This window comes from Acinetobacter sp. YH12097, assembly GCF_013419225.1.
In the GTDB taxonomy this organism is placed as follows: Bacteria; Pseudomonadota; Gammaproteobacteria; order Pseudomonadales; family Moraxellaceae; genus Acinetobacter; species Acinetobacter amyesii.
Window position 1 is genome coordinate 57,672 of record NZ_VPAN01000005.1, and the last position, 57,671, is coordinate 115,342.

Sequence of the window (57,671 nt, forward strand, 5' to 3'; positions counted from 1 at the left end):
TAACCCATACAGGGGGAGCTTCGTGCTGCTGATCTAAGTTTGTTTTTTCTATAGATGCTAAGCTAACATATTGCTTATATGTTTCAATTGGTTTTTGCTCTGGAACCAGCGATTTTAATACAATGCAATGCTCAAGATAAGAAAATGCTTTACGATGTTTCCTGCACATATTTTTGAGCCAGCAGTTCTCAGAAAGAAGATCATCTAAATGATAGTATTTAAGAAAGCTTTCGCCCCAGTAATCTAAGACAAGGTGACGAATTTTTTCGTAGTTGATATTTTTTTGACCTGACAGTAAGCCTCTGTCTTTCAATAGATTGAAGTAGGCATTTGATAAAATCGAAACATCTTGTACTGCAATATGGCTAGATTGAATAAGTAGATCCTCGATTATTTTTGCTAACTCTAGATGACGCTTTAAGTCTTGTGAATTAATAAAAAGTTGTGAGGAGTCAATAAGGACATTTAAATGAGCATTATAAAATCTTCGGTCTAGCCCATTGCAAGGAACAGAGCTGACAAAAAGGGCAGATTCATGCTTTATGCAATATTCATATCCTGTAATCTGCCAGCTGCGTTTCCAGTAAACTTCACCATATTGCTCCATCTGTTCTTGCCAGCAATGAGGGCAGAACCGAAAAAAATTTACAGATTTGATTCGTGACGCATTTTTTCCCAACTTGGTATGTAATGATTGATACTGTTCACCCTGTAATACATGTACAGCATAACGCATCACTGTATCAGGTTGAAATGGTTGATAAATTGGTAATAAGGTGTGGTGGTTGATTAAATAGAGTGCATCATAGCAATCGGGTAAATAACTAGCCAATTTTCCTATATGAGATGGTAAATCGTAAGTTGGCGTCAAATTTCTATTATTGAATAATTCTTCAGTAAGGTATTTGGGACTTAAAATTCCATTGTGAATAGCATAACGTGCAATCACGCTGTAAATTAACTCATCTGGATATGGTATTGGAAAATTTGAAATCATAATACACTTACTCTCTATTTTTTGTTTAATGCAACACAGGAGAGGTGGGATCAAACAAATAGTGAGATGATTTTAATAGCTCATAAACATCTACTTCCTTTTCTTGTGCTTGACTGAAAAAATTCCGTAAGTCATTGGCTTCAGTGCTCTTCCATTCTTCTGCTTTCATGACTTTGCGTGATGTTCTTGGTTTTCTTACCGAAGTTGTGGTCTGAGGCTGGTCCAATTTATCTTTTGCTACAGAGCCGTCTAATACTTCCAGAATATGCTGGAGTAGTACCTGTAAGTTCTCGTTTGGATATTTTTTTAATGCAGAAGTGACATGCAGATCTATTGTAGCAGCGGGGTGACCTAAGGCCGTTAGCATACCTATAAGTGTGGAATAATGTGGTCCTAGATCTTTACGCTGTATTTCCGTTTTTAATGCAGCTTTTAAACGGTGTTGTTCAACATATTCCTCAATTTGAACTTGAGGGATAGTTAAGTCAGAATACCGTGCAATACGTGTGGGGTTGCCTGAGCGGAGTGCATCCAAAATATCGTGGACTGGCTGTAATTGTTCTTCGTAGACTTTTTTAAAAAGTTCAGATGTAATTTTTTCCAGACCAATGGTGATTGCATGAATCTGCACCAAGCAGAACAGTTTAACCACTAAATCTGGAATGCCCTGCGTATAATAATACCAAGTGTTTCTTAATTCATCGGTCAGTTCAGCTGGTTGTTGAACCCATTGATATTGCCACAGCTTGTTGGTGAAAGCATACCATTCAGAAATGATCATTTGATCAGGGGTGCTAGGATCGGGAGTGGGTACTTCATTGCGCATAGGTTCCCAGATTAAAGAGCCTAATCCCGCACTGCGTCTAGCTGATCTTAAGTCTTCTTGCAGAATTTCATTGGCTTTGGGTGTCCCAATCATCACAATTGGAATGGATGCCACATTCACAAGGGTGACAAAGAAATTAAGAATGATTTCAGCCCCGCCAGATTTTTTTGTATTCAAATGCTGGATTTCATCAATGATTAAAAGTCCAATTGAATAATTATTTGCGATAATTTTCATCTGCTGCAGCATGGCATTCACATTTAAGCGACTTCTGGTGAAACGATGCTCGAAGTTCGTATCTCCTAATGCTAAATCTACTGCTCTAAAAAAGTTTGAGCATAAGTTTTTTAAAGAGCTGTCATGCGGACAATCAATTTTAAGGTAAACAATTTGTTTTAATCCCAGCTCTCTATGTTCAATCACTTGCGGGTAATAACGCAAAATTTTGTTCATTGTCGTTGTTTTACCGCTTCCCGAACATCCTATAATTGACATGCTAGTTGCAGTCGACTCTGGAGGTGCATAGCGGTAACAGCTTTCATTTGATGGTTCTAGTTGCTGAAAAGCAGCGTGTAAATGTCGATGTCTATCACCATTAGTGATGTTTCTACTCACATAACCTTGCCGAATCATAATAGAAATTTTTTGCTCAAGGGATAGATGTTTGGTCAGTGGTTGAAAAAAATCATGAGGCAACTGAGCAATCAGATGGATTCTTTCTGGTTGGGGTAAGAAACGCTGTTCTGGAATAAATTTCAGTTTCCCTCGTAGGTGTTTAATGACCGATTTTGTGTCAAGGATAGGCGGTAATTGAGTAATGAGAGGATTATCCCCATAGATATCTTCTATCGATGTGTTGACCGCGAGTTCATTATTATTCATTCTTCATCGTCCTCTTCAAATAATTGTCTCATTAAGTCTGGTTGACTGGTCAAATCCAGATTGCTGCTGTGAGATGGGGGTGTTGGAGTATTGTCTTGGTTGGAATGGATAGTCCGGATAGAATTGACGGACCTATTTTGGAGATGTTCCTCACGTTCCACCTGAATTGCTTCTTGTTTGTTCTGACGAATATCCCGAGTACGTTGTGCTTTAGAAAGTTGGTGAACTCCTGCTTGAGCCTGCCGGCTCTGTGCTGTGTGGATGATTTTGTCAGTAAAATCCTGTAATTCACTAATGGCTACAGACTTTAGTTGTGAATGTTGTTTTTCAACAGTTTTGATTGCTTTTTGAATTTGTTCAGCTTCCCACCAGGTCAGATGCTGATATTGACGTGAGGCATCACTTAAGTGCGCTTCCCAGTATTCCAACTTATTTTCATCAAAGAAAACATAAATGGTATTTACTGAGTATGGGTCAAAACCAATCCGCAACTTTTTCGGGCGGGATTTGGTCGTGTTACGAATAAACCAGCCTTGTTGATGCATTTCCAGACATTGATAGAGTAAGCCTTTGACTTTAAGTCCCTTGTCACTTAAGGAGGCGTCGGTCCTAGGTAACAAGCCAACATATAGTGATTTGTTATCCACTTGTCTTAACATCCCAGTACGGTGCTGTAGACCCCACTGCCAGAGCTTAAGGGGGGTAGAAGGCAGGTCAGTCGGCATATCGGCACTACGATCGTATTTCGTCAAAATATCAAAATTATTGCGTAACAAGATGCAGCTTAAGATGATTTTTCTGAACTCTTCCAGAGTTAGACAAGCTTCTAGTCGATAATCATGTCCGCCTTTCTTTTTTTCCTTGAATCCAGAAACAACACCAATATTCTCGTAGGATTTAAAGCGTGACTGAATGATTCCAAAAGCCCTCTCCACAATACCTTTGGCATCGCTTCGATACGGTGGCGCATTTTCAATACGAACAGAAAAGTTTTTTTCAAGAAGTTCAATTTGATAGCCAATTAGTTCACCGCGGTCTGCAAGTATGGCACCAGGTAAACCATAAATAGGCCAGTCTTCTGGTTGTATTTGCAAGTCATAACTCTGACAGAATGTCACTTTATCTTGGATTGCAACGCTGAGGCATTGTATAGCTGTGTTAAATGAACTGTTTTCCATACCGACATAAAGTCCAGTAATCATCCTGCTGAATACATCGATAACAATATATACGGTAGGTCGGCCAATAATCTGTGATGGATCTCGTGATGATACTAGATAGATGTCAGCGACTGTTGAATCTATCTCATAACGTGCACCAGGACCATTTGCTTGCTTGGTCGCTGTTGAAGTCAGAGGTTTGTGATCTTTCAGGGTTTTCTGATTCTTCAGAATTTCCTTGGAATTGTTCTTATTTCTATATCGCGTATTATAAAAGTAGTAGAATTGAGCATACGTTGGAATATCTCCAGCTTGCACTTGATGAAAGTGCTTGGAAAATAAATTTTTAAACCGAAGATAAGTTTCGTTAATGGATTGTTTTTTGACAGGAACTAAATACTCTTCGATGGCTTTCTTAAAATATAATTCAACCTGTTCAGTAACATTCTTACCTTCATTTGATTCATAGATGCGTGGTCTGCCAATTTTTTTATCACCTATCGTTCTTTTTTGGCCTTTTCCACCTGAGTTTTCATAGTCCGGTACCAAAGCATTTATCGTTTGACCACGCTGCCAGTAGCGTCTTAGGAGTCGTAGAATTTTATTAATTGATACTTCTTTCTCTAGATGTAGAGTTTTAATTTTTGCAGTCCTGATTTTTGCATTGATAAGAACTTGTTCATCATTAATTAAATCTTGAATAATTAAAAAGTTTTCATCTCTTTTTTTGAGTTGAATAGAATCTTCACTCAAGTTTAATCGTTTTAAGTATTCATAAGGATCTTGCGCTGGTATCAGGCTTTGATCATCTGAGAGAGTTTGAAGTTCCTTAGACAAAATGAGTTCAGGAAAAGCATTTTTATTATCAATCGCAATCCATACCGTATACTGCGGTAAGAATTTGAGTATTCGGTATTGTGTTGAATTCAAGATGTAAACTGAATTAATTAGTTGCATGGACTGTATTCTCATTCTGGAGCAAATTACTTGCATGAATATCAGAGAGTTTAAGCTCCAAGTACGAAATTTCTAGATTAAATTGAAGTATTCGCAGTGCAAATAATTTTCTAAACAATGCGAGCGTCGCTCCGATACCCATTTTTTGAGTTTGGTCAAAATGCTTACAAAATTGGATTAATGAGCTTTGAGGGTACTGGCTAATTTCTTCCATAAAATAAACTGCTAGATCGATCATGTGATTTGTTATTTCAAGGTCATTTTTTTCTACATACAACCATTTAATGTTCTCTAGTACCGTAGCAGGAATGTCTTTTTCAGTAATCAACTTGAACGGCGTATTGTGCTCTTCTTCCCAGTAGCGACGTTTAATTTCTAATGACTCAATAACATGAGCTTTATTCAGATCTTTGCTGTAAAGAGTGTCAAGGGCTATAGAAAACTTACCAAAATCAACTAAAAAATCTGAAGATAGGGTAAAAGGTATATAGTCAATCGACACTTTTTTCATTCGGAAACGAGAACAGATGGAGTTAAGATCATAGATATCCAAAGGATAATGCTCGCGAATATCTGTAACGTTCTGATTCCAGTCAAGCAGTAAAAAGGTAGATAGCTCTAGATCAGAAAATAAGTGATGAAGACGTTTACTGACACGGCCTTGTACTCTGTGAGAGCGACCAATTGAACTGAAGTTTTGAACAGTTTTACAAGGTTTATAATCGCGTCCATGGCCCTGGCCATACCCTTCTGTTACTAGTTCTTCATAGTTTTTTATAATTTTTGCCATACAGAAGACCTGTGGGTTTTGGTGGATAATTAATCATATCTGAAGCGGGTTGATTTTGTATTTGGCAAAAATATACAAACTTAAATATATTTATATACAAACAAAATTTTATAATTTTTATTTAATTATTTATTTAATTCAGCAACTTAATAATTAATATGGTATTTTAATACTCAATTAATGAGTTTAAAAAAACGTTGATGATAGGCAAAAGTATTCAAATTACATCTTAGTAAACATCGTTGCATATTCTTATGTAAACCAATTGCATATTCAGACTCAAACCCGACCATTCATTTTGGTTCATAGTAAAATGCTTATTTTCTATTCCAAATATTTTAGAACAAAATATGTAAATTTGGATCTTAAAGTACTACCTTAATCTGCTATAATTTGTACATCATTATGATGTACAAATTGGTGGAAAATATGGCTAACTTAGCAACAGAACGAATCAATGTTCGTTCAACCGTAGATGCAAAGAATGTAATTGAGCAAGCTGCGAATTTATTGGGTCTTAGTGTGAGTTCCTTTATGATCCAATCCTCATTTGAACGAGCAAAAGAATTACTTAAATCTAATCACGAGTTAAAAGTAAATAATGCTGATCGTGATATGTTAATGAATTTGCTTGAAAATCCACGCCCTGCAAATGATGAGATGAAAAATTTAATGAGTTTATTGGATGAAAATTGAGGTTTTGCAAGCCCATCATCAGAAAAAATCATTTAATTGTGGGCAAGATGATTTAAATAAGTTCATAAAACAATACGCATCCCAACATCAGAAATCAGGAACAAGTAAAACCTATGTTGCTATTGATGATGCACAGGTGAGGGGATTTTATTGTCTATCAAGTACCTCTATAGGATTTGATGGGGTTGATGCTGTTCTCACTAAACGATTACCTCGTTATCCCTTACCTTGTGTGGTTGTGGGTCGCTTTGCCGTTGATCAAGCAGCACAGGGGCAAGGAGTTGGAAAAGTACTTTTAGCACATGCTCTTAAACAAGTTTCAAAAGTTGCTCAAATTATTGGTGTTAATTTTGTTGTAATACATGCTAAGGATCAAAAAGCTATGGAGTTTTATCAGCGGTTTGGCTTTATCTCATTAACATCAAATCCATTAACATTAATATATCCAGTGAATGAAATACCTCATTTTAAATAAGGTGGGCTGCTAGTAACAGGAATAGCTAATAGACTTATTCAGAGTTTGCACATAGTTCCTTAACCCTTATTTTGCTTTATGACCAAATACTGCGTCTAATTATGGTAATTTAATTAAGTTTGTTTTATTTTTTATCTTAAGTTGTTGATATATATTATTCATTGTTTTTTGGTTTTAAAATTAAGTTTGTATTAATATTTACTATCTTTAATTTTAGATGAAATTAAGTTTGTATAAGATTCTTCCGCTTTAAAATGCGAATTCTTGCCCAGAAAGGCGAAGCATACTTTAAATAAAATGAAATGTTTTCAAGGTGAGGTCAAAAAGGAATGCTTTTTGAATCTAGGGTGGGATTTTTACATATTTATATTATTGAATATATTGGTAATAATTTTATATTTCTGGTGTGATGCTAATTTGAGTTTAATTATATTAAAAACCCTGTAGACTTGGTGTAGAACCACTAGGTCTACAGGGTAGGGTTTTGTTTGTTCATTTCATTAATGTACAAACTAAAATAATTAAATCTAAACTTAATTATTTGATACAAACTTAATTATACGAACACAATTCCAGCCCTTGATCAAAAATTATTATTCCACCGTCACTGACTTCGCCAAGTTACGTGGCTGATCGACATCTGTTCCACGCAGCACGGCAACATGGTAAGAGAGCAGTTGTACTGGAATGCTATACACAATCGGTGCCAAGATTTCATTCACACTTGGCACATAAACCACGTGTTGACGATCTTTGGCTTTAATACCGCTATTCTCATCTGCAAAAACAAACAACTCACCACCACGCGCTTGCACTTCTTCCATATTCGATTTGAGTTTATCCAACATGTCATCTTGTGGAGCAAGAATCACCACAGGCATATCATTATCAACCAGTGCCAATGGACCATGTTTTAATTCACCAGCCGCATAACCTTCTGCGTGGATATATGAAATCTCTTTAAGTTTCAAAGCACCTTCAAGGGCGATAGGGAACTCAGTTCCACGACCCAAGAATAGACAGTGATTTTTTTCAACAAATAATTCTGATAGACGTAGAATCTCAGCATTATTTTGTAAAGTATCTAAAATCACTTTTGGTGTATGCCAAAGCGCTGCAATAATTTCAGAAACACGGTCAGTTGAAATGCTTTGCTTAATTTGACCAATTTTCAATACCAATAGCATTAATGCCGCAAGCTGTGTGGTAAATGCTTTGGTCGAAGCAACACCAATTTCAGGGCCTGCGAGCGTCAACAAACTGTAGTTGGTTTCACGGACCATCGACGAGGTTGCCACGTTGCAAATGGTCATGGTGGTGATATTCAAGCTTTTCGCTGCTGCACGCTTTTGCGTATCACGCAGTGCAGCTAAAGTATCGGCTGTTTCACCTGATTGAGAAATACAAACATACAGTGTGTTATTCACAATCACAGGCGAGCGATAACGGAATTCACTGGCAATTTCGACTTGGCAAGGCACATCGATCAGTTGTTCAAACCAATATTTGGCAATCATACCGGCATGGTAGCTAGTACCACAAGCGATGATTTGCACTTGTTGAATTTGGCTGAAATCTTGAGCTGCATTGGCAAGGAAATCATCACGAAGCGCATTACCATTTAATGCTTGTGAAATCGTTTGCTTAATCGCTTCAGGCTGCTCATAAATTTCTTTGAGCATATAGTGTTTATATTCACCTTTTGAAGCATTGCTGACAGTCGCATCAAGCTCTTTGACTGGTCGATTCACCAATTTACCATCGACGAATACTTCAATGGTATTACGTGTCAAACGTGCAATATCACCTTCTTCAAGGTAGATAAAACGGTTGGTAATCGGTAAAAGTGCCAATTGATCCGAGCTAATAAAGTTCTCGCCAATACCGACACCAATCACAAGAGGTGAACCTTCACGGACCGTGATTAATTCATCAGGATAGTCGGTATGTACGATACCCAGTGCATAAGCACCTTTGAGCTGAGGCACGACACTTTTAACTGCTTCTAAAAGACTCGGGGTGGTTTTTAAAGCGTCATTGACTAAATGCGCAACAACTTCTGTATCGGTTTGTGAGGTAAAAACATAACCAAGCGCTTCAAGATCATCTTTAAGCTCTTGATAGTTTTCAATAATACCGTTATGAACAACAGCCACATTGCCTGAGATATGCGGATGGGCATTATTTTCAGTCGGTTTACCATGGGTTGCCCAGCGTGTATGTGCAATACCGACCGAACCTGCGATATCTGCTTCTTCAACGGCTTGTTCAAGATTTGCAACTTTACCTACGCGACGTTCACGTAGAACATGGCCTTTATTAATCAGCGCTAAACCCGCAGAGTCATAGCCACGATATTCAAGACGCTTTAAGCCTTCAATTAAAATATTGGTAATACTACGTTCTGCAACGCCGCCGACGATACCACACATAATGAATTCCTCTTATTTCTTAATCTTTTGCGGACGCGGATAGTTTTCTTTGGCAAATTGCTTCGAACGTTCTACCGCAAGGCTATTGTCTGCCACGTCACGTGTAATGGTTGAGCCAGCACCCACTGTTGCACCATGACCAATGGTGACAGGAGCGACTAATGAGCTATTTGAGCCGATGAAAGCTGAGTCACCGATAATGGTTTTAAATTTGTTTGCGCCATCATAGTTGCAGGTAATGGTGCCTGCGCCAATGTTTGAACCTGCACCGACTTCCGCATCACCTAAATAGGTAAAGTGGTTGGCTTTTGAGCCTAAGCCGACAGTGGTATTTTTAACTTCAACAAAGTTACCAATATGTACTTCTGCAGCTAATTTTGCGCCAGGGCGTAAACGTGCAAATGGACCGATTTGAGCGTCTTCACCAACAATGGCACTGTCAAAAACGCTATATGGTTGAACTTTAGTACCTGCCGCAATCTTGGTGTTTTTAATGATACAACCTGCACCAATTTCTACGTTATCACCGAGTTCAACATCACCTTCAATAATCACGTTGATATCGATACGGACATCTTGACCAACAGTCAATGTACCACGTAAGTCGAAACGTGCAGGATCAATCAGGTGAACGCCTTGTTGCATCAGTTGTTTAGCTTGGAATGCTTGAAATTCACGTTCAAGGGCAGCCAATTGTACGCGGTCATTGACACCTTCCACTTCGAAAGCACGTTCTGGCTCAACAGATGCCACTTCGAGACCGTCAGCAATTGCCATGGCAACGATATCGGTCAGGTAATATTCACCTTGCGCGTTATTATTGCTTAATTTTGGTAACCATTCGTGCAATTTAGCATTGCTTACTGCATAAATACCGGTATTAAATTCTTTGATTTTACGTTGTTCTTCAGAGGCATCTTTGTGTTCAACAATGGCTTGAATTTTGCCATTTTCACGTACAATACGACCATAACCTGTCGCATCATTAACCGTTAGGGTTACTAAGCCAATACCTGTTTGAGCAGATGCATCTAATAGTTTTTGTAATGTTGCTTCAGTGATGCAAGGCACATCACCCGAGAGAATCAAAGAAATCCCAGTTTTTGCTAGGACAGGCAGAGTCACTTTGACTGCATGGCCTGTACCCAATTGTTCTGCTTGTTCAACCCATTTGATATTTTCATGTGCAAACGCGTTTTGAACCAATTCACCGCCATGCCCATAGATGGTAATTATTTCTTCTGCATTTAGTTTTTTCGCCGTGTTGATGACATGACCGAGCAGCGGTTGTCCTGCGAGGGGTTGTAAAACTTTGGGTAAACGTGAACGCATACGTGTTCCTTTACCTGCAGCAAGAATAATAACGCTAGTAGACATGTTTAATCCTAGGTGTTTCTATTACATAGACACAATATAAAAATAAATACAGATGCAAAGCGCGGCCCAAAGACCCGCAATGATGTCGTCAAACATGATGCCAAAGCCACCACCGACTTGACGGTCAATGACACAAATAGGCCACGGTTTCCAGACATCAAATAAACGGAATAAAGCAAAACCAATCAATGCCCAAGTCCAGCTCATTTGCCCAAGATATAAAATCGGGAGGAAGGTAATGGACTGACCGGCAAATTCATCCCATACGATGCGGCCATCGTCATGAACACCCATGACTTTGGCGGTTTGACCACAAATATAGATCCCAATAATCGACATGATGATCATGACTATAATGGAGTTGAAAAAGCCGATTGCAAGCCAACCTGGAATAAACAACAAAGCAAAAGCAGAGCCAAAGGTGCCCGGTGCTTTGGGTGCAAGACCCGAACCAAATCCCACGCCACAAAAGGCGATGACTCGGTTAAACCAAGACATGGATTTAAAGTTAATGGCTGGCTTATGCAAAATGCTGGTATCCCTTAAATTTTAAGACTTGGTCAACACCGTGGTTGTTATAACGGATTCCCAAATTAGGGGTGATTTGACCGATTTTACTAATGTTTACATCTAATTTTAGTTGCAGAAGTTTTTTATAATTCTGCGGACTTATTGTAAAGCATAACTCGTAGTCATCTCCACCCGCGAGGGCGTATTGCCACTGCTTTTCTTGTTGTAATTGTTTTACATCGTGATCGATAGGAAGTTGATCTAATTCAATTTCTGCACCGACGTTTGAAGCGGCGAGGATATGTCCTAAATCTTGTGCGAGCCCATCAGAGACATCAATCATACTGTTGGCTAAGCCTTTGAGCTGTTGGCCCAGTAAGCAACGGGGTGTGGGATAATCTAAACGGTGCTGTAAGCGATGACCTAAATGGTTTAAGCCAAATGCAGCATCACCGACTTGTCCGCTGACGCAGATATAATCACCGATTTGGGCACCTGAACGTGGGACAGCTTGTCCTGATTCTATCCAGCCGAGGGCTGTAACTGAAATCGTCAGATGAGGACTTTGTGTGGTATCACCACCAATTAAACTCACACCAAATTGTTCGCAACAATCATATAAACCCTGACTAAAGTCTTTGAGCCAGTCATGATCAATTTGGGGTAGGCTCAATGCCAATAAAATACTGTGTGGTTTGGCACCCATTGCAGCAATGTCAGAGAGATTGACGGCAACAGATTTCCAGCCGATGGCATGTGGGTTTGTGTCGAAAGGGAAGTGACGCCCAGCAACCAGTGTATCGGCACAGATGACCAATTGTTGCTGTGGAGGAGGGGTGAGCAAGGCTGAGTCATCACCGACCCCTAAATCGACAGAATTGGTATTCTGTCGATTAAAATAGGTATCAATGATCGAGAACTCAGCCATACAACGTACTACTTAAAAAATTAATTAGCTTGTTGTTTTTCTGCTGCACGCAATGTAGTCGCTAAACGATCCAATACACCATTGATGTATTTGTGGCTGTCTGCACCGCCAAAATGTTTAGCTAATTCGATCGCTTCATCTAACACGACGCGATATGGAATCTCAAGATGTTCTTTAAGTTCATATGCACCAAGACGAAGTGTTGCAAGTTCAACACCATCTAAAGCGTCTACTTCACGATCGAGTACAGGGATTAAAAGCGCATCCAATGCTTCATGATTGGCAACAACCTCGGTCAATAACTCGTGGTAATAGCCGAGGTCGACCTTGTGCATGGCATTATCCACACGTGTACGTGCTTCAATCTCATGGACAGGATTACGGCTCATTTGCCATTCATAAATTCCTTGTACAGCAAAGCGACGTGCTTTACGTTTTGCTGCATAAGTTGCTTGAAGTGTTTGCGACATAGCGTTAAATAGCCTTTAACAAGTTAACCATTTCAATAGCAGTCAAGGCAGCTTCACTACCTTTATTGCCTGCTTTTGTGCCTGAGCGTTCAATCGCTTGTTCAATACTATCCGTAGTCAATACACCATTAATTACTGGTAAGCCAGTGTCTAGACCAACAACGCCTAAACCTTTGGCACATTCGCCAGCAACAAAATCGAAGTGAGGCGTGCTACCACGAATCACTGCGCCAAGCGCGATGATGGCATCGAAACGATCTGAAGCTGCAAGTTTTTTTGCAACCACAGGAAGTTCCCAAGCACCCGGTGCATGAACAACAGTGATATTATCCTCTGATACGCCATGACGTTTCAATGTATCAACGGCACCTTCTAGCAAATGTTCAACAACAAAGCTATTAAAACGACCAACTAAAATCGCATAACGGTCTTCGTTCGCGAGATGTAACATACCTTCAATACGGCGAACTGCCATAGCAACCTCGATTATTTCTCTGATGTTTGATTTGCGGTGATGTATTCCACCACTTCTAAGTTAAAACCTGATAGTGCATTAAAGCGTAGTGGAGAGCTGAGTAGCTTCATTTTTTCCACGCCTAAATCACGTAAAATTTGTGCACCCACACCAATGGTTTGATACTGCTGAGACAGTGCCGCATTGGATTTAACATTTTTCGGTGCAGTTAAATTTTCTAAAGCAGGGCCTAAGTCCTGTAAATGACGCTGACCAATCCATACTAAAACACCACGATCGCTGGATGCGATTTCTTTGAGTGCTTTATCGAGATTCCACGCCGGAGCACCATCTTGTTTATTGAGTTTTAATAAGTCACGAACCGGGCTGAAACCATGTACACGGACTGTGGTTATGCCTTGTTTTGGTTCGCCTTTAACCAGTGCCAAATGAATGTCTGGGTTACCAATTTCACGGTAACGGAACAATTCAAAAGTACCGTATTCAGTATCTAAAGTTTGTTGATCAATGCGCTCAACGGTTTGCTCATTGGTCATGCGGTAGTGAATTAAGTCCGCAATCGTGCCCATTTTTAAGCCATGCTTTTCAGCAAAGACTTCAAGATCTGGGCGACGCGCCATAGTGCCGTCTTCATTGATGATTTCACAAATCACAGATGCGGGTTCTAGGCCGGCTAAACGCGATAAATCACAGCCTGCTTCAGTATGACCGGCACGGTGAAGGACACCACCAGGCTGTGCCATCAGCGGGAAAATATGGCCTGGCTGTACGATATCAGCCGGTTTAGCATGTGCAGCCACCGCTGTTTGAATGGTGTGCGCACGTTCAGCAGGAGAAATACCTGTTGAAATGCCATTTGCTGCTTCAATCGACAATGTGAAGTTTGTACCGTGCTGTGCACCGTTTGCATCGACCATTAAAGGTAAATTTAACTGCTGGCAACGCTCTTTACTTAAGGTTAAGCATACAAGACCACGCGCATGCGTAATCATGAAGTTGATATCTTCAGGGCGTACGTGGGTCGCAGCGATGACAAGGTCGCCTTCATTTTCACGATCTTCATCATCCATCAGGATGACCATTTTACCTGCACGAATATCAGCTACGAGCTCTTCAACAGTATTGAGCGGCATCAATCTTCACCTTTTTGTTTGTATCGAATGACATTTACTTGCATTGATTGTTGCATAGTCTAACGTTTTTTTGCGTTCTTTGCCTATGCTTATCATTTTCCTTTAATGGCTCATTGTTATACACAGTCGTCAGAACCTTGAAAAGAGGACTTTATTTGAATTGTGCCATTTATGCCCAATCTTTAAGCGATTGAAAAGCATAAAAATTGGCAACCTTATACGGATATTGAATAATTAAGCCATAGGGAGCTGGCAGTTTATCGGAAGCGTTTAAGCGCATAACTACATGAAGGATCACATAAAATAATCGTCACTTATGCAGCTGAGTGCGCGGCCAAATAATCTTGAATGACCATTTTATTGGCCTGCAAAATGCTTTTTTGTAATTCGGGATCATGCATTGCCCGTGCAATTAAAACCGCACCGACCAATTGGGACATCATGGCCCAAGCTTTTTCTTCACTCGCCAAATGTGCGCTAAATAAAGCATGACCGCGCAGTAATTCCTTTTCATAGGCCTGTTTAATCGTGTCATCTGCACGAGCTACTTCGGTCGCAAGTGTCGGCAAAACACAGCCTTGTTCAGGATGTTCAAGGTGGGAAGGGGTTAAGTAACGGTCTAATTCAAAATTAATCCAGTCGGCTGCATTGTGATGCGGGTTGCTTTGCCACATGTTAAAGCTTTGCTGCAATTCATATTCAACCAATGCTTTGAGTAAATCCTGTTTTGACGAAAAATGTGAATAGAATGCGCCACTAGTGACACCTGCAGCTTTCATTAAGCCGTCAACACCTGTTGCAGCAAAGCCATTTTTTTTCGCAATTTGCCCCGTAATGTTGAGCAATTCTTGTCGTTTTTGTTGTTTGTATTCGGGTTTATAGCGCATGTGCATGACCCTAAAAAATTATGATTGACGATAAATTCATCATAACATAGTATTCGTTATAGTAACGATCGTTATTCAATAAAATTGATCGCACATGGAATATAAAAACTATCCAGCACGAGGAGATCGTCATGGAAAATAATCATATATCTCAGCCTGTCAAAGGTGTGGCATTGATCATTGGTGCAGGAGATGCCACCGGTGGTGAAATTGCCAAACGCTTTGCTTGTGGTGGTTATACCGCATGTATGACGCGGCGTAATGTCGACAAATTACAGCCCTTAATTGCTGAAATTCAAGCACAGGGAGGGACTGCTTTTGGCTTTGGTTCGGATGCTCGAAAAGAAGAGCAAGTGATTGAACTCATCGAGCACATTGAATCAAACATTGGCCCGATTGAGGTCATGGTCTTTAATATTGGTGCCAATGTGCCATGTAGTATTTTGGAAGAAACCGCACGTAAATATTTCAAGATTTGGGAAATGGCATGTTTCTCGGCATTTTTAACGGGTCGGGAAGTGGCGAAGCGCATGGTGAGCCGTGAATCTGGCACAATTATTTTTACGGGTGCGACGGCTGGGGTTCGTGGTGCCGCAGGCTTTGCCGCTTTTGCTGGCGCAAAACATGCGCTTCGTGCCTTGGCACAAAGCATGGCACGGGAACTAGGTCCACGTAATATTCATGTGGCGCATGTGGTGGTTGATGGGGCGATTGATACCGACTTTATTAAAGAGACTTTTCCCGATTTGTACGCAAAAAAAGCGCAAGATGGTATTTTAAATCCAGTACATATTGCAGAAAATTATTGGCATCTCTCACAGCAACCACGAGATGCATGGACGCATGAATTAGATCTGCGACCGTGGATGGAACGCTGGTAAGCATTGATTTAAAAATATTAGGAAAACAAGCAAAAAAAGGACGAAAAAAATGAAAGTCATTGAATTTTATTTTGATGTCGGCAGTCCATATAGCTACATTGGATTTCACCGTATTCAGCACATTGCTGAGCAATATCAGGCAGAAATTATCTGGAAACCGATGTTATTGGGTGGTGTGTTTAAAGCCACAGGCAATAGTAGCCCGATGGCGGTACCTGCGAAGGCACGTTATTCCATGATTGATCTTCAACGTTGGGCAAAGCTATGGCAGATACCTGTACAGATGAATCCGTATTTTCCGATCAATACTTTGCAGCTGATGCGTTTGATAACCGCAGTCCAGTTATTTCAGTCTGAAGAGTTTCTGAAAGTATTGATGGGTATTTTTAACGCGATGTTTGGTCAGCCACGCAATTTAAATGATCTCACCACCTTCATGCAACTCATGCAAGAACTGGGGCTAGGTGCAGAACAAGTGAAACAGTGGTTGGATGATGAAAAAGTCAAATCTGAGCTGAAAGTGGTGACCGAAGAAGCTATTGAACGGGGTGTGTTTGGGGCGCCAAGTTGGTTTGTGAATGATGAGCTGTATTGGGGTGTAGATCATCTACATTTTGTAGAGGATGCTTTACAAGGACAGTAACGCTTGGTGATACATGTATGGAGCATTTAAAAAAATTGAAAAAAGCGAACCTCGGTTCGCTTTTTTATGCTCTGAATCAAATCAAGACTTAGAAGAAGCCCATTGGTTTGGTGTCATAGCTCACCAATAGGTTTTTGGTTTGTTGGTAATGATCCAACATCATTTTGTGGTTTTCACGGCCGATCCCTGATTTTTTGTAGCCACCGAATGCTGCGTGTGCAGGGTAGATATGATAACAGTTGGTCCATACACGACCTGCCTGAATGGCACGACCCGCACGATATGAAGTATGTGCTGAACGCGACCAAACCCCTGCACCTAGACCATAAATCGTGTCATTGGCAATTTTAATGGCATCATCAAAATCTTTAAATGTTGCAACAGACAGAACTGGGCCAAAGATTTCCTCTTGGAAGATCTTCATGTCATTGGTGCCTTTAAAAATCGTTGGCTCAATATAGAAACCTGTACCGACTTCATTTCGTGGGTCACCACCAGTAATGAGCTGAGCACCTTCATTTTTACCTGTCGCAATACAGCCCAAGATTTTATCTTGCTGCTCTTGCGATGCTTGTGCGCCAATCATGGTGTCGGTATCTAAAGGATGACCGGTCTTAATACGTTTGACACGCTCGACAGCCATTTCCAAGAATCGATCAGCAATGCTTTCTTGTACCAAAGCACGGGAAGGACAAGTACAAATTTCACCTTGGTTCAGCGCAAACATGGCAAAACCTTCGAGTGATTTATCTAGGAACTCATCATCTTTGTCCATGATGTCTTCAAAGAAGATATTTGGTGATTTTCCGCCAAGTTCTAAAGTCACAGGAATGATATTTTCAGTCGCATATTGCATGATCATTTGACCGACAGCGGTTGAACCTGTGAAGGCGATTTTTGAGATGCGTGGATTGGTCGCCAATGGACGACCGACTTCAACACCATAACCATTCACAATATTCAGCACGCCCGGTGGGAGTAGGTCTTGAATGAGTTCAGCCAAGACCAAGATGCTGACAGGCGTTTGCTCCGCAGGTTTCAACACGATGCAGTTTCCCGCAGCCAATGCTGGAGCAAGTTTCCAAGCCGCCATCAAGATTGGGAAATTCCACGGAATAATTTGACCGACCACACCAAGTGGCTCATGGAAATGGTAAGCAATTGTATTTTCATCAATTTCAGAAATGCCACCTTCTTGCGCACGGATACAGCCGGCAAAATAACGGAAGTGATCGATACACAGTGGAATATCAGCGGCTAAGGTTTCACGAATCGGTTTACCGTTGTCCCAGGTTTCTGCGACCGCAAGGAGCTCTAGGTTTTCTTCAAGTCGATCGGCAATTTTTAATAAAATATTTGAGCGTGTGGTTGGGGAAGAGGCGTTCCATTGGGCTTTGGCTTTATGCGCTGCATCCAAAGCCAATTCGATATCTTCAGCAGAAGAACGTGGCACTTTGGTAAAAACTTTACCGTCTACAGGGGAGATATTTTCAAAGTATTCACCTTTCACTGGCGCGACCCATTGGCCACCAATCAGGTTTTCATACTGAGCTTTAAACTGAACTTTTGAACCGGGTTGATTAGGATCGACATAACGCATATGAATTTTCCTTTGCTTGTTTATTATGATCTTGTTGGGCTGCCTATCTGTGGCAATCTACAGCTTTGGTATAAGGTACTTTTGTACATTATTTGATTAGCATAGCCTGTATAAGGTTGGAAAAAGGTTGGAGACAAGAAGGTTTACAATATTTTTTTTCAGTCTTAAAAACAAAAGCCGGGAAACGGATTTTTAGTCATGAATTGTTGTGAGAATAATGAATGATGATACCGAAGGATTTATCTGAAAAACGACAGAATGTCGAACGGTTAAGGCAGGGCATGAGTCTGTCAAAGCAGCAAAGCTCGCAATTGAATGAGAGCATTGTGAGTTCTTGGCAGCGATCGGCGCAGGCGGAAATTCCGGAAAACCGGAGTGCTGCGCCTTTGGTGAATTTAAGTCCTCAGAGTCAACAGCAGTCGGCATTGCATCACGCGTTGCAACATTGTGCCGAAGATTTAAAACACATTGCCGAACAGTCATCGATGGTACTTGCCGTGGGTGATGTAGGTAGCACGATTATTTGGAGTGCGTCGAGTCGGCAAATGCAAAGTGCTGCGGAAAGTGTACATTTTATTGCAGGTGGGCAATGGCGCGAAGAATTGGTCGGCACCAATGCTTTAGCGTTGTCTCTAAAAACCCAACAGTCGAGTTGTGTGTTTTCAAATGAACATTACATGCCATCAGTACATGAATGGGTCTGCTATGCAGCACCGATTATCGATCCACATACGCAGCAAATTTTGGGCGTGGTTGATTTATCCACCGTGTGGAAAAACCACAATAGTTTAGGGCTACTTGCGGCTGAACGCTGCGCTTCGATTATTCAATCGGCTTTACTCGATTTTCAAAAACAGCATTTGTATATTCGGGCCTTTGCTGTGCCGCAAGTGTTATTTAATGGCAAAGTGATGGTGCTGACCCCGCGGCAAATAGAAATTTTGACCATCTTGGCGCTATGTCCGCAAGGCATGACCTTAGATACTTTGCATCAAGCCTTATATGGTGAACGTAAGGTGAGTGTTGGGACTTTAAAAGCGGAAATGTCGCAGCTACGCGATATTTTGGGTGGCATGTTAGGCTCAAGACCCTATCGCTTATTGGCGCAAGTCGAAGCCGACTTTTTACAAGCCGAGCAAGCTTTAGATGCAGGTTATCTCGATTCTGCATTAAAACTGTGTTCAGGGGTTTTCTTGGCTAAAACTGAAAGCCCATTTTTAGGGGCATGGCGTGATTGTCTTGAGTCACGATTAAGCCAAGCGATTTTTAATGCCAAAGAAACAGATGTTCTGCTCAAGCATGTCGCGCGTTTTCCTGAAGCTATTGATGCGGTTGAACGTCTGATCGAGCTGATGCCGAGATCGCATCCCGTACATCAGACCTTGTTGAAATTAAAACAGTAAGTTGCAATGTGATTCAGGCTATTAAAGGCCTTTATTGGCCAGCCATTCAAAGAGCTGGGTATAGACTTGTTCGCGCGCGTTTTTTTTCGAAAGCACTAAATCATGCAAGCCATTGTGTATGCTTTGAATGGTGACATCGCCTTGAATTTTCTTGGCATATTTTTGGATGTCTTTTACACCTAAAATCACATCACTGGTCTGTGCTGCTTTACCCCATCGTTTTGGATTTTGTGTTTGATGCGAGTGCATGACCAAGACCGGTACATCTAGGCTGACACCTCGATGAATCTCTTTTTGAGCCTCATAAATTGTCCGCACGAAACTTAAATACACCATTGGATAGCGGGTCTTTTTCCAGTCTAAATTGAAGTCCCATTCACCCTTGAGTTCGCGGTGTAAACTGGCGGTATACCATTTATTCAGTTCACTCGGAAATTTTAAATTGGGAAAGGTTTTTGCCAATTTACTCAGCTGTGGAATACCCAGTGCGCGTTTCACCGGATTCATGTTGAAATCATAAAATGGGCTGTTAACCCAAAGGGCTTGAATTAAAGGATGATTTGGATGATGGGCTGCATACAAAGTGGTGGTTAAGCCACCGGTAGAATGACCACAGAGCAGCAAGGCATCATGACCTTCATCAGCAATGATCGTTAGGGCTTGATCTATTTCGGCATCGTATTCAGACAGTGCATGCACATTATAGTATTTTTGATGCGGGCGGATTGAGCGACCATATTTTCTTAAATCTAAGGCATAAAAGTCGAAACCGTGCTGATTAAAGCGTTCGGCCATTTCGGTTTGGAAAAAATAATCGATAAAACCATGGATATAGAGCACCGCTTTGGAGGTAGGAGCCGTGGCTTTTTTGCGAACCAGTGTGGCAACCACTGGGCCTTCATAATCATCAGGGAAGGTCAGCGTGGCTTGTTCATAGCCTGCGCCCAAAATGTCAGGTTGATACTGAATATGTGAATGGCTCATTATTATACTCATCAATATTATTGGACATTATGCTTTATCCTTGATGAGCCATGAGCTTTTGTCAAATGAATAATCGATGCTGATTTACGAACTAAAAAAAGAGTGACCTCAGTATGAAAGCAACCAATCTATGGTCGCTTTCCTGAAATAAAAGGTGAAATGGATTCAGTTGAGCCTACATCACTAAACTCAAAGGATAATGTAGGCACTTAGGTCACTTAAACATGAAGACCTTTGGGGCTTAACTTAAACTGCCGCTTTGAAGTCGACCACAGAGGCATTGGCTTTCAGCGCTGCCTTGAAAATATCAACCACTTGAGCATGAGTCGCTTTACGTGGGTTGGTGAGCATACAGGCATCTTTTTGCGCATTTTCAGACATGATGCTGAGGTCTTGTTCTTTCACACCAAGTTCAGAAAGGCTCGATGGAATGCCAATCGAAGCAGACAGTTCACGGATTGCTGCAATTGCTGCATAAGCCGCTTCAGTCACCGTTAAACCATCGGTTGGCACACCCATGAGCTGCGCGATACGTGCATATCGGTCAGGGCAGGCGATCAGGTTAAATTCGCAAACGTGTGGTAACAGCACGGCATTACATACGCCATGTGGCAAGTTGTAGAAGCCGCCGAGTTGGTGCGCCATCGCGTGGACATAACCTAAAGATGCATTGTTAAATGCCATCCCTGCTAAGTACTGTGCATAGCTCATCGCATCACGCGCTTCTAAGTTTTCGCCATTGGCTACGGCAGGGCTGAGCCATTCACTGATCATGCTGATGGCCTTTTCAGCACAAGCATCGGTAATGGGATTAGCTGCTGTAGAAACATAAGCTTCGACCGCATGCGTTAATGCATCCATACCGGTTGCTGCAGTGAGCGCCGCAGGTTTTGCAATCATTAGTTTCGGGTCATCAATGGCGATAAGAGGCGTACAACGCCAATCGACAATCGCCATTTTAACGTGGGTGTCGGTATTGGTAATAATACAGAAACGGGTCATTTCTGATGCCGTACCTGCGGTGGTATTAATCGCAATGAGTGGAGTCATTGGGACTGTACTTTTATCGATGCCTTCATAGTCACGAATATGGCCACCACCCGCAGTCACTAAGCCAATGCCTTTGGCACAGTCATGAGAAGAGCCGCCGCCGAGAGAGACAATAAAGTCACAGCCATTGTCATTGTAGGCATCTACACCGCTATGTACGTTGGTGTCAGTTGGGTTGGGTTCTGCGCCCGGGAATATATGACTTTCTACGCCAGCTTCAGTTAAATATGCGGCAATGGTGTCTGCCACACCAAATTTGTATAGACCGGCATCGGTCACGATAAGCGCTTTCTTTGCGCCAAGATTTTGCGCCTTTGCACCAATTTCTTTAGCACAGCCGGGGCCAAAAAGTGAAACACAAGGGATGTAAAAACCGTTTGTTTGATCTGCAATATTTTTAAAAGCCATGGTGCGATTCCTTCTACCATTCATTGTCATTTGTTATGGGTGATACTCACCTAAACTGAGTATTGCGAGGGATGTTTTAAATTCACACCTACCAAAGACCTACCAAATTTAGGGCTTTGTTTTGAATTTATTTAATTGATTGAAATTTAATCATTAATTATTTTTGTTATTTTCTAAGATTCGCTAAAAGTCGTATACATTTAAGCCAAAATAGGCGTTGCGATGATTGGATGCATGATCGAGTTATCAGATTATAAAATCTAACTAAAACTACTATCAATTTACTAAATGCCCCAAAGCGCTCGAATCAGGATAGGCTATAACAAATAACGAGATAGTCACTTTTGTACATTTCGCTTTTTGCAGTGCGAAACAAAAGATTAATTAAACGAGTTAAATAATGCCTAGTGAAAATTTGAAAACGAAACGTCCTTTATATATTCCTTATGCCGGAAATACACTTTTAGAACTCCCACTTTTAAATAAAGGCTCTGCGTTTAATGAAGATGAACGTAAGAGCTTTAATTTGCACGGTTTAATTCCACACGTCACAGAAAGCATTGAAGAGCAAAGTCAGCGTTCTTATCAGCAATATTGTGCATTTAATAGTGATATCAATAAGCATATTTACCTGCGTAATATTCAAGACACCAACGAGACGCTGTTCTATCACTTAATTGAAAACCACCTCAGTGAGATGATGCCGATCATCTACACACCAACAGTGGGTGAAGCTTGTCAGCGCTTTTCAGATATTTACCGTCGTCATCGTGGGATCTTTATTTCATATCCTGACCGTGATCATATTGACCAAATTATTCATAACGTGAATAAAAAGAACGTGAAAGTGATCGTTATTACGGACGGTGAACGTATTCTTGGACTTGGTGACCAAGGCATTGGGGGGATGGGGATTCCAATTGGTAAGTTGTCGCTCTACACCGCATGTGGTGGGATCAGTCCAGCTTATACATTGCCGATTACTTTAGATGTCGGAACCAATAACCAACAGCTGTTGAATGACCCGATTTATATGGGATGGAGTCAGCCTCGTATCAGCGGTGAAGAATATTATCAATTTGTTGATGACGTGATTAAAGCCATTCAACAACGTTGGCCAAAAGCGCTGATTCAATTTGAAGACTTTGCACAAAAAAATGCGATGCCTTTATTGGAAAAATATCGCGATAAAATTTGCTGCTTTAATGATGATATTCAAGGAACAGCAGCGGTGTCTGTCGGAAGTTTAATTGCGGCATCACGTGCAGCAGGCAAGCAGCTCAAAGATCAAATCGTCACATTCTTAGGGGCAGGTTCAGCAGGCTGTGGGATTGCAGAGCAGATTATCAAGCAAATGGTGGCGGAAGGTTTAACCGATGCTCAAGCGCGTGCGCGGGTGTTTATGGTCGATCGCTTTGGTTTAATTACTGAAAATCAGCCGAATCTTTTAGATTTCCAACGCAAACTTGCGCAAGCACCGGATAACGTTGCTCATTGGGCAAATGCAGATTCAGTCATTTCGCTATTGGATGTAGTTACACATGCTAAACCGACTGTATTGATTGGCGTTTCGGGACAACCGGGACTGTTTAGCCAAGAGGTCATTGAAACGATGGCTGCGAATTGTGAACAGCCTATTGTGTTGCCACTGTCTAATCCAACATCGCGTGTCGAAGCGGTGCCTGCAGATATTATCGAGTGGACCAAAGGTAAGGCTCTGATTGCGACTGGTAGTCCATTTGCACCAGTGAATTATCACGGCAAGATTCATCATATTTCACAGTGCAATAACTCCTATATTTTCCCGGGGATTGGTCTCGGTGTGATTGCATCTGGGGCGAAACGTGTGACGGAAAATATGCTGATGGCATCGAGTACGGCGTTGGCAGACTGTTCACCAAAATTGGCAGATCCAAATGCCGATTTATTGCCAAGTTTGGATTATTTACAGGATATTTCGAAGAAAATCGCTTTGAAAGTGGCATTGGCAGCGATTGCTGATGGTGTTGCACCAAATGTCAGCGTTGAAGTGCTCGAACATGCGATTGAAGAGAATTTCTGGAAACCTGAATATCGTGATTATGTCCGTGTGACCTATTAATTCGGTCTAAAGATCCTGTTTGAACAGAATCGAATTTGCACCTAATTGAAAAAATACCCTAATCTGGATTAGGGTATTTTTTATGTGTAGCCGCACGCTTTTTTCTAAGAAATACGAAAAATAATCGTGAGGGTCGTTTTAAATTTTGCGTTTATCGAGCTGGTTGGAAATGTGATCACCACAGGCTTGAACCAGCATCACGATCGCGACCAATACCACAATCACTGCCAACATGATTTGCATATCAAAGCGTTGATAACCGTACCGATAAGCAATATCCCCCAAACCACCTGCACCGATCGCCCCTGCAATGGCAGAAGAATTAATCATGGTCACCAAGGTCACGGTAAAGCCTGCGACGATGCCGGGAAGCGCTTCAGGGAGCAGCATATGCCAAATGATTTGTTTGCGGTTACAGCCGATGGCTTGAGCAGCCTCAATCAGACCTTGATCGACTTCACGTAAGCTTACTTCAGCTATACGTGCAAAAAAAGGCGTGGCCGCAAGGGTTAAAGGCACGACAGCGGCCCAAACGCCATAACTGGTGCCCACGATAAAGCGCGTGAGCGGAATAAGCGCCACCATTAAAATCAGAAAAGGCACCGAACGGGTAATATTGACCAACCAACCTAGCGTGTGGTTTAGGCTTTTTGAAGGATAAATCCCGTGTTCAGCACTACACACCAATACGACCGCTAAAGGCAGGCCGATCAGAAAGGCCACAAAGGCTGAAACGCCGACCATCAGTAAGGTATCAATGGTTCCACTAATCAGTAAATCAATGAGTTGGTCGTGCATAGCCGAGTACCTCAATCTTTGCGATATGGTGTTTAAGTTGTTCAGATAAGGCGTTGATCTCTAAATGGCTGTGGTCTATTGCAACAATCAAAGAACCGATTAAATGCCCTTGAATACTATCGATATGACTTTGATACAGATGTACTGGCGCCTGAAATTGATCAAAAATAAACTTTAAGTCCGGCGACTGTTGTAGTGTCGATTCATAGCGTAATTTTAAAATGATTTGATCATTTGGATCTGACGGTTGTGGCTGAATATCGCTTGGTAAATCAAGCTGTTCAAGGTTGAGCAACTCTTGTGTGATCTGCTGCTGAGGCGTAGAAAACACTTTCCAAACCTGTCCTGCTTCTACAATTTCGCCTTGATCGATCACCACAACTTGATCGCAAATCTCGCGAATGACCTGCATTTCATGGGTAATCAACACAATGGTGATACCGAGCTTTTGATTAATTTCTTTAAGCAAAGACAGCACAACAGAAGTACTTTCAGGATCGAGTGCAGAAGTCGCTTCATCACAGAGTAAAATTTCCGGATGATGAACTAACGCTCGTGCAATCCCGACACGTTGTTTTTGCCCACCGGAAAGTTGAGAAGGGTAGTGCGCTGCTTTATTTTCAAGACCCACTAGCTTCAGCACTTCATTCACTCGCTGAGAGATATCAGCTTGACTGAAATTGGCAATTTTAAGGGGCAGCGCAATATTGTCATACACGGTTTTGGCAGACATCAAATTAAAATGCTGAAAAATCATGCCTATGCGTTGACGCAGTGCAATCAACCCTGCGTGATTTAAGCTTGATAATTCTTGTTGATGGATGTGAATACTGCCATCACTGATTTGTTCTAAGCCATTCAGCGTTCGAATCAGCGAAGATTTACCCGCGCCGCTTTTCCCAATAATGCCGAATATTTTGCCTTGTGGAATATTCAGATTGATATCTTTTAAGGCATGAACCTGCTGTCCTTGCACATCATAAAATTTATTTAAATTTTTGATTTGGATATGGGGGACGGCAAATTCAACCGATGAACCGAAACTCACCATGAGCGACTCCTTATTTCCAACCAGGGAACCACAGTTTTGCACCAAAATCTGCGTCCAATGCCTGTTTAACTTTAGGTGAGTTTTGATAAATATCGACAAATTTACGCAGTTTATCGTCACGATCTACATAGTCATCACGAACGGCAAATAAGATGGCAAAACGCTTGTCGGTATTGGAGTCAAACAGTAAGGCATTTTCAGGATCGGCAGTTTTTGCTAGACGTAAATAATGTGGATAGCCAAAAGCCAGATCGACATCATCAATCGCACGTGCCGTTTGAGGGCCTTCCACCTCAATAAATTGAAGTTGTTTAGGATTCGCAGCAATGTCATTTAAAGTCGATAAAAAGTTATCTGGCTGTTTCAGTTCAATGAGCTTGGCTTGCTGTAACAGTTGTAAGGCACGGCCCTGATTGACCGGATCATTCGGAATCACCACTTTGGCTTTATGGGGTAAATCAGCAAAGTTTTTATACTTTTTGGAATACAGCCCGACATGGGTTGCAGCACCAACATCAAAGGCTTTGATTTTAAAATCCGTTTCTTTTTTTGCATTGTCTAGAAACGGCTGATGTTGGAAAAAGTTTGCATCAATATCGCCGTGGTTTAGAGTGATATTCGGGGTATTCCAGTCTGAAAATTCCACCAATTTCACATTCAGCCCTTGCTGCTTGGCTTCATCTGCGGCGACTTGTAAGGGTTTAGCAAAAGATGGGCTAATCCCAATCACCAATTCACTTTGATGATTTTTCTTTTGTTGATTCCAAATAACTAAGCCAATCACCAAGATGGCCACGATCACACCAATCAGTGTGAATTTAGATTTTGCTGTTTGTGCCATGGCACACCTCTATTTTTTGAAATAATTAAATTTTTTGACTAAAATTTTATTTTTTAAGTGCAGCTTATGCTGTCTCAACGTTTTTAATTGCTGCCTGAGATCCCGCGTCGGAAGTGCGACATCGGTAGCGATGAGCAGGATGTGTCGTGGCTAAATGGTCACCTTGTTGAAACAGTTTTTGCCGCAAACTACCGGTGTCATATGCAGTTTTATAGCGACCACGTTGCTGTAATTCAGGAATGACCAAACGAATAAAATCTTGATGTGACTCAGGTGCAACGGTGCGAGTCAGATTAAATCCATCGATGCCAGTTTCATCCAAATAATCAATTAACTGTTCTGCAACATTGGCACCACTCCCAACAAAGAGCGGATAACGCCCACCTAGAACGTGCTGAGCACGCAAATCTTGGCGCGTAATTTTCTGCTCTTTAAATTTTTGATTGACCGATGCGATGCTATTGGTCTGCTGATACGGAATGGCTTCATCTTCTGCAAAGTTGGCGAGGTTCATCCCAATCGAGCTGGAAAAGTGTGCCAGTCCCGCTTCAGGATTGGCATAGCGAATGTATTCAGCCAATTTCTCTTGGGCGAGTTCATCGGTCTCTGCGGTCACTACCGTAATGCCGACAAAGAGTTTTACGGCTTGTGGGTCACGACCTTGCGCTGCGGTTTGACTGCGAATTTTCTGTACCTGATTTTTGACTTTTTCAGCGCTGTCTGCACCGATAAACATGCCTTCCGCATGTTGCGTCGCAAAAGCTAAGCCACGTGGTGAAGCACCGGCCTGATACAACACAGGGGTGCGCTGTATCGACGGGGAAACTTGAAATACCCCTTGGCTTTGATAGAACTTGCCTTGGTGTTGAATGGCATGTACTTTTTTTGGGTCACTAAAGATTCGATGTACTTTATCTTTTTGAACCGCATCATTTTCCCAAGAGCCTTCCCAAAACTTATAGCAAAGTTGCAAAAATTCTTCGGCTTGTTCATAGCGTAGATCATGATCTTTCAAGCCTTTTTGCCCAATGAGGCGTTCTGCACTGTCTAAATATCCAGTCACGATATTCCAGCCGATTCGACCTTGGGTCAGATGGTCTAGGCTGGCGAATCGACGTGCAAATTGATAAGGCGTTTCATAGCTCAAATTGACTGTTACACCAAAACCTAAGTTTTCAGTGACCGCAGCCATTGCAGAAATCAGGGTGCTGGGGTCATGGCTCGGCAGTTGGATCGATTCTTTAAGTGTGAGATCGATATTGCCTTCATAAACATCATAGACCCCTGTGATATCCGCTATAAATAGCCCATCAAACAGCCCTTTCTCCAAGGTTTTGGCAAGACCCGTCCAATAGCTCAGTTCATTAAAGCGGTGTGACTCATCGCGTGGATGGGTCCATAAGCCATGATTGATATGGCCGACACAGTTCATGTCGAAGGCATTCAGTAAAATTTTCTTGGCTGGATGTGATTGGGTATCTGCTGTGGTGATTTCGCTCATTACAAGGTCCCTCGACGTGGGGGCAATACGCCATTTAGGAGGTAATTGGCAATAAAGAAATATTTCCAACGCCCTGCATCATGCAAGGTGTGGACACGTGCATTACGCCAAAATCGATCTAAGCCATCTTCACGCTGACTGCCACGGCTGCCTGCAAGCTCAATCAATTTTGAAGCCGCTTTCAGTGCAGTTTCAGTACTATGCGCACGCACTTTCGCTACATCTAATGAGGCTTTTGCGATGTTTTCGGCATTGGGCTGTGGGCGAGCAGCATCGATGGAGCGAGCAGCTTGTTTCAGCAAGACCTCACTGGCGCGAACATCTGCGGCAATGCGACCGAGTTCGTATTTGGTTAAAGGATCTTCGCTTGCAAGATCAAGACCTGAATCAATCCATGGTCGAGCTTGGTGTACGCGGCTCAAACTTTCTTCAAAGGCTGCGCGGGCTATACCGACTTCAATCGCAGCATGCATAATTTGCGCAAATGGCCCAACCAATGTTGGTTCCGTAAATGCACGATCAAAGGGAATAACATCTGTGGCAGGAACCGCAACTTGATGAAATTTAACAGAACCGCTGCCCGTGGTGCGTTGTCCAAACCCTGTCCAATCATCGATCAGCTCTAGACCTGCACTTTCACGTGAAATAAAGGCTAAATATTCACGACCATCAGGGTCTTTGACCAATGTAGGAATGCGATGCGCAAATAAACTGCCGGTGCAATAAAACTTTTCACCATTCACTACAAAACCATCGTCATGAGGACGAATCGACGTTTGTTTTTGCGCAGCGGTTTTGGTTTTAAACTCGGCTAAGGCATTGCCAAAACGAGCGCCAGCAAGCACTTCGGCATAAAGCTTTTGCTTTTGTTCAGCAGTGCCGGTGTTTCGTAATACTTCCAATGCATAAAAATGGTTTTGTGGAATTTGTCCAATTGAGCCATCTACACCACTCATAAGCGCAATCACTTGCGCCACGGTATAACTTGAAACGTCAGCACCACCAAATGCTTTGGGAACCGTGATTGCCCAGAGTCCAGATTGGCTATAGGCCTCGATTTCATCAACAGGGAGTATGCGTTCGGCATCACGTTGCACGGCATTTTTTCTAAATTGTTCAGCCAATTGTTTTGCAATTTCAATCGCTTCTGCATCGGACTGAATAATATGTGCAGGTGTTGTTGATGCGGCCTGTAGCGAATTAATATTTGGAAATGAGGTCATCAGAATTCTCCTTAAATCCACGCATGGCGTGCAGGTAATTTATGATTTAAGTAATAGTCGCCTAAGGTATGCAGCTTCCAGCGCACAGGATCATGTAAGGTGTGTACTCTGGCATTGCGCCAGTGTTGATCAAGGTTATGGGCACTTAAACTTGCACGGCTGCCGCCTAATTCAAGGAGTTTTTCAGAGATCTGTAAGGCTGCATCATTGGCATAGATTTTGGCTTCTGTGATACGAATCGAAGCCAGAGCAGCTTGTTGTTCGTTCACCTGAACAAGCTGATCTAATTCATCGAGATAATCTGCGGCTTCATCTAAAAGTAAAATCGCAGCATCCAATAAAACTGCAGATTTCCCCACTTCCTGTAGGGTGTATGGCTCAAAACTGGCTTTCTCGACTTGTGCATCCACAATTGGACGGGCTTTTTGTACCGCAGAAAGGGTGTCTGCAAAGGCAGCTTCCGCAATCCCCACATCGATCGCGACTTGCATCAATTGCGAAAAGGCACCGCGATACGTTGGCCCTGCAGAAAGCTTACGTTCATCAAAAATTAATAGGGGATCTACTGCCACATGATTCAGTTTGACAGTGCCACTAGACGTTGTGCGTTGGCCAAAACCATTCCAGTTATCAATCACTTCTACGCCTGTAGCGTGTCGATCAATGATGGTCAGGACAACATGACCTTCAGGGTGAACGGCTTTAATCGCCAACCAATCTGCAAAACTACTGCCGGTCGAATAGAACTTTTCACCATCGACCACATACGTTCCATTTTCAATGCGCAGCGTTGTATTTAAGGTTTTGGTGTCTTTGGTATTGCGCTCTGGGCCACCATTGGCTAAACGTTTTCCCTGTAAAATTTCATTAAAAATAAAGGCTTTTTGTTCATCCGTTCCCATGAGGTCAATCATATACAGCAAGGCAATTTGGTTTTGTGGAATTTGGCCCACGCTAGAATCTGCTTTATTGATAATGCGAAAAACCTGCGCCAGTGTCTTGTTGGACACGTAGGCACCGCCAAATTTTTTGGGAATACGAATGCCGCCTAAACCTTTCTGACTGAATAAGTCGATTTCTGCAAAAGGCAGTAGGCGGTTCTGATCACGTTCATTTCGACCTTCCAAAGCAAAATCTGCAACATGATACGCTGCATGAATTGCTTCTAAGTCATTTTCAATAACATGAATATTTTCAGAGATTAAATGAGACATAATGACACCTTTAATAGATATCAAAACGCTACTCGTAAATGCGTGATTCTTTAAATGATGGATTATTCTTAACTTAGCAGAATGTCTTTTTAGCATTTAATCTGCATAAAAATTATGCAAATTAGATAAAATAAGTGTTTGATTTAAAACAATAGATGTAGAAATAACAACAAATGAATTTATTAGAAAATAAGGTATTAGCAACTTTGCAGATATTCAACCTTAAAAATAATATATCTAAGACAGTGGGTTAGATACTTCTATTTGAATGAAGTATAGCTTTGTTCAAGGCCTCATTTAACATTGTAGATTCGTCTGAATCGCTCCAAATTATCTCACTTTCTTTGTAGAAGACAAAAGCTTAGTAATATTACGATAGCTATAAAGAAAGTAGTGATAGGCTTCATCTAGCTATTGGCTCTAGAGCTTGATGTTTTAACATACATTAAATGGGATGAGTGGAAACCTCAGTCTGAATATCGTTGCCAATGCAGTTAAGAAATTGCTTCGAACAGGAATAAAGGATGAGATTCTAAATTACCAGTTCAATATTTCTTAAATTAATCAGATTCATGCATGTGTAATGGTTTGAAATCAATTGAACGAACGAGGCTGTTTTCACCCCTCAATGATGACTTAAATCTAAGTTGTTTAGGAGGGCTTAATTTTTTGAATCTTTGAATAAGCATGTCGATCAAAACACAATACTTGAAAAGGAGTATACTTCTACTACTAAAGTACAATCACAGTGTGTGATTGTACTCAATCTTCAAACTTCGTTACATAGGCAACTATTTGGTATCAATAGCCCAAATTATTTCCTTATCTGTAAGTATTTAAAACTGAATGCTAGCCATAACTTCAAGAATTGAATGAGTAGAATGTAATTAGATTTATACGATTTCAAATGCGTTTTGTTGGGCACCATGTATTTATAGCATACGATTTAAAAGACTTTACTTTATTCTAATTTTTTGACTATTCAACCAAGCTTATATTACCCAGAGGCAAGGTATGAACACAGAACAAACCTCTCCGCAAGAGCGTGTAGGGGCTAAAGTCTACCGATATTTTTTTATCGTACTGACTGCTCTGATCGCACTATATTTAATCATCCAAGGTTCTAAATTATTGAGTCTCGGTGGTTCAAGCTATTATCTCATTGCTGGTGTTGCGTATATCGTCATCGCTGTTTTATATGCAATGAAAAAAGCCGCTGGCTTTTGGTTGTCTATCATCACATTTATTGCAACTGTGATCTGGGCAATTGCTGAAGTGCAAGGTTTTGACTTTTGGCAATATATTCCACGTTTAGTGACCCCAACTGTTTTATTTGTTTTAAGCCTATGGGCAAGTCGTAGTCTGCCTGCACTGAGCCTCACAAAAGTTAAAATAGCCAATCAAGTTGGATTCGTTGGTTTAGCTGCCTGTGTGGTTGCGCTGATTGCCGCATTCTTCCCACATGGCAAAATTTTAAATCCAGTTGATCTCGTACAAGATCCAAGTTTAGCAAAACCAAATGCTGAAAACCCAGACAACTGGGAGTATTTTGGTCGTAATGGTAACGGTACACGTTTCGCTCCATATACTGACATTACCCCTGAAAATGTCAAAGATTTGAAAGTTGCTTGGACCTACCATACGGGTCGTGATTTGAAAGCAGGTGTAGACGAAAATACACCCATTCAAATTGGTAGCACACTGTATTCATGTACACCGACCAATATTATCACTGCCATTGATGGTGATAGTGGTAAAGCACTTTGGAAATATGATCCTAAAGCAAAAACTGCGGAACATATTACCTGTCGTGGTGTAGGCTACTACGATGCAACTAAAGATAAATCACTTACACCTGCCGATTTAGCATCTAACGGCATCAAAGCATGTCCACAACGTATTTTAACCTCTACTGTTGATGGTCGTTTAATTGCCTTGAATGCGAAAACAGGTGCTTTATGCCCTGAGTTTGGTATCAATGGTCAAGTCGATGTTTTACATGACATGGGGCCAACTGAACAAAGTAAACGCTACCACCCAACATCAACTCCTCTCATTGCAGGTCATGTTGCAATTTTAGGTGGCTGGGTCCGTGATATTGTGCACGGCGAGCCTTCTGGTGTCGTACGTGCCTATGATGTTCGTACAGGTAAATTGGCTTGGGCGTGGGATATTGGTAATCCTGAACTTGTTGGTGAGCCTAAAGATGGTAAAGGTTATACCCTTGAAACGCCAAACATGTGGACCATTCCAACCTATGACAAAGACTTAAATCTTGTTTATTTACCTACTGGTAATGGTCCTCCAGATTATTGGGGTGGTGACCGTAGTGGTGCTAAAGAGAAATTTGGTTCGGCTGTCGTTGCTGTCAATGCAACGACTGGTAAAACAGTGTGGTCGTATCAAATTGTGCATCATGACGTATGGGATTATGACTTACCGTCACAACCTGTGCTTTACACCATGACCAATGATCAAGGTGAAAAAGTTCCTGCATTGATTCAAACCACTAAAATGGGACAAATCTTTGTCTTAGACCGTCGTACGGGTAAACCAGTGTCTAAAGTGGTTGAAAAAACCGTTCCAACCTCTGGTGCTGCTGAAGGTGAAAAACTTTCTCCAACTCAACCATATTCTGTCGATATGCCACAAATTGGGAATGACACTTTACGTGAAAAAGACATGTGGGGGATCTCTACCTTTGACCAATTAAACTGTCGTATTGATTATAAAGATTCTGTGTATCAAGGTCTTTATACCCCGCCGGGTGAAAAACCATATATAGAATGGCCAAGTCTTTTAGGTGGTATGAACTGGGGTGGTATTTCTATCGATGAATCAACAGGTTTGATGTTCGTCAACGATATGCGTATGCCACTTCGTATGTCTCTTGTACGTAAAGAAGACATGGGCAAGTACAAAATCTCAACGGATGAAGTTCCAGGATTCATGGGGACTGTACGTCCACAATTTGCAGGTCCATATGCAGGTGTAAAAATCGACATCATGCAGTCTGCATTGGGTGTACCATGTAACCGCCCTCCGTTCGGAACCATGACAGCGATTGATTTGAAATCTAAAAAAGTCGTTTGGGAAGTGCCAATGGGGACTGCTGAACAACTTGGACCTTTAGGTATTAAATCTCATATGCCAATGCCTCTTGGTATGCCTACTTTAGGTGGTCCAACGTCAACTGCTTCTGGTCTAGTATTCTTTGCAGGTACTCAAGATTACTACTTACGTGCTTTAGACTCTAAAACCGGTAAAGAAGTGTGGAAAGCTGAACTTCCTGTGGCTGCTGTTGCAGCACCATTGATTTATAAGTCACCAAAAACTGGAAAACAATATGTGGTTATTTCTGCAGGTGGTGCAAGCCACTCTAAAGATGTAGGTGATTACATCATTGCCTATGCTTTGCCTGATCAAAAATAATTGACATACAATTTACTAAAAAACCAAAGCTTAGGCTTTGGTTTTTTTTGAAAAAATAATGATCAATATCTAAAATTTTAATAAGTAATTAACTACACTAATCATAGTTTTTCACAAATTCTAAAACGTAGATCGCATTCAACTTTTAAAGTCCCTTTTTATGCTTAATTCGTCACCTTAATTATAGGGAGTAAGAGAGTCATGTAATTTATTTGATACACGGTGTTTCATCACATATTATCAAATCAAGGGATGTTATTTTGTCTCGTATATTTAAAGAATAATCCTAATTTTCGAGTAGCTAGTAGTAGGAGGTTTTCAAAAAATGAATAAAATTAGTCATAAAAAAAGCCCCCATCTTTCGATGAGGGCTTTTTGAATTTGGAGCGGGAAAGGAGACTCGAACTCCCGACCCCAACCTTGGCAAGGTCACCGAGATTTATGCCATTAAATGATGTTAACTATAAATATATGATTTAATTGATTGTGTGTAGTTTTTAGTGGGGTGAAATTTTTAGCAATTTAGATCATTTAAGGGTATTTTGGTCACTTCATATTGGGAATTTTAGTCTATAAAAGTCACCTGTATTTTGGTGCGAATTTTCATGAGAAACAACAACATTATATAATTTAATATAATGATTCTTGATCCTCATGAAAATTTTTTATATTCAATTCAATAAATGAATATTATGCTCAATCCTATTTTGGATCATCTGGAGAGTCTCTGTTTGAATTTGTCCAGGTAATAGATCATGAGCGATATTGCTGAATCGGATTGCAACCTTACAAATCGAGCCAATAATTTCATCGACTTCTTGGGCAGAAAGTTCCGCTTCCTGAGTACCAAGTTTTACAAGAGCTTGTCGAGGAATATCCAGTGCCTCACCCATGATATCCATTTGATGATATCCACCTGGCCCCTCACAGAAAGTAACATCATAGGCAGGGGAGAGTTTCCATTGCCCATTTTGGGACATCAGAAATGAAAAGTTTTTGCAATGATCATCTCGATTATTGAAGACTACATTGAAAACAGCTCGCTTGAATGCAATTGCTTTTTCGCGAACATCATTGGTGCAAAAGTGTGCAGCGCGAAGAAAGTTACTGTAGTCTAAACTCCCTGGTGATTTAAAATCAGCTCCGGTGAAGGCCGCTAAACTTTGCATAGGGATACGCATGCCATCGTGGCGGTCAAATCTCTTTGATGCAAATGCGGTTAATCCATTCGGAAGAGTAAAATATTGAGTGTCAGGGGTATCAATATGACAATGACGCAAACATTCTGCATAAACAGCTTCAATTGCACAAACTTCAGGATGCTCTTGCTGAGCGGGAAATTTGATCAGCCAAGCTTCATGTTGATGTGAGCTAACTGTTGAGAATTCGTTGGTGACAGGATCACGATAGACGAGTGCTTTTGGCCTTGCACCTTGTGGAGATCCACCCATAATTAATAAATGCTGTAAAAATTCTGCACCTTCTCCTTTGAGAACTTGCTGAACTTCTTGAGCGAGTTTAATCAGTGGAATATTTTCAGTTAATGCTAACTCAGGTGCTGATGGTTCAAAGGATAATGCCCCCATTGCATGTGTATTAATATACGCGAGTCGTTCTAATGGCCCAATCCGTGCTGGATTGAGTCCATTTTTTTTAAATAATCGATCCATAAGAAGCATGCCCCAACCATCGGGTAGGGCATCATATATAGGACCTGGCAATCCCATTTGATGTGTAGGAAAGTTCGTTCTTAATGAGTCACCTTTTAATGGAAGTAGGTAAGAGGAAAATTCTAAACCTTTACTGATCGCTTCTGCACTGTATTCAAAGGCAATTAATGGCCGACCTGTGATTGCGGTTGAGGAGACCAGTGTACCCCAAAGCCAATATTCACCCCATCCATTGTAGTAAACATTAAGTTTTTTGAGCATGGACTTATTTCCTTTTGATACGTTGGCGAGCCGTATTGCTCTCATAGCGGAGAATGTCATTTACACTGTTTAAATGAGGTTTGAAGAGTTCCTCTAATTCTTTTAATCGGCCCAATACCATGGCAACGCGTACTAAATTTTCAAATGAAACATTTCGACCGGCTTCCAGATTAGATACTGTATTCACACTAATACCAGCACGTGTAGCGACGTCTGCCTGAGTCATTTCCAGATAAAGTCGTTCTTTGCGAAGCCTTTCACATAATAACGTGACAATCTCTTCAGGCTTTTTGAATTTTAAATCCATAATATTGGGTCTTATATCTATATATATCTATTAAAACACAAAATAATGGATTTATAAAAATAAACCATTTGATGTAAGGAGGGTGCTTAATTAGCCTGATTAGATCTAATTAGACTAAAGAAGTCTAATTAGACATTTACAATTTAATAGAGTCTAACAACCTGCTTTAAGCTTAATCAGTTTCGCCTGATGTCGCGAGGAACCAGTATTTGCTATCAGGTTAATCTGGAATATTTGGCACAAGTGGTTTGGAGCAATGAGGTTATGGGCAGGGGTTTATCTTTTCTGATAACTTATTGGGTACCGATTCACAGTTTATTCATCATATTCTGAAAATATTTCTTCAATTTCATCCTACTGCGGCAATTTATACTTTTTTATTCACTTCGAATTGTAAACCAATACTGCAAATTCTTGTTTAAATGATCATTAAATTTTGTGCTAACTTGGACAGACATTATTTGGCTAGTGGGACAAACAGTTATTGCTCTTTAAGATGATTAATTTTACCACTCATGGTTGGAAGTCTATATTAAATCATTACAGGAATGACTGGTAAACCACGAATAAGAATGCGTGGTAAACTTATCCAATAATTTGCATTAAAGATGAGAAACGATCATTAGATACATCAGTAGTTTGAATACCCCAAGTGCTTTTGCATCTTTATACTTGAAAGAGAACTTGATTCGCTCTTCCTCCTCATTCAGGCTAAAATTTTCTGCCCGTAATGTTAAATCCTGTAATGTCTTTTTGAGCTCTATCTTGCTCTGCTGAGAGAGTTCTAGATGAAGATATTTCTTGGGAAATAAGCTATGAATAAAAGAAAGAAGTTTCTTCAGTTGCCGTTTTTCATTCAGTTCAAAAATTAACTGGGCTGAATTGGGCTGAACTTTTTCAAGATAAATTGAGTAGATCGTATGAAGCTGTTTTTTGTATTTACTTTGTACATTTGCATAACGCTCCTGAACATGTTGAATGACCTTTTTTTCCTCCTGATTGGTTGGCAACATGGTGACCAATGCATTCGGAGTTTTCCTTAAAAAATCTGTGGTAAATAACCTCGATGATTTTTTTTGGTTTACACAGGAGGTTTTCAAATGCTGGGCTCTAGCACGTAATTTTTGCGCGATTTGCAAAGGAATGGCTTCAGGTAACATAAGGTCTTGTTCTTTTTCTACTGCAAGAATGTGATGCAATAATTCAAAAGTCATCTCTGAGTCATGAGCTCCTAGCATCAGTGAATCAGGCGATTTCTGTTGACCTAGTTGAAATTGATGATCATGTTGCCTGTAACGGTCTTTAGTGAGTTGATCAAATAAAAACTGTTTGATCGCCCGCTGCTGAACAGGATATTTAATGGCATCATCATGTTTCAGAATATTAAAATAGGCTTCTTTAGGAAGCGGGCTGTGCATTTGATTCAGCTGGTAGCTAATTGCTAGATGCATTAAATGCAGATAGCTTGAACAAGTGGTTTCAGGCGTTAGGTGCCCGGCAAAATGAGAGAGTGCATACCAGGTTTGCTGACTATTTCTGTTTCGCAACAATGCATAACGGATACGTAATTGCTCATGTGGGCTATAGTCAGTAAATGCATCTGCAAGTGTTGAGTTTTTTAAAATCAGGTAAAGATGATTAAATGCAGAATGGCGCAGACTATGGTAAGTAAAATTGTGTTCTCCAAAAACTGGCTGGATCAATTGTTTCAATAAGGAATTCACTTCATTTTCATGAGTTTCTTCTAAGGACTGTTTTAAAAACAGCGGTTGTGTAACTGATTTTCCCTGTTCTTTTAGCAGACGTTTTCTATTCTGACTATATGTTTTAAATGTATGTAATTCGTCGGCTTTAAGTAGATGATGCAGGGGAATCTTGCGGTAAGCTGAGTAGCTTTTTTGATTTTTATTGCGATTGTTGCGAATGGTGAGTATCACAGCATCTTCACTAATAAATAGATCACGTACGAAGATATTCAATGTTTCATTGATCCGTAGTCCGACTCTGAACCCCAGAATAAAAATCAGTTTAAATATATTTTTATCCTGAATCGAAATATCTTGAGTATTTTCGAGCTGCTCTAGCATGTGGTAAAAAATATGGGGCGAGATCAATGCGGTTCTGCAGATTTTTACTTGGATTAAACTATCCAGATCCACAGTGGGCGCGTTAAAAAATAATGTCTGTTTGTGATGAAACTCCTGTAGACGTTTTTGTAAAGTCTCTCTAGTTGTTTCTTTCTTTAATAAAAGCATTTCTGCATACATATCTTCAAAATCGGCATTTGAAAATGATGAAATGTCTTTGTCTTGCGTTGCCTGCAGCCAATGGACTGCAAACTGTGAAAACATGGTCTTCAGAGAACTTTGCTTGAGCGGCTGAAAATCTGCACGTATAAGCTTGCGCTTAAATCGTTGCTGCTGCTGGATAATGTGATTGAGACGATCCAGTTGAGGTTGCGTTAATTTTGAGCGTAGAATGCTCCACAGCAGCAAACGTTCCAAGGCTGGAGATTGTTCTTTAGCATATAATTCTATGAGTTGATCGCTATAGTTTTTTGCACGAATAGCTTGACGTATTTCTACTAAAATATCGGCTATATCTAATGCAATAGTGACTGTAGACTGGTTCTGAGGGTTCTCATAAACTTTCTGAATCGTATGGGTAGGCGTGGGTTCAGGCTGAAGAAAATAAGCTGCTAATTGTTTTTCAAGAGGACTGGAACTATAAATTTCATTTTTTAAGATACAAATGGACATTTGATCCAGCCCGCTGTTTTTCAGGAACTGTGTATAGTAAAAACCGTATTTTAACAGGTCTTTACAACGCACCTTTTCCTCAGGAAAGCATTCAATAATACAAGCGTTAATCAGATGTTCTGCATCTTCAATATCCGAAAATAAATCAAATTTTTGATGTTTTAGTCTGTAGATCCAGCATTTCACAATGTCGTGTAGCACAAACGTTTTTGTATAGCTGACTGAAAAATCAGGGTCATTTATACGCTGATTACCGAAATTCCGGTTCGGGATTTCGAGTGTTACCATATGATTTAGGTTTAAAAAACTTTGAAATTTCTTTGTTTTTAAAATGATTTTTAAAAAAAAATGCAATTCGGCATGGTTATAAATGCCATTAAATAATATTGAACTGATCAAACAAAAGCCAAGAGATTGGGTGGGACTGAAGTCATTTCGTTTTGTCCAGTAAGCAATCATATTTTGGGCAAATTGAGTAACTTTTTTACCATGTTTTAAGGTTTCAATATTTTGTAGTGGCAGAGACCTTTCGTACCTTACGGGAGCGGCAGGCACTGGATAGTATTGATTCGATGAAAGATTAAAGCGCTTGATATATTTAGCAAATTCTATACGTGCCATCTGATAGCTACGGATGTTTGACTTACAGTGTTCTAAAAGCTGATTATCAACTTGACGACAAATTTCCGAATAGTTCTCAGGCGTCAGTTCTATACATTTCTCACTAAACAAGTTCAGAAGAAATGCTTTGTTTTTTCTATGCTTTTTTATTCTTTTGAGGGAGTGTGGGTGTTTACTCATTCAATCAGGAATCCGTTAAATGTAGACATACTTTTAAGCTTTAAGAGTCCGACCAGCTTGTCTTGCGCTGCTCGAATGTGATCGTAATCGGTTGCCTGAAAACCCGAATAGCGGTCAAAAAGTTCCTGCATGGGCCCATCGTGACCAAAGATGCCATTCAGCATATCTTCATCGCAGTGCTGTGCAAAAAAATAGCGAGCGAAATGGCGAGTCCAATTGCGCTGCAAAACTATAGTTGGACTGTTCTTTTCAATATCAGCAAGCTCTAAATTTCGGATATATCCTTCAGTCTTGGGATATACAAGAAAGGGGCATTGACCATCAAAGATTTCTTGAATTAATGCTGTTTTTACTTGGTTAGCACAAGCTTTCATAAGGTGCTGAAATTGTTTTAAATAATTCAGATAAGACTGTATTTCATCACGAAGAAAATTATTAAATGGTAGGTAGCGTCCAATGGTACCCGAATAACGTTGCTCTTTATCTGCAACAGCCACCAAACAGTTGTCGAGATCAAGATAATCTAGATTCGGGGGAAAGGCTTCATTTGGTCGGGCAGATGTCATAATCATGCAAACGTACCATAGCCAAATTGAATAATATTTCAGTGTATTAAAAGGGTTAGGGTTTCCCCGAACTTGCTTGTCAAGCTGTTTAAAAAAGGATTTAACCAGAGGCAGGTCTGGCGTTTGCTGACTACCGAAAGTAACAGGGGATTTAAATTCTTCGATATAACTAGTGTCGAGCTGCGGGCAAACCAGATAAAGTGTTTGGCTATAAATATCGAGGATATCAACAATTTTCATTGAATAGTAATGGCTTGGGGTGTAGCTATTAACGTTTTCTCCACTAAGTAATTTACTTTCCAATTCATATCCGAGTTCATTCAACGTGATATCGCTGATTAAACGAGGAAGGTTTCGAGCTGTTAAATGAAAAGTAAGGCCGTCACTGATTCTACGTAAATATTCTTGTACATCTGAAGCAATATCAGCTTTATCCCACTTTTTTAGTTGAAAAATCTGATCAAAATAAACTTTGGGTAAGGGGATGGTAAAAGAATTTCCTATATTCATCATATATTCTTTTAATAAAGTATCTTTAAATTTAGAGTTATCAAAACTTTGCCGAAAATAGAAGTTTTCAGGGCTAAAAGTAATTTCTTTTCTTTTTGAACTCAGACGAAAATTTTTCCGAAATACTAATAGCTCTTTATAATGCGTCAAACTGAGTACTGAAAATAAAAGTAAGGCATGAATTGGAGAGGTTTCTGCCTGTTCAAACAAAATTCGCATAATATACTGTGCGGTAGGCAAATCAAAGACACGAGGATTTGACTTGCTCATTAACTGATTCTTGTTTTGATGCAGAACTTTGTTCTTAAGATTATTGACCTGAGCTGTAGTAGAGTATTGCTCAAGAGGATTAAATTCAAAATTATGATCTTCAACTTTTTCTATAGTTTTATCTTCGCGTGGTTGTTTAGCTGTACCTTGTTCAAAATGAGTCTGATACGTTTGTTCATCATCGAGAGATATTCTTGATATCTTTTGAACATCAGTTTGAGGAGCTTCTTTGGCACCTGAACTGCTTTGGCGATTTCGTTTTAAACGTTCAGACTGAGTAAAGACATATTGATAGATGACACGTAGATTTGCCAGCTGGCCAATTCGTTTTTCATCTAATTCTGGTGTGGAGCGGTTAAGTAACTCTCTATTCTTAGTTTCTTCTTTGTTTAGAAATTCAAGCAGATCCTCCAACTCAATAGGGAGAGTTGGTAATGAGTTATAAAGCCAATGGTATTCCTTTTTTTTGCTGGCTAAACGAAAACGCATACAAAGATTTGCTACGGTGGCTGCATGTTCTTTGCTATCAAGCAATTCAATACATCGAGTATTGAAAATGGCCCATTTCAGGGCATTAGCTTGATATGCTGAAGGCGTATTAATGACTGCAATAAGATAATGAACGAGAGGATATTCACTGATTGATTTGTCTGCAAGTTTTTGAGTTATAATATTGTTAAGTTCAATAATTTCAGTAGGTTTAATGAACTCATTGAGTTTGATTGAATTTTGAAAACTTTCTAGCTTTGCTTCTGCTAGTGTTTGATAGAATTCTCGAAACGGCTCAAGCTTTAATTCTTGAGTATCTTCTAAGTAACTATATCCGTTCATGATGATATTCCAGCCAGAATTTTTTCTAATGAAAGTGAACCAGCATAATTTGAAATAGGACTTACTGGACTTTTGGATTTAGACAGCCCTGATAATTCTCGTAGATGATTGATAGTTAGAACTTCCTGACCGAAAACTTCCTGAAGATGTGCGGCTAAGTATTGTTCATTTAGCCAATGTGCGATGATATCTAAGCCATGAATTGAGTGATGTAATCCGGAACATAGTAATGCCTTTACTTCGCTTAAAGCCATGATGGTGAATTCGTAGGAATTATTTTTTTCATAAGCTCTAAACGTAAATTCAGTTTTATACTTATTGTAAAAATAAGCATAGATCCAGCTGAAATGACTACTAAAAAAATAGTGATCAGCTTTGTCTGTTGTCAGAAGAGGAATTTCGATATTCTGTTTAAAAGTTAAATTCAAGTGATAGTTTTGCTGTTTCTCATTAAGCTGAAAAAATAGAGCAATCCAGATTTGGTAGGCATGCATACATTTTGGATAACACATTAATTGTAAGTTTTTTGAAGATACACGATGACTTTTAATAGCTTTTTTTTTATAGACATATGCTGATGTCTCCCCATATTTATGCCAAGTGGCTGAAAAATAAGCTATAATATTCACGTATTTTTTATAGGAGAGTCAAGGGTTGCGCACCCTATATTGTGTTATTAAATTGTAAATTTCACTATATATAGTGTTTTTAATCTTTTTAGGGCTTTGTTGCACAAACCTATCTGTAAAGGCTTTTTCAGCGATATAATTTTCAAATGAAGAAGCCTACACACAAAATCTATCGCACAACCAATTGGCCCGCATATAACCGAGCACTCATGAGTCGCGGAAATATTGCCATTTGGTTTGATCCTGCTACGCAATGGTATGCGCCATCAAAAGGCAAACAAGGGCGAAATCAAATCTACTCCGACGCAGCTATCCAATGCTGCTTAATGATTAAATCCTTATTCCGTCTGTCTTTACGTATGGTTACTGGCTTTGTGCAAAGTCTGATTAAACTTTGCGGATGAGCAGCCCCGAATATCAGTGATATTCTTACACCACGCTTTGTAGAAGACAAAAGCATATTGATATTGTAATCAGCTACCAAAAAAGTAGCGATGGGCTGCATCTACTCATGGACTCTACAGGCATGAAGTTTCTAGTTGAGGGCGAATGGAAACGAAAGAAACATGGACCTGAATATCGTCGCCAATGGCGTAAACTACATATTGGTATAGATGCTAAAACCCTACAAATACGCGCTATTCAGCTCACAACCAATAATCTCAGTGATTCACAGGTGCTTGGTGATTTACTTAATCAGATTCCACAAGATGAGCGGATTGATTCTGTTTATACCGATGGAGCTTATGACACCAAGCAATGCCGTCAGGTCATTGCAGATCGGCAAGCGCATGCGGTGATTCCACCTAGAAAAAATGCGAAACCATGGAAAGATACAAAGAGTAGCTCGCTAGAGCGAAACGAATGACTTCGAACAGTTACACGTTTAGGCAGGACACTCTGGAAAAAATGGTCAGGCTATCATCGGCGAAGTTTGGTTGAAATAAGATGCATTGCATCAAATTATTAGGAGATAAGCTCAGTGCAAGGAGTTTTGATAGCCAAGTGAATGAGATCCATGCACGTGTAGCAGTCCTTAACAGATTTACGGAATTAGGTCGACCACTTACCCAAGTTACGCCTTAAATTTGGCTCAAATTAGGGGCGCTTTGCATTTCAAATCTTTGTGCAACAAAGCCACCTTAATAACGGATTTGTTTAACGCCAGCATACTTTTTGAAACACCACCCAATTTATTTATGTTGCAGGTCAAACACGACAAAACATTAAAGTTGCAGAAGCTTCTGGTCAGATGACTGACATCAATGGCAAGGGCTTTTTTGTAGATACTTCAGCAAAACAACAACTACGTGAACGCCTATCTCAACTGATTTTAGAGGTTGATGTGATTGTAATTGCTGGCAGTTTGCCACAAGGGTTTTCTGCAGAAGAGCTTTCGACACTGATTCTATGGTTACAGTCTGCGGGTAAAAAAGTCGCAGTAGATACCAGTGGTGTTGCGTTGAAAGCAGCAATTGCTGCCCATCCTTGGTTGATTAAGCCTAATACAGATGAGTTGACAGAAACCTACCATTTGCCAGCAGAAACGTTTGCAGAACAGCAGCATCTTTTTGCCAGTTTAAATAGTCAGATCGAACATATTGTGGTCTCGATGGGTGAAAACGGAGTGAACTGGCTTCACCGCACGCAACCCCTGCATGCTACTGCACCGAAGGTCACCGTCCAAAGTACGGTGGGTGCGGGAGATTCCTTGCTGGCAGGTATGATTCATGGCTTGTTGAGTTCAAATTCCCCAGAAGAAACATTGAAAACAGCAACCGCAATTGCGAGCAATGCTGTGACCCAAATTGGGTTTGCCCTTCCAGACTTTGCTGTTATTGAAGATTTGAAATCGCAAATCTCAGTCCAATCATTGAGTTAATACGATGCAAGAGATAAAACATATTTTATTTGTGCCACATAGTCCCGAGCAGCCGATTAATGCAGTGATTTTGGCCAAAAAATTGTCCAAAGCAGCAACAGCACTTGGTATTTCCAATGATGTGGCGACATCAGTTGAGCATCTTGATTTATCAAATGTGATTGATACTGTTGTTTTTGTTGGACAGAAGCCGGCAGAAGCGGATCAACTGCGTGACAAGGTTGTGAAAGTCATTGGTTTGAATAACGCACAACACGATGCGATCATGCTTTTGCAACAAGTTCTTGAGCATTCAGAGGCTTTAGATGAAACTATTGCAGCCAATGTAGGGGTTACACGGTTTGTCGCCATTACAGCATGTCCAACTGGTGTTGCGCATACGTTTATGGCGGCCGAAGCCTTACAACAAGGTGCAGTAAAGCACGGTTATCAGATTGATGTTGAAACCCAAGGATCGGTTGGGGCTAAAAATATTTTATCGGCAGAAAGTATTGCCAAAGCAGATGTCGTGATCTTAGCAACGGATATTGAGGTCAATACAGATCGCTTTGTAGGCAAACGTGTATATCGCTGCAGTACAGGATTTGCCCTTAAACAAACGGATAAGACTTTTGCAAATGCAATTGCTGAGGCCAAAGTGCTTGAAACGGGTAAGCAAATAGCCACTAAGACAGGAAATGAAAACAAAGAAAAAACAGGAATTTATAAACACCTTTTAACAGGGGTGTCTTTCATGCTGCCGATGGTGGTGGCGGGCGGTTTGATCATTGCCATCTCGTTTATGTTTGGCCTCAATCCTGTTGAAGGAAGCTTTGCCGCATCCTTAAAGCAAATAGGTGCTGCAGCATTTACTCTTATGGTACCTATGCTGGCAGGTTACATTGCTTATTCTATTGCGGATCGTCCGGGTTTAACTCCAGGTTTGATTGGCGGTTTACTTGCCACACAATTAGAGGCAGGCTTTCTCGGTGGATTAGTTGCAGGTTTTATTGCAGGTTATATTGCGTTATTTTTATCGAAACAGCTTAAACTCCCAAGTAGCCTAGAAGCATTAAAACCAATTTTGATTATTCCACTATTGGCCAGTTTAGCTGTTGGTTTAATCATGATTTATGTGGTTGGACAGCCTGTTGCACAATTGTTTGAATTACTCACACACTTCCTTGCCAATATGGGGACGACCAATGCCATGATCATGGGGGTTATCCTTGGGAGTATGATGTGTATTGATGTTGGGGGGCCAATAAATAAAGCGGCTTATGCCTTTACGGTGGGCTTACTTACGTCACAAACATACGGACCGATGGCGATTACCATGGCTGCGGGTATGGTACCACCGTTGGGTATGGCAATTGCAACTTTTCTGGCAAAGCATAAATTTGCCAAACCTGAGCAAGATGCAGGGAAGGCTGCTGTAGTTCTGGGCCTATGTTTCATCTCGGAAGGGGCTATTCCGTTTGCTGCCAAAGACCCGATTCGAGTGCTTCCATGCGCGATCGCAGGTGGTGCTGTAACTGGGGCTTTGGTTGCATTATTTAAATGTGAACTAGTCACTCCTCATGGCGGTGTAATGGTACTGATCATTCCGAATGCGATGAATTATCCATTAAAATATTTATTGGCGATTGCGATTGGAAGTGTGGTGACTGGTGTAGCTTATGCCGTGATAAAACAACGGTTAGAATAAGCCCTTCATAGGAGCTTTGTGAAAGCTATTTAGTGCAATAAATGAATATTATGCTCAATCCTATTTTGGATCAGTTGGAGTCTCTGCTTGAATTTGTCCAGGTAATAGGTCATGAGCGATATTGCTGAATCGGATTGCAACCTTACAAATCGAGCCAATAATTTCATCGACTTCTTGGACACAAAGTTCCGCTTCCTGAGTACCAAGTTTCACAAGAGCTTGTCGAGGAATATCCAATGCCTCACCCATGATATCCATTTGATGTGCAGGAAAGTTCTAAACCTTTACTGATCGCTTCTGCACTGTATTCAAAGGCGATTAATGGCCGACCTGTGATTGCGGTTGAGGAGACCAATGTACCCCAAAGCCAATATTCACCCCATCCATTGTAGTAAACATTAAGTTTTTGAGCATGGATTTATTTCCTTTTAATACATTGGCGAGCAATACTGTTCTGAAATGACAGCTTTGTCCGTTATAATTGTATAAACATTTTTGGTTTCTGGTAATTATGTCCTCATTGATCAATTTTCTATCTCGCTTTAGTACTGCAACTCTTCAGCGCAGTCTGAGCTATGCTAAACACATTGATAGGGAAACAATTGAGTTCTTTGAGGAAAATGAAGATGTCACGATGTATGCTCAAATTGAAGGGACAGATTATTACGATACCGCGATTACCTATAATCTTAAAAAAGACCGTTTAATCGATGACGACTGCACTTGTCCGGTTGGATATAACTGTAAACATGCTGCTGCTTTAGCGCGGTTATTCTTTCAGGAATATCGCCAAGAATTTCAGCAGCGTTATGCTGACTCTCAATCCCCGCAGGGAATCGCAAAACGCCTACGGGGGGATGATCAGGCACAGCGCTGGTTGAATGATTTTAAACGGTATTTACAACAGACTGAACCAGAGCAATCTGTCAAAACAAACAATTATTTAATTTACCTGCTAGATCAGTCTGTCAGCTTAAAGAAATTGACAGTTGATGTTCAGAAGGCCAGACGCAATAAAAACGGCTCAATTGCGGGGGAAAGTTATTATACCCAATATGAAAATATCACCAGAAAGCATCTGACTTTACCTGAACAAAAACGACAATTATTTAACCAGATTTATTATTATGCCAAAATAAACAGTGACGAACGATTTTATCAAAGCAATCTTGATATCTCCGGAATTTTATTGGAGCATTTCAAATCTTTTATTCAAAGTGGCGATGTGTACTGGCAAAAAAAGAGCCATACTGCACTTCAATGGTCAGAACAAGGCTATCACATCGAACTGATCTGGCAACAAGGTGTAAACAAACAGACAGAGCATTTAAACATTGAATTGGTCAATGGTGATATTCGACTCGATTTGAAATCAAATCCACATATTCAGATTCTCGCGAGTCATCCACCATGTTATGTGGATATTCAACAGAACACGGTGGGCCAGTTATATGGTGAATATACGGCAAATCTTCTGTACCATTTTTTACAGATGCCTGATCTTCCATCTATGCTCTTGCCAGAGTTTGAGCAACTGACTCATCAATATTCAGACGTGAAAAATCTGCCTCAGCCCGAGTCTATTCAGCATATTGATGTCCTTGAGGGTAGTCCCCAGCCAATTTTACGCTTCGGTGTTTTAGATAAATTTGATTGGAAATGGGAAGAGTCTGTTTGTGCTGAAATTGAATTCTCCTATGCAGGCGGAAGAATAAAAGCAGGTACATCAGGCGACAGTTTTATTGGTGAGCAGCATGACAAAATGGTACGACAGCTTCGGGACTTAGTTCAGGAACAACAGTCAATCCAACGTTTACAGCTATTGGTCGAATCACTGAAGTGGGTGAAAGATCTTAGTTATGACCATCAATTAAAACTGAATAAACAACGTCTTGATTCTATGGTTTTTGCTTTCTATGGAGATTGGATCAAACAGCTGATGCCCATCAATCAAATTGAGTTGATGGGCTGGCAGATAGAGCATCTGGAAAACAGCCCCTTTAATCTGCAATATGTTGAAAATTTAAATATTTCTATCACTGAATCTGAAGGTCAGCAGGACTGGTTCAATATCGGGGCGACGGTTCAAGACAGTGCAGGCAATTCTTATAATTTGCTTGATGCGCTCGTAGCTTTGGTGCGAGTAAATCCTGATTTACTTGATCCGCGGACTTTTATTCATCTGCATGACAGTCAAATTTTCACCGTGAAAACTGCAGTTGATCAACCTGATTTGGCTCTATCCGCTAGGGATATTAAGCCGGTATTGTTGCATCTGCAGAGCATTTTACAGCAAGAAGAGCGCAGTATTGATCGCTATGATGCGAGTCAATTATTAGAATTGCAGCATAATCTTGGGATGACATGGCAGGTCAGTGATCGCCTGCAGCAATTTGTACAGAAATTCAAACAAGGCTATCAGCAACAACTGCCGACACCACAAGGTTTTCAGGGAGAGTTGCGTCCATACCAGCAGCAGGGCTTAGGCTGGTTGCAGTTTTTAAGGGAAACCCAGCATGGCGGGATTCTGGCAGATGATATGGGCTTGGGGAAAACAGCACAAACTTTAGCCCATTTACTCATGGAAAAGCAGGCTGGATATTTGCAGGACAGTCCCGCCTTAATTGTTGCACCCACATCGCTGATGCATAACTGGTTCAAAGAAGCGGAGAAATTTACCCCTGAGCTCAAGGTATTGCTGCTACAGGGGCCCGATCGCCATCAGTATTTTGAGCAGATTCCGCACTATGATATTGTGTTAACCACCTATCCGCTTCTGGCGAGAGATGAAGAGCAACTAAAGCAATATGAATATCATCAACTCATTTTGGATGAGGCGCAGAATATCAAAAATCCGCGTGCCAAAGCTGCACAGGTAGTAAGGCAATTAAAAGCACGACATCGTTTGTGTCTAACAGGTACCCCGATGGAAAATCATTTGGGTGAGCTGTGGGCACTATTTTATTTCCTGATGCCAGGATTCTTATATTCACAAGAAATTTTTAATAAAAAATACCGTCATCCGATTGAAAAACGCGGTGATCAGCAGTTAAGACAAAAGCTGGTCAACCGCATTAAACCATTTATTTTACGTCGCTTGAAAACTGACGTAGCCAAAGAGTTGCCAGAAAAAACCACGATTGAAGTCAATATTGACATGAATGAGCAGCAATCCAAGCTATATGAGGCTGTTCGCGCCACGATGCAGGCAAATATTCAGAAAATTGTGGCAGAAAAAGGCTTTAAGCGTAGTCAAATCCAAATTTTAGATGCCTTGCTGAAGCTGCGTCAGGTCTGTTGTCATCCTAGCTTGCTGAAACTGGATTCAGTTAAAACCGGGCAGGCGTATTCTGCCAAACTTGAACAGTTGATGGATATGGTTGTTCCAATGGTGGAAGAGGGACGAAAAATTCTTATTTTCTCTCAGTTTACCTCAATGTTGGAACTGATTGAACAACAGCTCTATCACGCAGAAATTGGCTATGTGAAGCTGACTGGAAAGACCAAAAAGCGAGATGAAGTCATTACAGCATTTCAGTCTGGACAAGTGCCGGTATTTTTAATCAGTCTGAAAGCAGGAGGGGTCGGTCTGAATCTAACTGCCGCAGATACGGTCATTCACTATGATCCATGGTGGAACCCTGCTGCTGAAGATCAAGCTTCAGATCGTGCATGGCGGATTGGACAGGACAAGCCGGTATTTGTGTATAAGCTGATTACCAATAAAAGCATAGAAGAAAAAATTATTGCCTTGCAGCAGAATAAAGCAGAACTGGCACAGTCTATTCTAAGCACAGATCATGAGGGAGAAGCGAAACTGACGGAAAATGACGTGATGAACTTGTTTGAGAAATTTTAGTTTGGTTTCAGATTACCCTCATCATCTATAAGTATTTGAAAGTTAGATGTAATTTTTCAAAACCGCCAACCTTGGCAAGAGTCATCGACATAAAATATATTAAATTACATAATAGAAATTTCAATAAAACCTATATATAACAGCTACATAGGGTTTTTATTTTGTGTGGTGTAGTTTGAGGTAGGGAGGATGAACAAATCAGCTTTATGGAGTATCAGGGGCGTATCAAGCTCAATGGGATGAGCGCAGAAGCCTTTGAGATAGCTTCAAAATGAGGCTGTCTCGTGTCTAGGATACTGGGAGCAGTCCAGTCCTGATTAGTTAAATATTTAAAATGGCGGATTAAACATCGCATAAAGAACAGTTAACGCCGCGGCAATTATGTAAAACCGAGCTGCGTGCGCTATTTTTATTGGTACCGGGTCCTTCTACCAGAGGCCCTGCAAGTTGTTCTGCGCCAGAAGAGGGGCGCCATTTACTTTTCATATTGATTTTTTGATGAGCGGTGATCATCGGTTTAGCTAAAGTCTGCTGTTTGCAATAATTACATTCAATCGTATCGGTTGAGATACGGGCAATTGGAACACGTTGTTCAAAAATTCCCTCGCAATGCTCACAGCGGAAATCATATAACGGCATTTCTGTACTCCTATAGCACAAAGGGCTCAAATTAAAAAGACGGGTAGCCGAAGGCTTTAGGTTGGATGACTACCCGTTGTGAAGCTAAAACAACAATAAACTGTAAAACTAGCGTTTATGCCCCCAGAATTTGTCATCGTTCAGCGCACCTTGAGGCAGGATGTTCTGTTCGAAAATTGAAGTTGGCAGAGATACGGTACATGCACAGTTTGGAATATCCACGATACCGCCGATACGGCCTTCAACTGGTGCCGCAGTCAGTAACATATACGCCTGTGAGCCGGTAAAACCAAAATTCTCAAGGTATTTAATCGCTTTTAAACACGCCTGACGATAGGCCACAGTGGCATCCAGATAGTGGTTTACGCCATCTTCAACGCTGATGCCTTCAAAGGTTAGCCACTGGTCATAAGCCGGACGGACATTACTTGGCACAAAGATTGGAGAATCGATATTGTATTTTTCCATACCGCCCTTGATCAGATCGAAGCCCACACGGGTAACACCATCCATTTCGATCGCGCCACAGAAACCGATTTCACCATCTCCTTGAGAGAAGTGCAGATCGCCCATCGAGAAGCCAGCACCTTTCTGATAAACAGGGAAGTAAATACGGCTACCGGCTGCCAGGTCTTTAATGTCCGTATTTCCGCCATGTTCACGTGGTGGAACAGTGCGCGCAGCTTCTGCTGCCATACGGTCGAATTCAGCACCTGTTACGCCACGCAGAACAGCAGTACGCGGATCAGGCGGATTAGCCTGACCTTTAGGAACCAGTAAAGCTTCACGGCGATTCCATTCCTTTAGCAAATCATGCGATGGCAAAGTTCCCATCAAGCCAGGGTGTTTTAAGCCAGCAATACGCACGCCCGGAATATGACGTGAAGTCGCAAATAAGCCTTTTAAGTCCCAGATAGCTTTGTCAGCTTCAGGGAAATAGTCAGCCAGGAAGCCACCGCCATTTTCCTTGGCAAATACGCCAGAGAAACCGACATCTGAAATTGGCTGAATGTCGAGCAGGTCGATTACCAGCAAGTCACCTGGCTCAGCACCTTCTACATAGAAAGGTCCGGTTAATGGATGGGCACGGGTCAGGTCGACATTTTTGACATCAGAAATGTCATCGGTATCTTTAATCTGCGCATCCAGGAAATCCAGACTTTCAATCAGGATTTCTTCACCCGGTTTTACCGAAGTCAGAAATGGCAAATCCGGATGCCAGCGGTTATGTCCAATTTCCGCCTGTTCTGCCAGCGGAACCCCCGGTTTAATTTTAATATGTTGCATGGTTTATCCCCCTATGTTGAGGTCGAATAAAGCTAGTTTTTGATGTTATTGCCCGTGTCATCCATGATGAACAGCGGATCTTCGATCACGCTTTCAACAGGAACTGACTGAACCTGGATCGTTTTGCCGTCATAATCAATGATGATTTGACCGGCTTCTGGATTCTGAATAAAAAATCTGGCGAGTTGTGGCTCAACCAAAATCCGAAAGCGGCGACTCAAGCCTCGTGCACCGAAGCGAACATCGTGTCCGGTAGACAGAAACTGGGTGGCAGCGGGTGTAAGTTCAACCGTGCGGCTCTGCTTACAGAGTCGCTGATTCAGTTTCTCGATTTCCAGACTGACCAGTGTTGGCGCGAAATCAGCTTCTACCGCTTCATAATTCAGAATGCGTTCAATACGATTCAAAAATTCAGGATCAAATTTCTTGTACAAGGCGCGTTCGGTAATCTGGCTGTCATCCAGTTTGGCCAGTCGGGCCAGTTTCTGAATAGGCTTTGGAAGCTTGGCCAGCTGTCTTAAGCGTGCCTGAGCATCTTTGGCGCCGACGTTACTGGTCATAAAGATCATGCAGTTTTTGAAATCCAATACTTTAGTACCCGCGGTCAGCTTTAAGGTTCCGGTTTCCAGAACGTTGAGCAGACCCCGAATGACTTCGGTACTGGCTTTTTCAATTTCATCAAACAGCACAATACCTGGCTTGGAAAAACTGCCCTGAATATGGGCTTCATCAAACAGGGTATTGCCTTCTTTAGAGCCGACATAGCCTGGAGGGGCACCTGTCAGTGCTGCAGCATAATGTTCCTGTGCCAGTGTGTTCATGTCGATCCGGCAGAATGCATCTGGCTTGCCATGGATCGCCTCAGCAATCAGCCGAACCGTTTCGGTTTTCCCCACACCCGTCGGTCCTAGCATCAAGGTGACTGCCAGTGGCCGGGTAGGAGCATTAAAATCTGCCTTGACGGTTAAGAGCATGTTTTCAATTTCATCCAGTGCGGCACGCTGCCCAATGATATGACCACGGACATGCTGCATGACTTTTTCAGGATCAAAGCTAAAGCGAGAGGTACGCGCAATACGTTCTTTGCTCTGCATCTCATAGCGCTGTTTGGCCAGAGTTTCCTGATTGGCACTGATGCGGTCGCTGGCAAATGTCATATCGAATACCTCCTCTCAGACCAAACTTAAGATGCTTCTTTTTCCAAGCCTTCATGTGGCAGATTGCCGATTGGGCATTCCGCGACACCGATGGTAGAACGGGTAATTTTTTCCACGTTCTCTTGCGCTTTTTGAGCATCCAGAACCCAGGTCTTGTAGAAGTCGAATGGACAGTCCGCAACGCCTTTATCGCCGTCACCATTGTTATAGACACCGGTATAGCCGCGGTGCAGTAATTTAAATAAATGGTTTTGTGACTGGTCGTATTTACGTGCATCACGAATTTCATGCAGTGACAATTGCGCGTATTGGATGCCGTTTTCTTCCGTACCACATTCACCCAAGGTACGGCCGTCGAAGCCGACTACCGCAGAGTGACCGAAATAGGTGTAAACGCCGTCGAAACCGGTACAGTTGGCAACAGCAACATAAACGTTATTTGCCCATGCCATGCATTTCGCCATGTTGATCTGCTGATCTGCAGCCGGGTACATATAGCCTTGGCAACGCACCACCAGTTCAGCGCCTTTCATGGCACAGTCACGCCAGATTTCTGGATAGTTACCGTCATCACAGATGATCAGTGACATCTTGATACCCTTTGGTCCTTCAGTCACATAAGTAGTGTCACCTGGGCACCAGCCTTCAATCGGGCACCATGGGATAATCTTGCGGTATTTCTGAACGATTTCGCCCTTGTTATTAATCAGGATCAAAGTGTTATAAGGCACCTTGTTTGGATGTTCCTCATGTTGTTCACCGGTAATCGGGAACACGCCCCAGACGTTGGCTTCAATACAGGCTTGCGAGAAAATCGCGGTTTCATCGCCTGGAATGGTGGCAGCGGTTGCCATCATCTCGTCATGGTCGTACATAATGCCCATGGTGCTGTATTCGGGAAAAACAATCAGGTCCATACCCGGAATACCCTGTTTGATTCCTTTCAACATTTCAGCAATTTTTTTTGCGTTCTTAAGCACTTCCGCTTTGGTATGCAAACGAGGAATTTTGTAGTTTACAACTGCTACACCTACTGTATCTGGGCTGCTTGAGATATCACCGTGACGCATTCAAATTTCTCCAACTCTTTTATCGATTCAACTTTATGATTCGAGTGTCGCGTGAAATGCGTTACAGCAAAATACGTTGAATTGCGTATATGGAGGCGTAGACTGAAAAGAATTTTTAAATGTGAATAATCAAATAAAATATTAAAATCAGCTGCCGATTAATTAAGTGAAATAGAAATTAAAAATCCCCCGACGAATCGGGGGATGTAGAGAAAAATTACAGCCAAATTAAACCAGGAAGACTAAACAGACAGGTATTTACTGATGGTGGTCTCATCGACATTTTCACGGACATCTTCGTAGGCAAAGCGACCTTTGTCGATCACCAGGAAGCGATCTGCCATCGCCATGGTGAAACTCAGTACCTGCTCAGAAACCACAATGGTTAGATCACGCTGATCCCGAATTTCTTTCAGAGTTCTGGCAATGTCCTTGATGATAGAGGGCTGAATCCCTTCCGTCGGTTCATCTAGCAGCAGTACTTTAGGGTTGGTCGCCAGAGCACGGGCAATTGCTAATTGCTGTTGTTGCCCACCCGATAAGTTTCCGCCTTTACGTTTGCGCATATCCCAAAGTACAGGAAACAGCTCATACAGGTCATCCGGTACTTTGCCGTGCGCAGAAGCCGGTAAACCGGTCTGGATATTTTCCAGTACGGACATGGTGGAGAAAATCATCCGACCTTGCGGCACATAAGCCACACCATTTTCTACGCGCTGGTAAGGATCCAGTTTTTCCAGATTCTTGCCATCCAGCTTGATTTCACCTTTGCTATTTTTAATATCACCAATCAGGGTTTTGAACAGGGTGGTTTTACCCATGCCGTTACGGCCCATGATTGCCACAATTTCCTTCGGCTGGATCTTCAGTTCCAGGTCGTGAATCACCTGACTTTGTTTATATCCTGAACACAAAGCATTAATTTCTAATAATCCGCTCATAGTGGCCTCCTTAGTGTCCTAGATAAACTTCAATCACTTTTGGATCATTTTGCACATCGTCCATTTTGCCTGCTGCCAGAATTTTGCCCTGGTGCAGTACCGTGACTTTGTCCGCAATGGTTTTGACAAATTCCATGTCATGTTCAATCACCAGCACAGAACGTCCTTTGCTAATCTCCCGCAACAGTTGCGCCGTCTGCTCACGCTCTGACACACTCATCCCTGCGACAGGTTCATCCAGCATGAGCAGCTCAGGGTCTTGCATCAATAACATGCCAATTTCCAGCCACTGCTTCTGGCCATGAGAGAGCAGACCGGCGGAGGTATCCAGCAGGTCAGTCAGGAAAATCTTGCCAGCAACTTCACGAATACGCTCATCGACATCTTTGGTGCGTCTGAAGAACAGCGCACCAAAGACATTACGGCCACGCGGGAAGGACATTTCCAGGTTGTCATAGACCGACAGATTTTCATAAATATTCGGGTTCTGGAATTTACGCCCAACCCCTTTACGGACAATGTCGAACTCTTTCAGTTTAGTCAGTTCAATATCATTAAATTTGATCGTGCCTGAAGTTGCTTTGGTCTTGCCGCAGATCAGATCCAGCACTGTGGTTTTGCCGGCTCCATTGGGACCGATCACCACATGGACTTCGTTTTTATCCAGATAGAAGTTGAGATCACTGACTGCCTTGAAACCGTCGAAGGACACGGTGAGATCTTCAATGACCAGAACCGGTTTATTCATTTCTACGCCGACTTTATTCATTTCACGCCTCCTTCCACAATTGGATCGATCGTTTTATCCGGATCACTACTTGGCGGCGGCGAAGTGCTGTCGATCGGTTTCTTTTTCAGGAACAATGGACGAACATATTTTTCATATAAACCCGCTAAGCCATTCGGTAAGAACATGACCACACCGATGAACAATGCACCGAGGAAATATAACCATACTTCAGGAAAGGCTTCAGAGAAATAAGTTTTACCCAGATTCACCAGAACAGCACCATACACTGCCCCAATCAGTGACAGACGACCACCGACTGCAGCCAGAATGACCATTTCAATCGAAGGTACGATGCCGATAATCGTTGGTGACATGAAGCCGACTTGCAGGGTAAACATCGCACCACCAATAGATGACACCACAGCTGCGAAACAGAAAATGAAGACTTTGTACATGGCCACGTCATAGCCAGAAAAACGTACACGTTCTTCTTTGTCACGCATCGCAGAAAGCAGACGACCGAGTTTAGAACTGAGGACAAAACGGCTGATCATGATCACTGCAATGAGCAGCAGGGCATTGATGTAGTACAGGACATATTTGGCTTCATCGGTACGGATATCCCAGCCATGCAGGGTTTTCAGGTCTGTAATCCCGTTAATGCCGCCAGTGAAACCTTGTTGACCAATAATCAGAATGGTCAGGATCGCTACAATCGCTTGCATGATGATCGAGAAGTACACATCACCGACACGACGGGTAAACATCGCGAAACCGATGATGAAGGCAAGCAAGATTGGAATGATGATGATGGCAAACAAAGTAAAGCCGAAACTATGGAAGGGTTCCCAGAAGCCTGGCAGGCTGGTGATCTGGTTCCAGTCCATAAAGTCTGGAATACCTGGTGTGGTTTGCGCTGCTGTAGATTGCATGTCCGAAGCTTCAAGTTTCAGGAACATGGCCATACAGTAGCCGCCAATGCCAAAGAAAATCCCTTGACCTAAACTTAAGATACCACCGTGTCCCCAGCACAGAACCAGGCCGATTGCGACAAAAGCAAAAGTCAGATATTTACCCATCAGATTCAGACGGAAAATATCCAGGAACATTGGCATGACCAGCAGGATCAGTACGGCAAGAATCACCAGACCAATCGCACCTTCTTTACCGCCTAAAAAGGCATTCATTAGATTTTTCATAATACCTCTCCTGAATCCCTATTTACGTACTTTGATTGAGAAGAGACCCTGAGGACGCAGCATCAGGATAATAATGACTGTAGCCAGTGTCAGGACTTTAGCGACAGAACCAGAAAGGAAGAATTCCAGAATAGATTGTGCTTGCGCGATACTGAATGCAGAGGCAACAGTGCCAAGCAAGCTTGCAGCGCCGCCGAAGACCACGACTAAGAATGTATCGACGATATACAGCGAACCGGCTGTAGGACCAGTAGAACCGATGGTTGTGAAGGCTGCACCCGCAATACCTGCAAGCCCACAACCCAAGGCAAAGGTTAAGCTGTCAACACGTTTGGTATTTATCCCGACAGCACCACTCATAAAGCGGTTCTGGTTGGTTGCACGAAGTTGTAAACCCCAGCGTGAACGGTAAATCAGAAAGTAGACAAATGCAGTGACACAGAGGGTAACGCCCACCAGGAACAGACCATTGATAGGAATATCGATGGCTT

At 41.5% G+C, this 57,671-nt stretch carries 43 protein-coding genes and 3 pseudogenes (2 of these 46 cut by a window edge); 11 read left to right on the forward strand and 35 right to left on the reverse strand.

Annotated elements, in window-relative coordinates; translation table 11 throughout:
* The 4 genes in view from FTU37_RS03890 to FTU37_RS03905 are tightly spaced (at most 25 nt apart) and all read right to left on the reverse strand, a layout consistent with a single transcriptional unit that may run on beyond the window.
* Positions 1 to 997: the 5' portion of a TnsD family Tn7-like transposition protein gene (locus FTU37_RS03890; RefSeq protein ID WP_180035096.1), read on the reverse strand. It extends 545 nt beyond the left edge of the window; 997 of the gene's 1,542 nt are visible here — the first part of the coding sequence; the start codon lies at positions 995 to 997; its stop codon lies beyond the left edge, outside the window.
* 25 nt (positions 998 to 1,022) lie between these two features.
* Positions 1,023 to 2,705, reverse strand: a complete 1,683-nt coding sequence (locus FTU37_RS03895; RefSeq protein WP_180123825.1) for an AAA family ATPase — start codon at positions 2,703 to 2,705, stop codon at positions 1,023 to 1,025.
* Positions 2,702 to 4,822 (reverse strand): Mu transposase C-terminal domain-containing protein, encoded by a 2,121-nt coding sequence (locus FTU37_RS03900; protein ID WP_180123826.1) that lies wholly within the window; start codon positions 4,820 to 4,822, stop codon positions 2,702 to 2,704. The genes FTU37_RS03895 and FTU37_RS03900 overlap by 4 nt, the downstream gene beginning before the upstream one ends.
* Positions 4,809 to 5,612 (reverse strand): TnsA endonuclease C-terminal domain-containing protein, encoded by an 804-nt coding sequence (locus tag FTU37_RS03905; protein ID WP_180003570.1) that lies wholly within the window; start codon positions 5,610 to 5,612, stop codon positions 4,809 to 4,811. The genes FTU37_RS03900 and FTU37_RS03905 overlap by 14 nt, the downstream gene beginning before the upstream one ends.
* A 429-nt stretch (positions 5,613 to 6,041) precedes the next feature.
* Here FTU37_RS03905 and FTU37_RS03910 point away from each other — a divergent pair, with 429 nt between their 5' ends.
* Together FTU37_RS03910 and FTU37_RS03915 are read left to right on the forward strand one after the other, a co-directional pair.
* Entirely contained in the window at positions 6,042 to 6,308 is a 267-nt protein-coding gene (locus FTU37_RS03910) for a DUF1778 domain-containing protein (RefSeq protein ID WP_039890759.1), read from the forward strand.
* A complete protein-coding gene (locus tag FTU37_RS03915) occupies positions 6,298 to 6,783 on the forward strand; it encodes a GNAT family N-acetyltransferase (protein ID WP_180003567.1) in 486 nt (161 codons plus the stop codon). Before FTU37_RS03910 ends, FTU37_RS03915 begins: the two co-directional genes overlap by 11 nt.
* Before the next feature lie 593 nt (positions 6,784 to 7,376).
* Here FTU37_RS03915 and glmS read toward each other — a convergent pair.
* The 8 genes from glmS to FTU37_RS03955 all read right to left on the reverse strand — a co-directional run bounded on the left by glmS (position 7,377) and on the right by FTU37_RS03955 (position 14,995).
* Positions 7,377 to 9,215: a glutamine--fructose-6-phosphate transaminase (isomerizing) gene (glmS, locus tag FTU37_RS03920; protein ID WP_180123827.1), complete on the reverse strand. Its 1,839-nt coding sequence runs from the start codon at positions 9,213 to 9,215 to the stop codon at positions 7,377 to 7,379.
* Positions 9,216 to 9,227: 12 nt separating this feature from the next.
* A complete protein-coding gene (glmU, locus tag FTU37_RS03925; protein ID WP_180123828.1) occupies positions 9,228 to 10,592 on the reverse strand; it encodes a bifunctional UDP-N-acetylglucosamine diphosphorylase/glucosamine-1-phosphate N-acetyltransferase GlmU in 1,365 nt (454 codons plus the stop codon).
* A gap of 21 nt (positions 10,593 to 10,613) precedes the next feature.
* Complete coding sequence (locus FTU37_RS03930; RefSeq protein WP_180109316.1) at positions 10,614 to 11,090, reverse strand: phosphatidylglycerophosphatase A; 477 nt, start codon at positions 11,088 to 11,090, stop codon at positions 10,614 to 10,616.
* A gap of 22 nt (positions 11,091 to 11,112) precedes the next feature.
* Positions 11,113 to 12,030 carry a thiamine-phosphate kinase gene (gene thiL / locus FTU37_RS03935; protein WP_180123829.1) on the reverse strand — a complete coding sequence of 306 codons (918 nt, stop codon included), beginning with the start codon at positions 12,028 to 12,030 and terminating at the stop codon, positions 11,113 to 11,115.
* Between the two features lie 20 nt (positions 12,031 to 12,050).
* Positions 12,051 to 12,500 carry a transcription antitermination factor NusB gene (gene nusB, locus FTU37_RS03940; protein ID WP_078191534.1) on the reverse strand — a complete coding sequence of 150 codons (450 nt, stop codon included), beginning with the start codon at positions 12,498 to 12,500 and terminating at the stop codon, positions 12,051 to 12,053.
* A gap of 4 nt (positions 12,501 to 12,504) precedes the next feature.
* A complete protein-coding gene (ribE, locus tag FTU37_RS03945) occupies positions 12,505 to 12,975 on the reverse strand; it encodes a 6,7-dimethyl-8-ribityllumazine synthase (protein ID WP_067765591.1) in 471 nt (156 codons plus the stop codon).
* Positions 12,976 to 12,986: 11 nt separating this feature from the next.
* Positions 12,987 to 14,108, reverse strand: coding sequence for a bifunctional 3,4-dihydroxy-2-butanone-4-phosphate synthase/GTP cyclohydrolase II (ribBA, locus tag FTU37_RS03950; protein WP_180026167.1), 1,122 nt, complete (start codon positions 14,106 to 14,108; stop codon positions 12,987 to 12,989).
* A gap of 314 nt (positions 14,109 to 14,422) precedes the next feature.
* A complete protein-coding gene (locus FTU37_RS03955; RefSeq protein ID WP_180073535.1) occupies positions 14,423 to 14,995 on the reverse strand; it encodes a TetR/AcrR family transcriptional regulator in 573 nt (190 codons plus the stop codon).
* 131 nt (positions 14,996 to 15,126) lie between these two features.
* On the opposite strand from FTU37_RS03955, the gene FTU37_RS03960 reads away from it, so the two are divergent.
* Both FTU37_RS03960 and FTU37_RS03965 read left to right on the forward strand, forming a co-directional pair.
* Positions 15,127 to 15,876, forward strand: coding sequence for an SDR family oxidoreductase (locus FTU37_RS03960; RefSeq protein ID WP_180123830.1), 750 nt, complete (start codon positions 15,127 to 15,129; stop codon positions 15,874 to 15,876).
* 49 nt (positions 15,877 to 15,925) lie between these two features.
* Complete coding sequence (locus tag FTU37_RS03965) at positions 15,926 to 16,519, forward strand: 2-hydroxychromene-2-carboxylate isomerase (protein WP_180123831.1); 594 nt, start codon at positions 15,926 to 15,928, stop codon at positions 16,517 to 16,519.
* A gap of 88 nt (positions 16,520 to 16,607) precedes the next feature.
* On the opposite strand, the gene FTU37_RS03970 is transcribed toward FTU37_RS03965, so the two are convergent.
* Complete coding sequence (locus tag FTU37_RS03970; RefSeq protein WP_078191529.1) at positions 16,608 to 18,119, reverse strand: aldehyde dehydrogenase family protein; 1,512 nt, start codon at positions 18,117 to 18,119, stop codon at positions 16,608 to 16,610.
* 221 nt (positions 18,120 to 18,340) lie between these two features.
* On the opposite strand from FTU37_RS03970, the gene FTU37_RS03975 reads away from it, so the two are divergent.
* A complete protein-coding gene (locus tag FTU37_RS03975) occupies positions 18,341 to 19,522 on the forward strand; it encodes a transcriptional regulator (protein WP_168378852.1) in 1,182 nt (393 codons plus the stop codon).
* A 21-nt stretch (positions 19,523 to 19,543) separates the two neighbouring features.
* On the opposite strand, the gene FTU37_RS03980 is transcribed toward FTU37_RS03975, so the two are convergent.
* Positions 19,544 to 20,506 (reverse strand): alpha/beta hydrolase, encoded by a 963-nt coding sequence (locus FTU37_RS03980; RefSeq protein ID WP_180123832.1) that lies wholly within the window; start codon positions 20,504 to 20,506, stop codon positions 19,544 to 19,546.
* 246 nt (positions 20,507 to 20,752) lie between these two features.
* Positions 20,753 to 21,964 carry an iron-containing alcohol dehydrogenase gene (locus FTU37_RS03985; RefSeq protein ID WP_180123833.1) on the reverse strand — a complete coding sequence of 404 codons (1,212 nt, stop codon included), beginning with the start codon at positions 21,962 to 21,964 and terminating at the stop codon, positions 20,753 to 20,755.
* A gap of 400 nt (positions 21,965 to 22,364) precedes the next feature.
* Between FTU37_RS03985 and FTU37_RS03990 the strand changes: the two genes are divergently transcribed.
* Positions 22,365 to 24,065: an NAD-dependent malic enzyme gene (locus FTU37_RS03990; RefSeq protein WP_180123834.1), complete on the forward strand. Its 1,701-nt coding sequence runs from the start codon at positions 22,365 to 22,367 to the stop codon at positions 24,063 to 24,065.
* A gap of 138 nt (positions 24,066 to 24,203) precedes the next feature.
* Here FTU37_RS03990 and FTU37_RS03995 read toward each other — a convergent pair whose 3' ends face one another.
* The 6 genes from FTU37_RS03995 to FTU37_RS04020 all read right to left on the reverse strand — a co-directional run bounded on the left by FTU37_RS03995 (position 24,204) and on the right by FTU37_RS04020 (position 30,693).
* Entirely contained in the window at positions 24,204 to 24,863 is a 660-nt protein-coding gene (locus FTU37_RS03995; protein ID WP_180123835.1) for a methionine ABC transporter permease, read from the reverse strand.
* The gene (locus tag FTU37_RS04000) at positions 24,844 to 25,914 is read right to left on the reverse strand and encodes a methionine ABC transporter ATP-binding protein (protein ID WP_180123836.1); all 1,071 of its coding nucleotides are present in this window, start codon (positions 25,912 to 25,914) and stop codon (positions 24,844 to 24,846) included. The genes FTU37_RS03995 and FTU37_RS04000 overlap by 20 nt, the downstream gene beginning before the upstream one ends.
* Before the next feature lie 10 nt (positions 25,915 to 25,924).
* A complete protein-coding gene (locus FTU37_RS04005; protein ID WP_180123837.1) occupies positions 25,925 to 26,755 on the reverse strand; it encodes a MetQ/NlpA family ABC transporter substrate-binding protein in 831 nt (276 codons plus the stop codon).
* Positions 26,756 to 26,819: 64 nt separating this feature from the next.
* A complete protein-coding gene (locus FTU37_RS04010; protein ID WP_180123838.1) occupies positions 26,820 to 28,256 on the reverse strand; it encodes an LLM class flavin-dependent oxidoreductase in 1,437 nt (478 codons plus the stop codon).
* A complete protein-coding gene (locus FTU37_RS04015) occupies positions 28,256 to 29,479 on the reverse strand; it encodes an SfnB family sulfur acquisition oxidoreductase (protein ID WP_180123839.1) in 1,224 nt (407 codons plus the stop codon). The genes FTU37_RS04010 and FTU37_RS04015 overlap by 1 nt, the downstream gene beginning before the upstream one ends.
* An 11-nt stretch (positions 29,480 to 29,490) precedes the next feature.
* Positions 29,491 to 30,693, reverse strand: coding sequence for an SfnB family sulfur acquisition oxidoreductase (locus tag FTU37_RS04020; protein ID WP_180123840.1), 1,203 nt, complete (start codon positions 30,691 to 30,693; stop codon positions 29,491 to 29,493).
* Between the two features lie 1,014 nt (positions 30,694 to 31,707).
* Between FTU37_RS04020 and FTU37_RS04025 the strand changes: the two genes are divergently transcribed.
* Positions 31,708 to 34,125 (forward strand): membrane-bound PQQ-dependent dehydrogenase, glucose/quinate/shikimate family, encoded by a 2,418-nt coding sequence (locus FTU37_RS04025; protein ID WP_180105734.1) that lies wholly within the window; start codon positions 31,708 to 31,710, stop codon positions 34,123 to 34,125.
* Positions 34,126 to 34,796: 671 nt separating this feature from the next.
* On the opposite strand, the gene FTU37_RS04030 is transcribed toward FTU37_RS04025, so the two are convergent.
* The 5 genes from FTU37_RS04030 to FTU37_RS04050 form a co-directional block, all read right to left on the reverse strand.
* Positions 34,797 to 36,056, reverse strand: coding sequence for a type II toxin-antitoxin system HipA family toxin (locus FTU37_RS04030; protein ID WP_180123841.1), 1,260 nt, complete (start codon positions 36,054 to 36,056; stop codon positions 34,797 to 34,799).
* Between the two features lie 4 nt (positions 36,057 to 36,060).
* Positions 36,061 to 36,363 (reverse strand): helix-turn-helix domain-containing protein, encoded by a 303-nt coding sequence (locus FTU37_RS04035; RefSeq protein ID WP_010325618.1) that lies wholly within the window; start codon positions 36,361 to 36,363, stop codon positions 36,061 to 36,063.
* A 602-nt stretch (positions 36,364 to 36,965) separates the two neighbouring features.
* On the reverse strand, positions 36,966 to 39,923 hold the full coding sequence (locus FTU37_RS04040; protein ID WP_180123842.1) for a tyrosine-type recombinase/integrase: 2,958 nt from the start codon (positions 39,921 to 39,923) through the stop codon (positions 36,966 to 36,968).
* Entirely contained in the window at positions 39,920 to 42,100 is a 2,181-nt protein-coding gene (locus FTU37_RS04045; RefSeq protein ID WP_180123843.1) for a hypothetical protein, read from the reverse strand. Before FTU37_RS04045 ends, FTU37_RS04040 begins: the two co-directional genes overlap by 4 nt.
* Positions 42,097 to 42,729 carry a hypothetical protein gene (locus tag FTU37_RS04050; RefSeq protein ID WP_373686268.1) on the reverse strand — a complete coding sequence of 211 codons (633 nt, stop codon included), beginning with the start codon at positions 42,727 to 42,729 and terminating at the stop codon, positions 42,097 to 42,099. Before FTU37_RS04050 ends, FTU37_RS04045 begins: the two co-directional genes overlap by 4 nt.
* A 146-nt stretch (positions 42,730 to 42,875) precedes the next feature.
* On the opposite strand from FTU37_RS04050, the pseudogene FTU37_RS04055 reads away from it, so the two are divergent.
* The 3 genes and pseudogenes from FTU37_RS04055 to FTU37_RS04065 all read left to right on the forward strand — a co-directional run bounded on the left by FTU37_RS04055 (position 42,876) and on the right by FTU37_RS04065 (position 46,298).
* Positions 42,876 to 43,815: pseudogene (locus tag FTU37_RS04055) on the forward strand (IS5 family transposase).
* A gap of 103 nt (positions 43,816 to 43,918) precedes the next feature.
* Positions 43,919 to 44,611, forward strand: a pseudogene (locus FTU37_RS04060) (hexose kinase); the annotation flags it as partial.
* A gap of 4 nt (positions 44,612 to 44,615) precedes the next feature.
* Positions 44,616 to 46,298, forward strand: a complete 1,683-nt coding sequence (locus tag FTU37_RS04065) for a fructose-specific PTS transporter subunit EIIC (RefSeq protein WP_104426895.1) — start codon at positions 44,616 to 44,618, stop codon at positions 46,296 to 46,298.
* Between the two features lie 29 nt (positions 46,299 to 46,327).
* Here FTU37_RS04065 and FTU37_RS04070 read toward each other — a convergent pair.
* A pseudogene (locus FTU37_RS04070) lies at positions 46,328 to 46,562 on the reverse strand (hypothetical protein); the annotation flags it as partial.
* Between the two features lie 247 nt (positions 46,563 to 46,809).
* On the opposite strand from FTU37_RS04070, the gene FTU37_RS04075 reads away from it, so the two are divergent.
* Complete coding sequence (locus FTU37_RS04075; protein ID WP_180123844.1) at positions 46,810 to 50,157, forward strand: DEAD/DEAH box helicase; 3,348 nt, start codon at positions 46,810 to 46,812, stop codon at positions 50,155 to 50,157.
* A gap of 342 nt (positions 50,158 to 50,499) precedes the next feature.
* Here FTU37_RS04075 and FTU37_RS04080 read toward each other — a convergent pair whose 3' ends face one another.
* From FTU37_RS04080 to urtB, 8 genes are all read right to left on the reverse strand, one after another.
* Positions 50,500 to 50,796, reverse strand: a complete 297-nt coding sequence (locus FTU37_RS04080) for an FmdB family zinc ribbon protein (protein WP_115736227.1) — start codon at positions 50,794 to 50,796, stop codon at positions 50,500 to 50,502.
* A gap of 108 nt (positions 50,797 to 50,904) precedes the next feature.
* Positions 50,905 to 52,083 (reverse strand): formamidase, encoded by a 1,179-nt coding sequence (gene fmdA, locus FTU37_RS04085; RefSeq protein ID WP_001163819.1) that lies wholly within the window; start codon positions 52,081 to 52,083, stop codon positions 50,905 to 50,907.
* A 32-nt stretch (positions 52,084 to 52,115) separates the two neighbouring features.
* Complete coding sequence (locus FTU37_RS04090; protein ID WP_004777705.1) at positions 52,116 to 53,240, reverse strand: AAA family ATPase; 1,125 nt, start codon at positions 53,238 to 53,240, stop codon at positions 52,116 to 52,118.
* Between the two features lie 26 nt (positions 53,241 to 53,266).
* Complete coding sequence (locus tag FTU37_RS04095) at positions 53,267 to 54,310, reverse strand: aliphatic amidase (RefSeq protein ID WP_180123845.1); 1,044 nt, start codon at positions 54,308 to 54,310, stop codon at positions 53,267 to 53,269.
* A 242-nt stretch (positions 54,311 to 54,552) separates the two neighbouring features.
* Complete coding sequence (gene urtE, locus FTU37_RS04100) at positions 54,553 to 55,251, reverse strand: urea ABC transporter ATP-binding subunit UrtE (RefSeq protein ID WP_004777703.1); 699 nt, start codon at positions 55,249 to 55,251, stop codon at positions 54,553 to 54,555.
* Between the two features lie 10 nt (positions 55,252 to 55,261).
* Positions 55,262 to 56,020, reverse strand: coding sequence for an urea ABC transporter ATP-binding protein UrtD (urtD, locus tag FTU37_RS04105; protein ID WP_048882155.1), 759 nt, complete (start codon positions 56,018 to 56,020; stop codon positions 55,262 to 55,264).
* Entirely contained in the window at positions 56,017 to 57,180 is a 1,164-nt protein-coding gene (gene urtC / locus FTU37_RS04110) for an urea ABC transporter permease subunit UrtC (RefSeq protein ID WP_004813838.1), read from the reverse strand. The genes urtD and urtC overlap by 4 nt, the downstream gene beginning before the upstream one ends.
* Positions 57,181 to 57,198: 18 nt before the next feature.
* Positions 57,199 to 57,671, reverse strand: partial view of an urea ABC transporter permease subunit UrtB gene (gene urtB / locus FTU37_RS04115; protein ID WP_000365952.1) — the 3' portion only. It continues 448 nt past the right edge of the window; the window shows 473 of its 921 coding nt (coding positions 449–921); its start codon lies beyond the right edge, outside the window; the stop codon is at positions 57,199 to 57,201.

What these genes read in the sequence shown, in the direction of transcription:
- FTU37_RS04040 (WP_180123842.1), bottom strand. Translation starts at nt 39,923, where the DNA reads ATGAGTAAACACCCACACTCCCTCAAAAGAATAAAAAAGCATAGAAAA.
- FTU37_RS04080 (WP_115736227.1), bottom strand. Translation starts at nt 50,796, where the DNA reads ATGCCGTTATATGATTTCCGCTGTGAGCATTGCGAGGGAATTTTTGAA.
- FTU37_RS03930 (WP_180109316.1), bottom strand. Translation starts at nt 11,090, where the DNA reads ATGTCTTGGTTTAACCGAGTCATCGCCTTTTGTGGCGTGGGATTTGGT.
- FTU37_RS04035 (WP_010325618.1), bottom strand. Translation starts at nt 36,363, where the DNA reads ATGGATTTAAAATTCAAAAAGCCTGAAGAGATTGTCACGTTATTATGT.
- FTU37_RS04030 (WP_180123841.1), bottom strand. Translation starts at nt 36,056, where the DNA reads ATGCTCAAAAAACTTAATGTTTACTACAATGGATGGGGTGAATATTGG.
- FTU37_RS03975 (WP_168378852.1), top strand. Translation starts at nt 18,341, where the DNA reads ATGATGATACCGAAGGATTTATCTGAAAAACGACAGAATGTCGAACGG.
- urtE (WP_004777703.1), bottom strand. Translation starts at nt 55,251, where the DNA reads ATGAGCGGATTATTAGAAATTAATGCTTTGTGTTCAGGATATAAACAA.
- FTU37_RS04015 (WP_180123839.1), bottom strand. Translation starts at nt 29,479, where the DNA reads ATGACCTCATTTCCAAATATTAATTCGCTACAGGCCGCATCAACAACA.
- urtD (WP_048882155.1), bottom strand. Translation starts at nt 56,020, where the DNA reads ATGAATAAAGTCGGCGTAGAAATGAATAAACCGGTTCTGGTCATTGAA.
- FTU37_RS03970 (WP_078191529.1), bottom strand. Translation starts at nt 18,119, where the DNA reads ATGCGTTATGTCGATCCTAATCAACCCGGTTCAAAAGTTCAGTTTAAA.
- ribE (WP_067765591.1), bottom strand. Translation starts at nt 12,975, where the DNA reads ATGGCAGTTCGCCGTATTGAAGGTATGTTACATCTCGCGAACGAAGAC.
- glmU (WP_180123828.1), bottom strand. Translation starts at nt 10,592, where the DNA reads ATGTCTACTAGCGTTATTATTCTTGCTGCAGGTAAAGGAACACGTATG.
- FTU37_RS03995 (WP_180123835.1), bottom strand. Translation starts at nt 24,863, where the DNA reads ATGCACGACCAACTCATTGATTTACTGATTAGTGGAACCATTGATACC.
- urtC (WP_004813838.1), bottom strand. Translation starts at nt 57,180, where the DNA reads ATGAAAAATCTAATGAATGCCTTTTTAGGCGGTAAAGAAGGTGCGATT.
- FTU37_RS03990 (WP_180123834.1), top strand. Translation starts at nt 22,365, where the DNA reads ATGCCTAGTGAAAATTTGAAAACGAAACGTCCTTTATATATTCCTTAT.
- FTU37_RS04020 (WP_180123840.1), bottom strand. Translation starts at nt 30,693, where the DNA reads ATGTCTCATTTAATCTCTGAAAATATTCATGTTATTGAAAATGACTTA.
- FTU37_RS03955 (WP_180073535.1), bottom strand. Translation starts at nt 14,995, where the DNA reads ATGCGCTATAAACCCGAATACAAACAACAAAAACGACAAGAATTGCTC.
- FTU37_RS04025 (WP_180105734.1), top strand. Translation starts at nt 31,708, where the DNA reads ATGAACACAGAACAAACCTCTCCGCAAGAGCGTGTAGGGGCTAAAGTC.
- FTU37_RS04045 (WP_180123843.1), bottom strand. Translation starts at nt 42,100, where the DNA reads ATGAACGGATATAGTTACTTAGAAGATACTCAAGAATTAAAGCTTGAG.
- ribBA (WP_180026167.1), bottom strand. Translation starts at nt 14,108, where the DNA reads ATGCCGCTCAATACTGTTGAAGAGCTCGTAGCTGATATTCGTGCAGGT.
- FTU37_RS04005 (WP_180123837.1), bottom strand. Translation starts at nt 26,755, where the DNA reads ATGGCACAAACAGCAAAATCTAAATTCACACTGATTGGTGTGATCGTG.
- fmdA (WP_001163819.1), bottom strand. Translation starts at nt 52,083, where the DNA reads ATGCAACATATTAAAATTAAACCGGGGGTTCCGCTGGCAGAACAGGCG.
- FTU37_RS03910 (WP_039890759.1), top strand. Translation starts at nt 6,042, where the DNA reads ATGGCTAACTTAGCAACAGAACGAATCAATGTTCGTTCAACCGTAGAT.
- FTU37_RS03905 (WP_180003570.1), bottom strand. Translation starts at nt 5,612, where the DNA reads ATGGCAAAAATTATAAAAAACTATGAAGAACTAGTAACAGAAGGGTAT.
- FTU37_RS04065 (WP_104426895.1), top strand. Translation starts at nt 44,616, where the DNA reads ATGCAAGAGATAAAACATATTTTATTTGTGCCACATAGTCCCGAGCAG.
- thiL (WP_180123829.1), bottom strand. Translation starts at nt 12,030, where the DNA reads ATGGCTGAGTTCTCGATCATTGATACCTATTTTAATCGACAGAATACC.
- FTU37_RS04090 (WP_004777705.1), bottom strand. Translation starts at nt 53,240, where the DNA reads ATGACATTTGCCAGCGACCGCATCAGTGCCAATCAGGAAACTCTGGCC.
- FTU37_RS04075 (WP_180123844.1), top strand. Translation starts at nt 46,810, where the DNA reads ATGTCCTCATTGATCAATTTTCTATCTCGCTTTAGTACTGCAACTCTT.
- nusB (WP_078191534.1), bottom strand. Translation starts at nt 12,500, where the DNA reads ATGTCGCAAACACTTCAAGCAACTTATGCAGCAAAACGTAAAGCACGT.
- FTU37_RS04095 (WP_180123845.1), bottom strand. Translation starts at nt 54,310, where the DNA reads ATGCGTCACGGTGATATCTCAAGCAGCCCAGATACAGTAGGTGTAGCA.
- FTU37_RS04010 (WP_180123838.1), bottom strand. Translation starts at nt 28,256, where the DNA reads ATGAGCGAAATCACCACAGCAGATACCCAATCACATCCAGCCAAGAAA.
- FTU37_RS04000 (WP_180123836.1), bottom strand. Translation starts at nt 25,914, where the DNA reads ATGGTGAGTTTCGGTTCATCGGTTGAATTTGCCGTCCCCCATATCCAA.
- FTU37_RS03985 (WP_180123833.1), bottom strand. Translation starts at nt 21,964, where the DNA reads ATGGCTTTTAAAAATATTGCAGATCAAACAAACGGTTTTTACATCCCT.
- glmS (WP_180123827.1), bottom strand. Translation starts at nt 9,215, where the DNA reads ATGTGTGGTATCGTCGGCGGCGTTGCAGAACGTAGTATTACCAATATT.
- FTU37_RS03900 (WP_180123826.1), bottom strand. Translation starts at nt 4,822, where the DNA reads ATGCAACTAATTAATTCAGTTTACATCTTGAATTCAACACAATACCGA.
- FTU37_RS03895 (WP_180123825.1), bottom strand. Translation starts at nt 2,705, where the DNA reads ATGAATAATAATGAACTCGCGGTCAACACATCGATAGAAGATATCTAT.
- FTU37_RS03965 (WP_180123831.1), top strand. Translation starts at nt 15,926, where the DNA reads ATGAAAGTCATTGAATTTTATTTTGATGTCGGCAGTCCATATAGCTAC.
- FTU37_RS03980 (WP_180123832.1), bottom strand. Translation starts at nt 20,506, where the DNA reads ATGAGCCATTCACATATTCAGTATCAACCTGACATTTTGGGCGCAGGC.
- FTU37_RS03915 (WP_180003567.1), top strand. Translation starts at nt 6,298, where the DNA reads ATGAAAATTGAGGTTTTGCAAGCCCATCATCAGAAAAAATCATTTAAT.
- FTU37_RS03960 (WP_180123830.1), top strand. Translation starts at nt 15,127, where the DNA reads ATGGAAAATAATCATATATCTCAGCCTGTCAAAGGTGTGGCATTGATC.